Origin of the sequence: Sinorhizobium kostiense, from assembly GCF_017874595.1 — a bacterium.
Taxonomy (GTDB): Bacteria; Pseudomonadota; Alphaproteobacteria; order Rhizobiales; family Rhizobiaceae; genus Sinorhizobium; species Sinorhizobium kostiense.
Map to the genome: position 1 here is coordinate 276,404 of NZ_JAGILA010000008.1, position 57,671 is coordinate 334,074.

The window sequence follows — 57,671 nt, forward strand, 5'->3', positions numbered from 1 at the left end:
CAGAGAAGGATCTTGCCATCGCGCAGGATCGCAAGGCCGCAACCAAGGCCCGGGAAGTCGATGCCGGGGAAGGCCATGGGTTTTGCGATCAGGCCTTGCCCGCGATCAGCATGAAGGCGGGGATTTCGTCGCCGAATCCGACGGGCGTCGGCCCATCGTCATAATCGCGGCGGTTGCGGCCGCGGCGATCGCGATTGTCGTCATTGGCAGCGGCCTGCGCGCGGCCGGGACGATTGTTACGGCCCATCTGGCTCTTTAGATCGGCATTGCGCTCCGGTTTCACCGCTTCCGCCCTTTCCATGACTGGTTCGAATTCGTCCGCACTATCGGCGCGGGCGGTATCGAATTTGTGATCGCTTCGCGCTCTTCCGGAGCGTTCCACATCTTTTTTGCGATCCTTGCGGCCATCTCGGCCGCGGCGGCCGTTGTCATGGCTCTCCATCGGCTCGGGCAATTCCGAAAGATCGCCCTTCAGCCATTCGACCTTCTGGCCGATCAGTTTCTCGATGGCATCGGAGAACTTCGTGTCGCGCCTGGTGACAATGGTGAACGAAGCGCCGGAACGGCCGGCGCGACCGGTGCGGCCGATGCGATGCACATAGTCTTCCGCATGGATCGGCACGTCGAAGTTGAAGACATGGCTGACATCCGGAATATCGAGGCCGCGCGCGGCGACATCGGAGGCAACGAGCAGCTTGATGTTGCCGTCCTTGAAGTTCGCCAGCATGGCCATGCGCGAGCGCTGATCCATATCGCCATGCAGCGCGCCGACGGAAAAGCCGTGCCGGTCGAGCGAGCGGAAGAGATCGGCAACATCCTTCTTGCGGTTGCAGAAGATGATTGCGTTCTTCAACTCCTCCTGCGAGCGGATGAGATCGCGCAGGACGGCGCGCTTTTCGTAATCCTTGGCATGCGCGGCGACGAAACGCTGCGTCACCGTCGTCGCCGTCGAGGCGGGACGCGCAACTTCTATACGCTCGGGGTTCTGCAGGAAGCGATCGGCGAGCTTCTGGATTTCCGGTGGCATTGTCGCCGAGAAGAACAGCGTCTGGCGGGTGAACGGGATAAGTTTGGCGATGCGTTCGATATCCGGGATGAAACCCATGTCGAGCATGCGGTCTGCCTCGTCGATGACGAGGATCTCGACGCCGGTCATCAACAGCTTGCCGCGCTCGAAATGATCGAGGAGCCGGCCGGGCGTGCAGATCAGAACGTCAGCGCCGCGCTCCAGCTTGCGGTCCTGTTCCTCGAAGGAAACGCCGCCGATCAGGAGCGCAATGTTCAGCTTGTGGTTCTTGCCGTATTTGTCGAAGTTCTCGGCGACCTGAGCAGCAAGTTCGCGTGTGGGCTCCAGGATCAAGGTGCGCGGCATACGTGCGCGGGCACGACCCTTTTCAAGGAGCGTCAGCATCGGCAGTACGAAGGAGGCGGTCTTGCCCGTACCGGTCTGCGCAATTCCCAGGATATCGCGACGTTGAAGCGCCGGCGGTATGGCGCCTACCTGGATCGGTGTCGGTGTTGCGTAGCCCGCGTCGGTAACTGCGGAGAGGACTTTTTGGCTCAGGCCGAGGTCAGCAAAATTGGTCAAAGTGGAAACTGTTTCCGTTTCGTTCAATAGAACATGGATCGGTGCATGGGGAGATATACCACCGCGTGCGCCGCTCTTAAGCCGAAGGGCGCTGAAAGTCAAGAAATCCAGCACGTTGTTAGAAGGTACGGTCAATGGACCGCAAATCTCCCACGCAGCATCGGAATCGTCAGACGCTCACGCCATCAGTAATTCCGGGCTTCAGTGCATATAGTGCGCAAGCTTGACCCCCGCCCGCAGGAACCGCATCGGGTCGACAGCTTCGCCGTTGAGGCGCACCTCGTAGTGCAGGTGAGGACCGGTTGAGCGGCCTGTACTGCCGGATTTGGCGATCACCTGATCCGCTTCCACGCGCTCGCCGGCGCTGACCCGCACAACCGCGAGATGCGCATATCGAGTTGATACCCCATGACCATGATCGATTTCGACCATGTTGCCATATCCGCCCGCCGGACCGGCGGCCGTCACCGTTCCCGCCGCCGTCGAACGGATGCGCGTGCCGGTTTCGGCGCGGAAATCAATTCCCGCATGGAGCGCCAGCCGGCCAAGAAACGGATCCACCCGGTTGCCGAAATTGCTTGTGATATTGGTTGCCGGAGCCGGGCTCGCCAGGGGGAGCGTTCGCGCCGCGGCACGGGTCCGTTCGAGTTCGACAAGAGCGCTGTCGAGCGCCGCCAGTGACTGTTCGAACGCGTCTTCGTTTTGCGGCTCGACGAAAGGACCACCGATTGCCGTTCGCCCGCCTGAATGTATAGCGTCAGCCTCGGCCGTCTGCGGCTCGGGCAGAACGAAGCCCGTTCGCTCGATGATCGTCCGGATGGCCTCGGACGTTCTGAGCGCACCGCTTGTCATCTGTCGCACATAGTGCAACTGCTCGCGCTCGACCCCTTTCAACGACAGCGTCACCTGGGAGAATATCCGGTCTGCACGAGCGGACACGCTCTTACCTTCTTCGCTCGCGGCGGGGTCTCGATAGACGGGTGCGGTCGGCTCGAGCGTTGCGCCGGGGTTCCCTTCCGCGGCGCCCATGACGTCTTCGATCGCCTTGACCCCGCGCGATTCGGCATGACTTTCGTAGGCTAGGGGCTGAATTGCGGGTGAGGGGGCAGCCTCCCCGTTCAGCGGGGCGGCCGCGCTTTCGGTCAATGTCTCGAACCGGCCGCTGCGTGAGGAAAGTTCGAACTGCTGTTGCAGGAGCTTCTCGACCTTCTCCTCCACGATCTGCTGGTCCAGGAGCTGCCGGCTCGTCACACGATCCACTTGTGCCCGAAGCGCCATGATCCGGTCTTCATATTCATGCTGCATGCGCGCCTGACGGGCAATCGTGCCGCCGATCAGATCGTCGCGCAGCACGAGATAGGTGGTGGCCAGCAGATAGCCGATGCTGAAGAGACCGACAAAGGAGCTGGCCACAGCCAACATCCAGGGGCGGATCGTCATGTGCCTGACCTTGTCGCCACTTGCGAGTATCAGGACGTGACTTTGTGCACGCCTTCCGAAGCCGCCTTTTGCCGGACGAAACGTCACCCCGTCACCCCTGCCAGATGCGAATCCAATCGCGTTACCCGCGATCGACTACACTTCATTAGGGTTAACAAACGGTTGAGCAGGCCGCTTCGTCAGATATTCGTCGAGGCCGTCATCGAGCGGTAGAAGGAGGGCGTCAAACCGGATTCGGCGCGGGCGACATCATTGAAGGGGGCCTTGAGCGGCCCACGGAAATTCGCCCGCACGAGTGCCTGAAATGTCGCGGCTGGATCCTTCCTCTGCCGCGCGCAAAGAAAACGGAACCATTTCGCTCCGACGGCGACATGGCCCTTCTCGTCCTCGTAGATGACATCGAGAACGGCCGCGCTCTCGTGATCGCCGGTTTCCCGCATTTTCGCCTGCAGTGCCGGGGTGACGTCGAGGCCGCGCGCTTCCAGAATGAGTGGCACGACCGCAAGCCGGGCCGTCAGGTCGTTGCGCGTATCATGGGCAGCCTGCCAGAGGCCGTCGTGCGCCGGAAGATCGCCGTAGTCCGCGCCGAGATCGTTCAGCCTCTGCCGCACCATACGAAAATGCTTCGCTTCCTCGAAGGCGACCTGCATCCAGCCGTCGAAGAAGGAGTGCGGCACGGGCTCCGTCGCGAATCGGGCGACGATGTCGAGGGCCAGATCGACCGCGTTCAGTTCGATATGAGCGATCGCGTGGAGGAGGGCAATGCGCCCCTTCAGTGAGCCGAGCGAGCGCCGCTTGACCTGCGTCGGCGGTTTCAGGATGGGCTTTTCGGGGCGTCCGGGGCGCTCCGAAACCGCGCGATCGAGCGGCGAGCGCAATGAAAGCGTTCGCGCCTGCCAGCGTCGCGCGGCCTCCTGCGCGAGTTCGGTCTTGATGGCGAGGTCCGCCGCCCGGATCGCTTCGACGGCGGCGCCGCGCAGGCTGTGGAACTGCGGAAGCGTCGACATCTGGTCGCCTCAGTCGGTGGCAAGCGCCTTCGCGGCGGCAAGAACCTCGTCCGCATGGCCGGCCACTTTGACTTTTTCCCAGATGCGGTTGATCCGCCCCTCCGGGTCGATGAGGAAGGTCGTGCGCTCGACCCCCATGTATTTGCGGCCGTACATGCTCTTTTCGACCCAGACGCCGTAGGCCTCGACGACCGTTTTTTCTTCGTCGGCAGCAAGGGCGACGGCGAGGGAATGCTTCTTCGCGAAACGGTCATGGCTTTTGACCGAATCGGGCGAGATGCCGACCAACGCTATTTTTGCTGCTGCGAACTCGTCCGCAAGCGCGGAGAAGGAGATTGCCTCCTCGGTGCAGCCCTTTGTGTCGTCCTTGGGATAGAAGAAGAGGACCACCGGCTTGCCGCTGAGGTCCGAGAGCGAAATCGAGCCGCCGCCGTCACGTGGGAGCTCGAAATCCGGAGCGGTGTCGCCGGGCCGCAATCGTGCCATGATTAAGCCTTTCTTAAGCCAAGTTTTCTGGACATTTCCCAGCTACTGCATGAAGCCATAAATCGGAACCGGTCCAAGGAAAAAATCATGCAGTATTTTTCCGCGCCGCAGAGCTGTCGATGGCCGTCGCAGGCCCGCCGGGACTTGTGACGGATTTTTGACAGCTGCTCGATGACCTTTTTGTGGCTATCAGCCATGATCATGTTTTGTCGGGAGCAAGGGCGGGAGGGTTGTCGTCGCGCTTTCCACAACATGCGAAGAGACGCGTTGTGGCTCGGGTCGGCGACTCATGGTTTACAAGAGTAGGAACTCCACCCGGCGCGCGCTTGGAAGCGTGCGTGACAGGAAGAATGGAATGCAGCAATCATCTGGAGGACGCCTGCGGCGATGAGCGAAATCCGCGGTGAAAGGATTCGCTTTCGCAGGCAAGACATCCTCGCGCTTCACACGCTGCCTTCTGCGCAGGCCAGTGATCCGGTCGTCGTGCATACGCCGGCGCCCGGTGGAGCTCTGCGTCTTTGCGGCAAGATTATCCTTTGCGTTTCGCTCGTCGTCTTTGTCATCCTGGCGTCGCTCATAGCCGTCGTCGAAAGCGGCCTCGTCGATGCCCCTCTGAATGCCCGCGCGCGTACCGCGCTCAACGCGGCACTTGGCGGTAATTACAGCGCCAATGTCGAAAGCACGGTCGTTCGCGTGACGGGTCGGGGGGCGCTTGCATTGAAAGCGCGCGGCGTGACCCTCAACGAGAGCGCGTCGCGTCGGCCAGCCGTCAGGCTCGCGGCCGTTTCGATTGCGCTCGACCCGCTGGCGCTGTTGGCGGGCCGAATTGCGGTGACGAGGCTCGAGGCAGAGGGGGGAGAACTCGATACCGGCTTATTGCCCCGTGGCGAGCCGCTCGACCTGACGGCGGTTCGCATCGCCGACGTAGGAGCGGCGCTGGAAACGCTATTTGCGCATGTCGACGCCATGTCCCGCTTGACGGCGAGCAGCGCGACACAGGCCGTTCAGCTGTCCGATTTCAGCCTGCAGGTAACCGGCTCGCGTGGCCGAACGGTACCGATCGCGATCAGGACACTGGCCTTCAGCCGGGCGGCGGACGATACCATTCGCGTCGACGGCGTGGTGGATCTGGATGGCCGCGAAGCGCGTCTCACAGCAACGGCATCGGGCGCGGGAAGGCGCGTCGCCGCTATCGAAGCGGTGCTGGACGATGTGCCGCTCACTCCCTTCCTCTATCATGGAAGGTTCGCGAACGAGGAGCCCTTCGGAATCGACACGGCGGCCGACGTCCACCTGAAGGCGACGCGCGCCGCGGAAGGGGAGAAGCCAACGCTCACGGTGGGCGTCAAGACCTCCGAGGGTGGCTTCCACGCCGGCGGCCTCGTTTCGGCGCTCAATCCGTCCGAGTTGAACGTTACCTATGATTTCGAGCGCGCCTCGGTGGAGATCCTGCCATCGATGGTCAGGATCGGACAGTCGACCTTCCCTTTCACCGGCGCCCTGATCGATCTCGACAAGACGTCGGGTCCCGGCAAGAAGGGCTTTGCCGTCGATCTCCTGTTGAGGGATGCCAGATCCGCACCGGGAGACATGGAGGACCACCCGCTTGCCTTCGACGCCAAGGTGAATGGGCGGTTCGAGGCCGATAGCCATCGGCTGATCTTCGACCGGCTGATGATGTCGAGCCCACTCGGATCGATGGCCGGCTCGCTTTCGGTCGCCTTCGGCAACACCTCGCCGCAGATCAGTTTCGTAGCCTTGAGCGACAGGATGCATGCGACCGCCGTCAAGCAATTGTGGCCCTGGTGGGTCGCCAAGGGCGCCCGGCGGTGGGCAATCGGCAATCTCTTCGGCGGAACCATTACGGACGCCCGCATAGAGGTTTCGCTCCCCGCGGGGCGCATTGCCGAGAGCGGTGGCAATCTGCGCCTCACCGAGAATGAGCTCAACATCAACTTCGCCATAGACGACACGCGCATCAACATCGCTGGCGAGATTCCGCCGCTGCGCGACACGTCCGGGCGCTTCCGACTGAGCGGCGAGCGGATGTCGGTCGCGGTTGGCAAAGGGGTGGCTTTTTTTCCGTCCGGGCGTTCGGTGGCTCTCGACGGAGGCGAATTTGTCATACCGGACGTCTACGGCAAACCGCTGATGGCGGAGATGAAGATCGAGGTCGGCGGAGAGGCCGATGCCATTGCCGAACTCGTCGCCTATAGGCCGATCCAGGCGCTGCAGAAAACGCCTTTCGTACCGGACGACTTCACCGGTCCGATGACGGCGCTGGTCGGCGCGCGGTTCGGGCTGATTTCCGATCAAAATCCGCCGCGGCCCCTGTGGCAGGCGGAGATGCGGCTGGAGGACGTCACGATCAACCGGCCGGTGGCGGGGCGCGCGATCTCCGATCTCTCGGGCACGATGAGGATAGACAATACCGAAGCCGTTCTCGCTGCGAACGCCACGATCGATGGCGCGAAGATGCAGATTGCGCTGACAGAGCCGGTCGACTCGGCGGCGAAGGTGACGAGGAAGCGGCAGATCTCCGGGACGCTCGACGATGCAGCACGACGCAAGATCGCGCCGTCCTTGTCCGGCATCGTCAGTGGTCCCGTCGGCATCGAGGCTTCGCTTGCCGAGGACGGAAGCCAGTCGGTCAAAGCGGACCTCGGCCGGGCAACGCTGTCGCTGCCCTGGATCGGCTGGCGTAAGGGCGCCGGCATAGCGGCAAATGCCGAATTCACCGTCAGCGCCAATGACGGCATAACGGAGATAAGCGATTTCAATATTGCCGGCGACGGATTCGGCGCGACCGGCGATCTCCGCGTCGATGATAATGGCCTCGCTTCGGCGCGCCTGAACGGCGTGCGTCTTGCAAATGGCGATGACTTTGCCGTCACCGTCGATCGCGCCAAGCGCGGTTACACCGTCGCGCTGACCGGAAGCTCGGCGGACATCCGGTTGCCGCTCGCGCGGGCGAAGGGCGAATCCGGTTCCGCCAAGAAAGCCGACGTGAAGGTCAATGCGAAGCTCGACCGCGTCCTCGGCTTCAACGGCGAAGTCCTCTCCAATGTGAATTTCGCCTATTCGACGCGCGGCGAGCAGATGGACGACATCGACCTCACGGCCGTAACCGTGAGCGGCCAGGCGGTGGTTGCCAGGATGGTGAAGGCAGGGCCGGACAATACGCTCGAACTGGCGACCAGCGACGCCGGCGCTCTCGCGCGCTTCACCGATATCTACCGCAACATGCGGGGAGGTCTGCTGAACCTGCGACTGCGGGACCGCGGTGCGAGATCCTGGCGTGGCAGCGTCGATGTCAGGAAGTTCGCGCTGGTCGGAGAACAGAAGCTGAAGTCGATGGTCTCGTCACCGGCGGGCCAGGACGGCCGCAGCCTCAATCAGGCGGTGCGGCGGGATATAGACGTCAGCACCGCCCGCTTCGAACGTGGCTTCGCGCAGCTCTTCCTGGATCGGGGCGTGATCGGCGTTGCCAACGGTGTCCTGCGCGGCGTCGACGTCGGGGCGACTTTCCAGGGCACGATTCGAGACGCCAACGGTCGCATGGACATGACGGGAACCTTCATGCCCGCCTATGGCCTCAACCGCATATTCGGGGAACTGCCGCTGATCGGGGGCCTGCTTGGAAACGGCCGCGATCGCGGATTGCTCGGTATCACCTTCAAACTGACGGGACCATTCAACCAGCCGAACCTGATAATCAATCCGCTGTCGATCATCGCGCCGGGCGTCTTCCGCAACATTTTTGAGTTTCAGTGAAGCCGGTCGCTTCGCGGAATGACTTGATTTGCCCGAGGTCTTTGCGCCGGCAGCACTCCGTCGTCATTCCCGTGCCCGCAGTCGAAGGAGATAGTCACGGTGCGGACGCACCGTGACTGTCTCCCTGTCATTCCAGCATTCCGGGCGCGGCACTATGAGACTTTATCGTGGTGCGGCGGATCAGATCGGCCGCACCAGCATATGCTTCTTCTTGCCGAGCGAGAGCTTGACGACGCCGTCGGCAGTGACATCGCCGCTTCCGATGACCCGACGCTCGTCGCTGATCTGCTGATCGTTGATCCGAACTGCGCCGCCCTGCACATGCCGCCGGGCCTCGCCATTCGTGCCTGCCAGGCCGGCGCGCACGATGAGCGTCAGCAGGCCCAGGCCGGCTTCCAGTTCCGGGGCGGGAACCTCGACCGACGGCAGGTTCTCGGCAAGCGCACCCTCCTCGAAGGTCTTGCGCGCCGTTTCGGCGGCATTTTCAGCAGCATCGCGGCCATGCAGAATTGCGGTTACTTCGGTGGCAAGGATCTTCTTCGCCTCGTTGACCTCCGATCCACCCAACGCGGCAAGACGATTGATCTCTGTCATTGGCAAGATGGTGAAAAGTTTCATGAAGCGAATGACATCGGCATCCTCGGTGTTTCGCCAGTACTGCCAGAAATCGTAGACAGAAAGCAGTTCCGAGTTCAGCCATACGGCGCCGGAGGCGGACTTGCCCATCTTCGCTCCGGAGGCGGTAGTCAGCAGCGGGGAGGTGAGGGCATAGAGCTGCGGCGTGCCCATTCGGTGGCCGAGGTCGATGCCGTTGACGATATTGCCCCACTGGTCCGAACCGCCCATCTGAAGCCGGCAGTCATAGCGCTTGTTCAGCTCGACGAAATCGTATGCCTGCAGGATCATGTAGTTGAACTCGAGGAACGACAGCGAGTGCTCCCGTTCGAGCCTCGTCTTCACGCTGTCGAAGGAAAGCATGCGGTTGACCGAGAAATGCCGGCCGACATCGCGCAGGAATTCGAGATAGTTCAGCGGGCGGAGCCACTCGGCATTGTTGATCATCAAGGCGCCGTTGGGGCCGTTGTCATAGTCGAGGTAGTTGGCAAAGACACGCTTGATCGAGGCGATGTTGTTTTCGATCGTGTCGACCGTCATCAACTGCCGCGCCTCGTCCTTGAAGGACGGATCGCCCACCATGCCGGTTCCGCCTCCCATCAGCGAAATGGGCCGATGGCCGGTCGCCTGAAACCAGTGCAGAAGCATGATCTGCGTCAGGTGACCGACGTGGAGGCTCGATGCCGTTGGATCATATCCGATATACGCGGTCACGGTTTCCTTGCGCAGCAGGTCATCGAGGCCGGTTTCATCGGATATCTGATGGATGAAACCGCGCTCGCTGAGGGTGTGCAGGAAATCGGACTTGAACACGGACATAAGCTGTCTCTTTCGGCTTGTTTGGACCTTTTCGGCGGGGCCTTTATCACTGTTTTGTCGAAAGTGCACGTTTTTGCTTGGGGCAGCTTTTGCTATGAACGGAGCATTGGGCGGAGACACCGCCGTCTCATCCGCGTGTCGCATGGAGGAAATTCGTTGAGCAGGGTGTTAAAGGCGATCGGCCTGATGAGCGGCACGAGCATGGACGGAATCGACGTCGCGCTCATCGAGACCGACGGCGACACCGTGGTCGGGCGCGGTCCTGCCACCGGTTATGCTTATGACCCGGCTTTCCGGCAAAGGCTGAAGCGGGGACTCGATGAGGCGAGGACGATAAGGGACAGGCAGGAGCGGCCCGGAACCCTCGCGGAACTCGAACGGGACCTGACGTTGCGGCATGCCGACTCGGTCAAGACGTTCCTTCATGAAAACAATATTTTAGCTGAAGATGTTGATGTTATCGGTTTCCACGGCCAGACAGTTCTGCATCGGCCCGCCGAGGGCCTGACGGTGCAGATCGGTGAGGGTGAAATGCTGGCTCGGGAAACGCGGATCGATGTGGTCTACGACATGCGGGCCAACGACATGATCCATGGTGGTCAAGGCGCGCCACTCATTCCCGCCTATCACGCTGTGCTGGCGCGCGGCTTGTCCGAACGCCAAGGCTTGAAGGCGCCGATCGCCTTCGTCAATATAGGCGGCATTTCCAATCTCACTTTCATCGGCGAGGGCGAGATCGTCGCCTATGACAGCGGCCCGGGTAACACGCTGATCGATCAGTGGGTGGAAGCCCATGCTGGCATCCCCTTCGATCAGGGCGGAATGGTCGCGAGCGAGGGGTCCGTTCTGCCGGAGCTTGCCGATCGCTATCTCTCCCACCCCTTCTTCTCGGCGGCAAAGCGCCGTTCGCTCGATCGCAACGATTTCGTGCCGCCCGCGGGCAGTGAAGCCAGTCTCGAGGACGGAGCTCGCACGCTTGCCTATGTCACCGCGGCAGCGATCGTCCGCTCCGCCGCCCATCTGCCGGCGATCCCCGCAACCTACATCATTTGCGGCGGCGGCCGACTCAATCCGGTCATCATGCGGGATTTGGCGGGGCTCGCCGAGAAAGCAGGCAGCCGCGTCTTTGCGGCAGAGGCGCTTGAGCTCGACGGCGATTCGATGGAGGCGGAGGCCTGGGCCTATCTGGCCGTGCGGTCGCTCCGCGGATTGCCCTTGACCTATCCCGGGACGACGGGCGTCAGCCGGCCGGTCAGCGGAGGACGAAGAGCGGCAAAACCGACCGGCACAGGTCATGCTGAGGTTTGACATGAGAGTGCTGCGCGGGTTTCCGGCTTAATGAATTCTTCGTGTGCGATGGCTAATCTGTGTCCCATCATGCAACTGCATTCGCAGCTCGATTGATCTGCGGCGAAGGGTTTTCGGATTCTGTCGATGGGTGGTGCGATTTCCCTTCTGGCGGTGAATTTCATCATCGCCCAGGTCTTCGTCGTGGCCTTCCTCGTCGTGGCGGCGAAGAGCCGGACGAGGCTGCCGGCGATCTGGTGCGCCGCCGGCTTTGCCGTGGCATCGCTTTCGGCCGTCTTCGAAACCGTGCTGCCGTTCTCGGTCGTACCGAAGCTATTTGCGGTGGGAGCCTTTGCAAGCGTGCTTGCCGGCTTCATCCTGATTCGACTCGCATTGGGGTTGTTCTACGGCGTATCGGCGAAGCATTCGCATATGGCGGTCTTTTTCGCCGGTTCGGTGGTCTTGGATCTGATGATCTACGACCTGCCGCGTGGAACGCTGCAGCACGCCTTTTTCTACCAACTTCCGTTCTGTCTCGTCCAAGCGTGGTCCGCATCGACGATCATCCGATCTGAGCGGAGGTCCCCTGCGGACCGGATTCTCTTCTTGCTGCTGGTCCTGACTGCACTTTATTACCTGGTGAAGGTATACGCCGCGATCACCGCCGGATCGGGGACAACCGCGGCGGATTATCTTGCAAGCCCTTTCGCGCTGATCTCTCAAGCCCTGGGTGCCATGCTGATCGTCTCGACCGGCGTGGCGATGCTGGGGGTCATGGTCAAGGAGATCATCGACGAGGCCCGCGCCAGCTCGGAACTCGACGCGCTCTCCGGCCTCTGCAATCGACGGGGTTTCCTGGACCGCGTGGGGCCTTTGTTGCCAGCGGCTGGCGACGATGGACCCGGTGCGCTGATCCTGACCGATCTCGACCGCTTCAAGCTCGTCAACGACACCTATGGCCACCATGCAGGCGACGAAGTGATACGGCAATTCTCCCGAGTGCTCCTCGATCTGATGCCGAGCAAGGCCGTGCCGGGGCGCCTTGGCGGTGAGGAATTCGCCTTGTTTCTTCCGCGCGTGGGCCTCGCCGACGCGCGGGTGCTCGCAAACGGGTTGAGAGCGGCGCTGGCCTCGAAGCGCATCGACGCTCTTCCGGAAACTGCCAGGGTGACCGCAAGTTTCGGCGTTGCTGCCGTCAATGCCGACGAGCCGTTGGAAGCGGCCATCCAACGGGCGGACAAGGCGCTTTATGCCGCCAAGGCAGGCGGACGGAACCGGGTGGAAATCGCCGAGCCGCCCGTGCGCATCGTCGCATCCGCCGGATCGCAACGTGCCGGGAACTCCTGATCTCTGGCGAATCTGGCGGCAGATACAAAACGACCCGGAAATCGATTCCGGGTCGCTCTTTGCATGGAAGCATAAGCCGCAGGTCAGCGGATGCGCTTGGCAGCAGGTTCCGGCACCAGTTCGCCGTTAAGCCGCCGGTCGAGATAGTCTTCGCATTCGGCCATCAGATGTTCGATCTGGCCGTTGAAGAAGTGGTTGGCGCCTGGAACCGTCTTGTGAGTGATGAGAATGCCTTTTTGCGCCTTCAGCTTGTCGACGAGGCCGTTCACATCTTTCTCCGGCGCGACCTTGTCGGCGTCGCCGTTGATGATCAGGCCGGAAGACGGGCAGGGCGCCAGGAACGAGAAGTCGTAGATGTTCGGCTGCGGCGCGACAGCCATGAAGCCTTCGATCTCCGGCCGGCGCATCAGCAATTGCATGCCGATCCAGGCACCGAAGGAATAGCCGGCAACCCAGCAGCTCTTCGAATCGGGGTGCAGGCTCTGGACCCAGTCGAGAGCGGAGGCTGCATCGGAAAGCTCGCCGGCGCCATGGTCGAACTCACCCTGGCTGCGGCCTATACCGCGGAAATTGAAGCGCAGGGTCGTGAAACCGCGCTTCTGGAACATGTAAAAGAGCTGATAGACGATCTGGTTGTTCATCGTGCCGCCGAATTGCGGGTGCGGATGAAGGATGATCGCAATCGGCGCGCTCTTCTGCTTCGAAGGCTGATAACGGCCCTCGAGGCGACCAGCCGGTCCGTTGAAGATGATTTCGGGCATTGGCTCTCCGGGGATGTTTCTGGCTCAAATTATGGTTCTTGGCGCCGATCTGTCTTGACGAAACAAGTCAGCTTTTCTAGAACCTACTTTAGAACCGTTCAAAACTTCGGTGCGTGTGTTCCGCCATGTGTCTCGTCTCATAAGGCAAGCGACGCGGAAAATTCAAGAAAAATGCAGCGACATCGACTGTGTGGACTGAACGGCTGGTCTTGACGAAGGAAACCATGTCGAAAGAGCGCATTTACATGGACTGGAACGCGACGGCGCCGCTTCTCGCCGAAGCGCGCGATGCCTTTCTGTCAGCGCTCGATCTGACCGGCAATCCTTCATCCGTTCATCGCGAGGGGCGGGCAGTCCGTGCCCTTGTCGAAAACGCCCGCCGCGATGTGGCGGCGCTTTGCGGCGCAGAACCATCCTCCGTCGTCTTTACCAGCGGCGCCACCGAAGCAGCCAACATGGTGCTGACCCCGGATTTCCGCATGGGGCGCACGCCGCTCAGGATCGGTAAACTCTATGTCTCGGCTATCGAGCATCCGGCCGTGCGCGAGGGCGGACGGTTTCAGCGCGAGGACGTCATCGAAGTGCCGGTGACGAAGGCGGGCGTCATCGACTGTGTCGCGCTGGAGAGGTCGCTTTCGGCGCATGATCGCCCGTCCGGGCTGCCGATGGTGGCAGTGATGCTCGCCAACAATGAGACGGGCATTGTCCAGCCGGTTGCCGAGGTCGCCGCGATCGTGCGGGCGCATGGCGGTTTGCTGGTCGTCGACGCGGTGCAAGCCGCGGGCCGCGTGCCGTTGTCGTTCGGAGCGCTCGGTGCCGATTTCCTCATCATCTCGTCACACAAGATCGGCGGGCCCAAGGGTGCGGGCGCCTTGCTGGTCCGCGGTGAGATCATGATGCCCGCGCCGCTTGTTCGCGGCGGCGGCCAGGAGAAAGGCCACCGCTCCGGAACGGAGAACGCGCCGGCGCTCGCAGGTTTTGCCGCCGCTGCCAGAGCGGCCTCCAGCGATATCGAGGGCCGCATGAACGCGATTGCCGCATTGCGCGATCGGCTCGAGGCGGAAATGCGGTTAACGGCTCCCGACGTGGTGATCCATGGTGCAGACGTTGCGCGGATCGCCAATACGACCTTCTTTACGCTTCCGGGGCTGAAGGCGGAGACGGGTCAGATCGCCTTCGATCTGGAAGGCGTGGCGCTCTCGGCAGGTTCCGCATGCTCTTCCGGCAGGGTAGGACAGAGTCATGTGCTGACGGCCATGCGCTATGATCATCGCCAGGGCGCGTTGCGGATTTCGATCGGCGTGACGACGACGCAAGCGGAGATCGAGCGTTGCGCTCATGTCTTCGCGAAAGTGGCGGCGCGCCGCCGCGGGGCCGGTGAAGCGGCTTGACGCGTAAGGACTGGATGAAATTGCGGAAAAGCAATTTTCCGCTTGGCAAACGGGGTGAAAAGCGCCTTTTAGCCATTACATAAGCGGTGCGCAAAATTGCATCGAGTTGTCAAGCTGCCGGACCTTGGATCCGGCGAGATTGGAGAACGACATGCCTGCCGTGCAGGAAACCATTGATCAGGTCCGTCAGATCGACGTGGATCAGTACAAGTATGGCTTCGAGACGAAGATCGAGATGGACAAGGCCCCGAAGGGCCTTTCCGAGGATATCATCCGTCTCATATCCAGCAAGAAGAACGAGCCGGAATGGATGCTCGAATGGCGCTTCGAGGCCTATCGTCGGTGGCTGACCATGGAAGAGCCGAGCTGGGCGCGTGTGCGCTACCCCAAGATCGACTTCAACGAGATCCACTATTACGCCGCGCCCAAGGGCACGACAGGGCCGAAATCGCTGGACGAAGTCGATCCGGAGCTGCTCAAGGTCTATGAGAAGCTCGGCATTCCGCTCAGGGAGCAGGAAATCCTTGCCGGCGTCGAGAAATCCAAGATCGCCGTCGATGCGGTTTTCGATTCCGTATCGGTCGTCACCACCTTCAAGGAGGAGCTGAAGAAGGCCGGCGTGATCTTCATGTCGATCTCCGAAGCGATCCGGGAGCATCCGGATCTGGTGCGGAAATATCTCGGAACGGTCGTACCGCAGTCGGACAACTTCTATGCGACGTTGAATTCCGCCGTCTTCACCGACGGGTCCTTCGTCTATGTGCCGAAGGGCGTCCGCTGCCCGATGGAACTCTCGACCTACTTCCGCATCAACGAGAAGAACACCGGCCAGTTCGAGCGCACGCTGATCATCGCCGACGAAGGCGCCTATGTCTCCTATCTCGAGGGCTGCACGGCGCCGCAGCGCGACGAGAACCAGCTTCATGCCGCAGTCGTCGAACTGATCGCGCTCGACGACGCCGAGATCAAGTATTCGACGGTGCAGAACTGGTATCCGGGCGACAAGGAAGGCAAGGGCGGTATCTATAACTTCGTCACCAAGCGTGGCGATTGCCGCGGCAAGAATTCGAAGATCTCCTGGACGCAGGTCGAGACCGGCTCGGCGATCACCTGGAAATACCCGTCCTGCATCCTGCGTGGCGACGGTTCGCGCGGCGAGTTCTACTCGATCGCCGTTTCCAACGGCCACCAGCAGGTCGACTCCGGCACCAAGATGATTCACCTCGGCAAGAACACGTCGAGCCGCATCATCTCCAAGGGCATTGCCGCCGGTTTCTCGGACAACACGTATCGTGGTCAGGTCTCGGCCCACCGCAAGGCGGAGAACGCCCGCAACTTCACCCAGTGCGATTCGCTCCTGATCGGCGACAAGTGCGGCGCCCATACGGTGCCCTATATCGAGGCGAAGAACTCGACGGCGCAGTTCGAGCATGAGGCGACGACGTCGAAGATTTCCGAGGACCAGCTGTTCTACTGCCTGCAGCGCGGTATCCCGGAAGAGGCGGCGATCGCGCTGATCGTCAACGGCTTCGTCAAGGAAGTGATCCAGGAACTGCCGATGGAATTCGCCGTCGAGGCGCAGAAGCTGATCGGCATCTCGCTGGAAGGCTCCGTGGGTTAAGCCTGCGCAGATTACCCGAACCGGCGCGCAGGACATTGCGCGCGAGAACAGATTACGTCGTTTCCCAAGAGGACGAACAATGCTCGAAATCAAGAACCTGCATGCACGCATCGCCGAAGACGGCACCGAAATCATCCGCGGCCTGAACCTGACCGTGAAGGCCGGCGAGGTCGCCGCCATCATGGGGCCGAACGGCTCGGGCAAGTCGACGCTGTCCTATGTCCTCTCCGGCCGCGAAGACTATGAAGTGACCGAGGGCGACATCCTTTACAACGGCGAGAGCATCCTCGAACTCGACGCCGCCGAGCGCGCGGCAAAGGGCCTCTTCCTCGCGTTCCAATATCCGGTGGAAATCCCGGGTGTGGCGACCATGCAGTTCCTGAAGGTGGCAATGAACGAGCAGCGCAAGTATCGCGGCGAAGACGAGCTGTCGACGCCGGAATTCATGCGCCGCGTCAAGGAAGCCGCCGCCGAGCTCAAGATCGCGCCGGAAATGCTGCGCCGGCCGCTGAATGTCGGCTTCTCCGGCGGTGAGAAGAAGCGCGCCGAGATCCTGCAGATGGCGCTGCTCGAGCCGAAGCTTTGCGTTCTCGACGAAACCGACTCCGGCCTCGATATCGACGCGCTCAAGGTCGTCGCCGACGGCGTCAACGCGTTGCGCTCGCCGGACCGTGCCGTCGTCGTGATTACGCACTATCAGCGCCTGCTCGACTACATCGTCCCGGACACCGTCCATGTCCTCTACAGGGGCCAGGTGGTCAAGTCGGGCGACAAGACGCTGGCGCACGAACTCGAAGCCAATGGCTATGCGGACATCATCGGGGCTGCGGCCTGAGGCCTGTTGAAGGAGTGTTCGAATGAATATGCAACAGGCCATCAAGATGACGGCAGCCGAATCGGCGCTCGTCGACGCCTACACCGCGCAGATCGGCGATCTGCCGGGGGACGGGGCCGTGCTGTCGCTTCGCGATACGCTTGTCCATGAATTGAGGACGGCCGGCCTGCCGACGCGGCGGGTCGAAGCCTGGCACTATACCGACCTGCGCACGCTGCTGCGCTCGGTGCCCGCGGCCGATTCGACCGCCTTCTCCGAGCGGGTCGAGGCGATCGTTCCGGGCGCTTCGGTGCTTTCTGTCCGCAACGGCCAGGCGGATCTGAAGACACTTCCCGAAGGCGTCACCGCGCGTTCCTATTCCGAGAGCCTCCTTGACGGGTCGGCGGCCGCCGGCCTCGCCGTGCTCGGCGCGGACGATGCGATCGGCCGGATCAATGGTGGCCTGGTGCGTGGCGGTCTGGAGATTGCCGTTGCCGAGGGTGCCGAACTGAAGGCCCCGGTAGAAATCCAGGTTGTGCAGAGCCACGGTCAGGCGCATACGCGCTTCCCCGTTTCCTTCGGGGCCGGTGCCAAGGCAACCATGATCGAGCGGCATCTTTCGACGAGTGCGGAGCCGAGCTTCGTTTCGTCCGTCAGCGACGTGACGCTTGCGGAAGGCGCCGACGTGATCTGGATCATCCTGCAGCAGCAGGGCCCGGCCGATACCCATCTCGGCCAGATCCGTTTCGATCTCGGCAAGGACGCCAAGTTGCACCTCTTCGTGATCAATGCCGGCGGCAAACTGGTGCGCCAGGAGCTTCACGGCAAGGCAAGCGGTGAGGGTGCCGACCTGACGCTGCGTGGCATAAACCTGCTCGGCGGCGACAGCCATACGGACGTGACCTTTACGCTCAGCCATGACGTGCCGCACACGACCTCGAGCGAAATCATCCGCAACGTCGTGTTCGATCGGGCAAAGGGCGTGTTCCAGGGCAAGATCCTGGTGGCCAAGGATGCCCAGAAGACAGACGCGAAGATGGCCTGCAACACGCTGCTGTTGTCCGACGACGCCGATCTTTCCGCCAAGCCGGAGCTCGAGATCTTCGCGGACGACGTTCAGTGCGGCCACGGTGCAACCGTTGCCGACATCGATCACACGCAGCTCTTCTACCTGCTTTCCCGCGGTATTCCCGAGAAGAAGGCGCGCGCGATGCTCGTCAACGCCTTCGTCGCCGAGATCGTCGAGGAGCTGGAAGACGACGAGGCGCTGGTCGAGGCGCTCGAGGGCGTGATCTCGGCCTGGCTCGAAAAACACGCCTGATTGGACAAATACATGGAACATGCTGCGCCGGTGCCAGCTTATGACGTCGAAACGGTCAGGAAGGATTTCCCCATCCTTTCGACGACGGTCTATGGCAAGCCGCTTGTTTATCTCGACAACGGCGCGTCGGCGCAGAAACCGCAGGTCGTCATCGACGCAGTCGCCCATGCCTATTCGCATGAATATGCAAATGTCCATCGCGGCCTGCACTTCCTGTCGAATGCTGCGACGGAAGCCTATGAGGGGGCGCGCGAAAAGGTTCGTCGGTTCCTAAACGCGCCTTCGGCCGACAACATCATCTTCACCAAATCCTCGACCGAGGCGATCAATACGGTCGCTCATGGCTACGGCATGCCGAAGATCGGGGAAGGCGACGAGATCGTGCTTTCGATCATGGAGCACCACTCGAATATCGTTCCGTGGCATTTCATCCGTGAAAGGCAAGGCGCGAAGCTCGTCTGGGCGCCGATCGACGACGACGGCGCATTCCGCATCGATGACTTCGTCGAGTGCCTGACCGAGCGCACCAAGCTCATCGCCATCACGCACATGTCGAATGCACTGGGTACGGTCGTGCCGGTCAAGGAGATCTGCCGCATCGCCCGCGAGCGCGGCATTCCCGTTCTTGTCGACGGCAGCCAGGGCGCGGTCCACATGCCCGTCGACGTCCAGGACATCGATTGCGACTGGTACGTGATGACCGGTCACAAGCTCTACGGTCCGTCCGGTATCGGCGTGCTCTATGGCAAGATGGAACGGCTGAAGGAGATGCGGCCCTTCCAGGGCGGCGGCGAGATGATCGAGGAGGTTACCGAGGATTACGTTACCTATAACGATCCGCCGCACCGCTTCGAGGCCGGTACGCCGCCGATCGTTCAGGCAATCGGGCTCGGCTATGCGCTGGATTATATGGAGAAGCTCGGCCGCGACGCGATCCGCGCGCATGAGGCGGACCTGACCGCCTACGCGCGCGAGCGCCTGTCGTCGATCAATTCGCTGCGGGTTTTCGGCGATGCGCCCGGAAAGGGCAGTATCTTCTCCTTCGAAATCGCCGGCATTCACTCCCACGATGTGTCGATGGTCATCGACCGCGCCGGCGTCGCCGTCCGCGCCGGCACCCATTGTGCGCAGCCGCTCTTGAAACGCTTCGGCGTCACCTCCACATGCCGTGCGTCGTTCGGACTCTACAATACCAGGGCCGAGGTCGACGCGCTGGCGGACGCGTTGGAACATGCGCGCAAGTTTTTCGCTTAGAGGAGGCCGGCATGAGTCTCGATGAAACGCACGAGAAGGTCGATGTCCGCGAAGGCATCGTGCATTCGGCCATTCCCGCCGAGGAGCTGGCGCGCCTTAGCGACGACATCATCGCCGCGCTGAAAACCGTTTATGATCCGGAAATCCCGGCCGACATCTTCGAACTCGGTCTTATCTACAAGATCGACATCGAGGACGACCGGATGGTGAGGGTCGAGATGACCCTGACGGCACCCGGCTGCCCGGTCGCTGGCGAGATGCCGGGCTGGGTCGAAAACGCCGTCGGTGCAGTCGAGGGCGTATCGGGCGTCGAAGTCACCATGACCTTCGACCCGCCGTGGACGCCCGACCGTATGTCGGAAGAGGCCCAGGTGGCGCTCGGTTGGTACTGAGCGCACGCACCTCATATTGATCCGTTAACATGCGGGCATTACATTAGATTCTGGAAAGCGTCGGGCCTTTACCCCGGCGATATGAAGGAGATGAAGCCGATGGGCTTTGCCGTAATGAGCCTGACCGATGCCGCTGCCGGCCGCGTGCGCTCGATCATCGAGAATGCCGGCGGCGATGCGAAGGGCATTCGCGTGAGCATCAAGAAGGGCGGTTGCGCCGGCATGGAATATGCCGTCGATCTCGTCACCGAGCCCAATGGCAAGGACGACCTCGTGGAACACCAGGGCGCCAAGGTGTGGGTGGCACCGGAGGCGGTTTTGTACCTGCTTGGCACCCAAATGGATTTTGAGGTCACCTCTCTGCGCTCGGGTTTCACGTTCAAGAACCCGAACCAGACGTCCGCATGCGGCTGTGGCGAGTCGGTCGAACTGAAGCCGGCCGACCTCGCCGCACTCGCGGCTGAGGGCAACCCGGTGGTTCGCGCGAACTGACGACGCTAGACACGATGATTTCAGGTCGGATCGACTTAAAATCATGAACGTGATCAATTCAGACGCGTGGCCCTGTGGAGCGGGGTGCGCTCACGTCACCCTCGATCTGTTTGTTTTTGCGGCATTTGTGCAACGACAAATGATTCCACCTGACTGCAAATTCCTCTGAGGCGCCGCGCGTCTTATCAGGCGCGCAAAGGTCGCTGTAGCAATTTGGATCGCTGCGTCCTTGGCGTTAAATCGACGCCGATTTAATGAGACGTGCCGTAGTGCCGCTGCCATTTAAGAGGCTCCTCCAGCGCAGGCCCGTACCGCCGAAGCGGGCGTCTGGACATCGGCTCATCGGGAAGGGCGGCCGTGGAGTTTCCCTCTGCCCGCTTTTCGGGCAGAGTTGGAAAGCATACCACCAGAGGAGTAAGTGATGTCCAATCGTTTCAAATTGCTGACCGGCCTTGCGCTTGCAATAGGACTGGCGGCGGGGGCGACTACAGCTCAAGAAATGGCCTTCTTCCGCATAGGCACCGGCGGAACCGCCGGCACCTATTATCCGATCGGCGGGCTTATTGCGAATGCCATTTCCAATCCACCCGGCTCGCGTCCGTGCGAAGAGGGTGGATCCTGCGGAGTGCCGGGTCTGGTCGCGACGGCGGTGGCCTCCAATGGATCCGTTGGCAATATCAATGCGATCATGGGCGGTTCGCTGGAAAGCGGATTCTCACAGGCCGACGTGGCCACTTGGGCGCAGACCGGCACAGGTCTTTGGGAAGGCCAGCCCCCTGCCGACAAGCTGCGCATGATCGCGAATCTCTATCCCGAGAGCCTGCACCTGGTGGCCAGAGCCGACGCCGGTATCGAAAGTGTGGCCGATCTGAAAGGGAAGCGCGTCTCGCTCGACGAGCCGGGTTCTGGCACGCTGGTTGACGCACGCATCGTGCTGGAAGCGTTCGGCCTGAGCGAAGCCGACATCACGCCGGAATTCCTCAAGCCGGACCAAGCGGCTGACCGAATGCGCGATGGTGCGATGGATGCCTTCTTCTTCGTAGGTGGCTATCCGGCCGGTGCGATTGCCGAACTGGCAAGCCAGCATAAGGTGAAGCTCATCCCGATCGTCGGCGAGGGAGCAGACAAGATCCGGGCGCAGTACAGCTTTTTTGCGACGGATACCGTCCCGGCGGGTACCTATGAGGGACAGGCGACCGATGTGCAGACGCTCTCGGTCGGTGCGCAATGGGTGACCAGCGCGGACCAGCCGGAAGAGCTGATCTACAACATCACCAAGGCGCTCTGGAACGACAATACCCGTAAGATGTTCGATGCGGGCCATGCCAAGGGCAAGCTCATACGGGCCGAGAACGCGACGGCGGGCGTCGGCATTCCGTTCCATCCCGGCGCAGAGAAGTACTACAAGGAGATCGGGGCGCTGAAGTAAACGCAAGGATTGACCAGCGGGAGCGGGACCACCTGCAGCGTCGCGCGTTTTATCAGACGCCCGAATGTCGCTGTGGCACTTTCAAATCGCTGCATGTCTTTGTCCTTTAAATCAAGGTCGATTCAAAGACATGCAGTAGGGCGGTCCGCTCCACCGGTGACCGACAAGGGGTACGATGAGCGCGCCAGATCACAACGAAAGCAAGGCAGGGACAAAATCGCTGACAGCTGAAGAGCTGCAAGCACTTGAGGAGAAGTTCGATCCGGAACTGCGGTTCCGCAATCTCGGGCAGGCCCTGACAATCCTGTCGGGGGTCGTGCTGTTCCTGCTGTCCTGCTATCATTTCTACACGGCCGGATTCGGAATCCCGCGATCGACCATCCATCGCGGGCTGCATATGGCGGTGACGCTGTCGCTCGTCTTTCTCAGTTTTTCGGCCTTCGGGAGGCGTGACGCGAAACCGGGACCGCTTGCCCCCCTCGGCCTGCCGCTGGCCGACTGGCTGCTGGCCATCTCAGCGGCGGTCACATCGCTGTATGTGCCGTGGATCTACGATCAGCTTGCCTTCCGCGTCGGCAATCCGCTGCCGCTCGATTTGGCAATGGGAAGCGTGCTTATTCTGTGCCTGCTGGAGGCGGTGCGCCGCTCGATGGGATGGCCACTGCCGGTGATTGCAATTCTGTTCATGGGCTATGCCTACTTCGGCCAGTCAATGCCGGGCATACTCGTGCATCCGGGGGCGAACTGGTCGGATATCGTCAACCACCTCTACCTGACCTCGCAGGGGATCTACGGCACCGCGCTCGGAGTGATCGCCACTTATGTCTTCCATTTCGTGCTGTTCGGCGTAATGGCGACGCGGATCGGGCTGGGCCAATTGTTCATCGACGTGGCAACAGCGCTGACCGGGCGCTTCGCGGGAGGGCCCGCGAAGGTATCGGTGGTGTCTTCGGCGCTGCTCGGCTCGATCTCCGGCTCCTCCATCGCGAACACGGTGACAACCGGCGCGCTGACGATACCGGCGATGATCCGCGTCGGTTATCCGCGACATTTCGCGGCGGCGGTGGAGGCGGCCTCTTCGACCGGCGGCCAGATCACGCCGCCCGTCATGGGGGCGGTGGCCTTCCTGATGATCGAATACCTCGGCCTGCCGCTGACCACGATTCTTCTGGCCGCGATCGTGCCCGCCTTCATGCATTTCTTCGGCGTGTTGCTGCAGGTGCATTTGGAGGCGAAGCGCCTCGGCCTGCGCGGCCTTACGAAGGAGGAACTCCCGAACGCCCTCAAGGTGATCCGCGAGGGATGGCTGTCGATCCTGCCGCTAATTCTTCTTGTCCTGATGCTGATGAGCGGACGGACGCCGTTCCTGTCTGCGTTCTGGGCTATCGTAGCCTGTCTCTTCGTCCTCGTCATTCAGTCGGTGCGTGCGCATGGTGTTTGGGAGGGATTGCGTGACGCCGCGTTAGGTGTATGGGAGGGCTTTGTCCTCGGGGCGAAGCAGTCATTGTCCGTCACGGCGGCTGCAGCGCTTGTCGGCATTATTATCGGCATAGTGACGCTGACCGGCGTGGGCTTCAAAATCGCCTTCATGGTCACCAGCCTTGCCAGCGGCTGGGCGGCGTCCGTATACGGCTTGCTGTCGATCCTGCCGTTTGAACTGATGGGCGTGCAGACGATCACATTGCTTTTCACCCTGATGATCACGGCGGTCGTCTGCGTGCTGATGGGTTGCGGCATCCCGACCACTGCCAACTACATCATCATGGTGGCGGTGGCCGCGCCGATTCTTGGCTTGCTGGGAGTGGAACCGCTCGTCGCGCATTTCTTCGTCTTCTACTACGGGGTACTTGCGGACGTGACCCCGCCGGTGGCGCTAGCTGCCTATGCTGCCTCCGGCATCGCGGGAGCAAATGCCTTTCGGGCCGGAAACACCGCCTTCCGCCTGAGCATGGGCAAGGCGCTGGTACCCTTCGTCTTCGTGTTCTCACCCGCACTGCTGATCGTCACGCCGCAGTTCACCGTTCCAGCCTTCGTTTTGGCAGCCGGCGGCGCGATGCTCGGTATACTAGCCCTGTCGGCCGCGATCACAAATTGGCTGCACGGCCCGCTCTATCCGGCCGAGCGGTTGCTGCTTATGGTTGCCGCACTCAATCTTATCGCACCCGATCTGCTTGCCACGATCATCGGCCTCGTGCTGTTAGGCGTCGTGGTCGTGCGGCAGATGTTGATGCCGCGCGTTTTAGCTCGACCGGATTAGAGCTTTCATGAGGTCGGCTCTCGCCTGGTTTGGTCTTGCTTGGTGGTGGTAGGCAGGGGCATGCCCGCGGCACGCCCCCGGACTTCACTCCGCCGCTTCCGCGTAGCTTTCGATCGGCGGGCAGGTGCAGATGAGATGGCGGTCTCCGTAGACATTGTCGACACGGTTGACCGGTGACCAGTACTTGTCGACCCGGAAGGCGCCGGGCGGGAAGCAGGCCTGTTCGCGCGTATAGGGCCGGTCCCATTCGCCGACGAGGTCTTCCACCGTGTGCGGCGCGTTCTTCAGCGGATTGTTCACCCGGTCCATCCGGCCTTCCTCGATGGCCCGGGCCTCCTCTCGGATCGCCAGCATCGCATCGCAGAAGCGGTCGAGTTCGGCCTTCGTCTCCGATTCCGTCGGCTCGATCATCAGCGTGCCGGCAACCGGCCAGCTCATGGTCGGGGCATGGAAGCCGCAGTCGATCAGCCGCTTGGCTATGTCGTCGACGGTGACACCGGCGCTTTCGGCGAGCGGGCGTGTGTCGATGATGCATTCATGCGCGACGCGGCCTTTCGCGGACTTGTAGAGCACGTCATAGGCGCCCTTCAGCCGCGCGGCGACATAGTTGGCATTGAGGATCGCCACCTTGGTCGCCTGGGTCAGGCCTTCGCCACCCATCATCAGGCAGTAGCTCCAGGAGATCGGCAGGATCGAGGCCGAGCCGAAGGGAGCGGCCGAAACCGCGCCTTCGCGCCCGAACGTCTCCGGATGCCCGGGAAGGAACGGCGCGAGATGCGCCTTGACGCCGATCGGCCCCATACCCGGGCCGCCGCCGCCATGCGGGATGCAGAAGGTCTTGTGCAGGTTCAAGTGACTGACGTCCGAGCCGATGTCGCCGGGGCGGGAAAGCCCGACCATGGCATTCATATTGGCGCCGTCCAGATAGACCTGGCCGCCATGCTTGTGGACGATGTCGCAGACCTCGCGCACATTCTCCTCGAACACACCATGGGTCGACGGGTATGTGATCATGCAACAGGAGAGGGTGTCGGCAAATTGCTCGGCCTTGGAGCGGAAGTCGTCCATGTCGATCTCGCCGGCATCGCTCACTTTGACGATCACGACCTTCATCCCGGCCATATGCGCCGAGGCCGGATTGGTGCCGTGCGCGGAGGTCGGGATGAGGCAGACGTCGCGGTGTCCGTTACCATTGGCGATATGGTAGGCGCGGATCGCGAGCAGACCGGCATATTCACCCTGCGCACCCGAGTTCGGCTGCATCGAAATCGCGTCGTAGCCGGTGATCGCGCAAAGCTTCTCCGACAGGTCTTCGATCATGTGGCGATAGCCGCGCGCCTGGTCGACCGGGACGAACGGATGGATCTCCGAGAATTCCGGCCAGGTGATCGGCAGCATTTCCGCCGTCGCATTGAGCTTCATCGTGCAGGAGCCGAGCGGGATCATAGCCCGGTCAAGTGCCAGATCGCGGTCGGCGAGGCGGCGCATATAGCGCGTCATCTCGCTCTCGGCGCGATTCATGTGAAAAATCGGATGGGTGAGATATTCGCTGGTGCGCAGCAATTCCTCCGGCAGCCGGTAGTCCGGGTCGAACTCCTCGACCTTGAAATCGCCGCCGAAGGCGCGCCACACCGCTTCGAGGGTGACCGGTCGCGAGCGCTCGTCGAGGCTGATGCCGATCCTGGTCGTGCCGATCTTGCGGAGGTTCACCTCCTCGGCAACGGCCGTCTTCAGGATGATGCCCTGCAGCTTGCCGACCTCGACGGTGATGGTGTCGAAGAAGACGTCCGGTTCGACCTTGTAGCCGAGCTTCTCGAGACCCATGGCAAGCCGTACCGTCTTCTGGTGCACGCTCTGGGCGATCGCCTTGATCCCATCCGGCCCGTGGAAGACGGCATACATCGACGCCATGACCGCGAGCAGGACCTGGGCGGTGCAAATGTTGGACGTCGCCTTTTCGCGACGGATGTGCTGTTCGCGCGTCTGCAGCGCCAGCCGGTAGGCGCGATTGCCGCGTGCATCGACCGATACGCCGACGAGGCGGCCGGGCATCGCGCGCTTGTAGGCATCCTTGACCGCCATATAGGCGGCGTGGGGGCCACCATAGCCGACCGGCACGCCGAAACGCTGCGTCGAGCCGACAGCGATATCCGCCCCCATCTCGCCCGGGGACTTCAGCAGCGCCAATGCCAGCGGATCGGCGGCGACGGCGGCGATCGCGCCCTGCTCGTGCAGCTTCGCAATGAGGTCGGTGAAATCGCGGACATGGCCGTAGGTGCCGGGATATTGGAAGATGGCTCCGAAGACGCCGGCGGCATCCAGATCCTTGAAGGGGTCGCCGACGACGAGCTCCCATCCGAGCGGTTCAGCACGCGTCTTCAAGAGCGCGATCGTCTGCGGATGGCAATTCTCGTCGGCGAAAAAGGTCTTCGACTTGGATTTCGCGACGCGCTCGGCGATCGCCATTGCTTCCGCCGCCGCCGTTGCCTCGTCGAGCAGCGATGCGTTGGCGACATCGAGGCCGGTCAGATCGCAGACCATCGTCTGGTAGTTGAGCAAAGCTTCGAGCCGGCCCTGGCTGATTTCCGGCTGATAGGGTGTGTAGGCCGTGTACCAGGCCGGGTTTTCTAGGATGTTGCGCTGGATCACCGGCGGCGTGATCGTGCCGTAATAGCCCTGGCCGATCAGCGACACGAGCTTTTCGTTGCGATTTGCCGTCTCGCGCAGCTTGTCGAGTGCTTCCCGCTCGGTCATCGGCGCGCCCCAGGAAAGTGGCGTCTTCTGCCGAATTGACGCTGGAACGGTGTCGTCGATCAGCGCGTCGAGGCTCGGATATCCGACGACCTTGAGCATCTCCTCCATTTCGGTAACCGACGGGCCGATATGGCGGCGATTAGCAAAGTCGTAGGGCTTGTAGTCGGTAAAGGTGAAATCTTTCGGCATACTCATCAGCCGACGAGCTCCTTATAGGCCGCTTCATCGAGAAGGGCATTGGCCGAGCTCGGATCGGCGAGCTTCAGCTTGAAAAACCAGGCGGCGCCCTGCGCGTCGCTGTTGACGAGCGCCGGGTCCTCGACGATCGCCTGATTGACCTCGACGATTTCGCCGTCGAGCGGACAATAGACGTCGGATGCGGCCTTCACCGATTCGACGGTCGCGGCCGAATCGCCCTTGGAGAAGTTCGCGCCGACCTCAGGCAGTTCCACGAAGACGAGATCGCCGAGCTGGCCGGCTGCGTGTTCGGTGATGCCGACCGTCGCAACGCCGCCTTCGATCTTCAGCCATTCGTGTTCTTCGGTAAATTTCAGCATGCGCGCTTCTCCTGATCAGCGTTTGTAGGTTTGTTTGACGAAGGGCAGGGCAGTGACCGTGACGGGCAGGTACTTGCCCCGCACCTCGGCAAAGAGTTTCGTGCCATTTCCCGCTTGCGTGGCGTCGACGTAGCCCATGGCGATCGGACCATCGACGCTCGGGCCGAAGCCGCCGGACGTGACGGTGCCCGCTGCCGATCTGCCTTCGGCATCGGCGAACAGTTTCGCGCCGCCGCGCACCGGCGCGCGTCCGTCCGGCTTCAGTCCGACGCGCCGCCGGCTCGTCCCGTTGGCGAGTTCAGCTAGAATCCGATCCGCGCCGGGAAAACCGCCCGCGCGCTCGCCGCCCGTGCGGCGGCTCTTCTGGATCGCCCATTCGAGTGCCGCTTCGACCGGCGTCGTAGAGGTGTCCATATCGTTTCCGTAAAGGCAGAGGCCGGCCTCGAGTCGGAGCGAATCGCGGGCACCGAGCCCAATCGGCATGACGTCGGGATGCTCGAGCAGGCGTTGAGTCACGTCCACCGCGGAGGCGATGGGAATGGAAATCTCGAAGCCGTCTTCACCGGTATAGCCGGAGCGGGAGATGACGCAGGCAACGTCGTGGAGGTCCGCTTCCGCGACATCCATGAAGCGCATGGAAGCGACGTCGGCCCAGAGTTCGCCGAGCACCGCTTCGGCACGAGGGCCCTGAAGCGCGATCAGCGCCCGGTCATTCAGCATCGTCACCAGACAGGTGTCGCCGAGACCTTTTTGCAGGTGCTGGAAGTCTGCGTCCTTGCAGGCGGCGTTGACGACGAGGAAGAGATGGTCGCCCCGGTTGGCGATCATCAGATCGTCGAGGATTCCGCCGTCGTCATTGGTGAAAAGCGCATAGCGCTGGCGGCCTTCGCCAAGGCCAAGCACATCCACCGGCACCAGCCTTTCCAGCGCCAGAGCCGCATCGGCGATGCGGCCGGAGCGCGGGCGGATCGCGATCTGCCCCATATGGGAGACGTCGAAGAGGCCGGCGGCCGCGCGGGTGTGCAGGTGTTCCTTGAGCACACCGTCTGGATATTGCACCGGCATCTCGTATCCGGCGAATGGCACCATGCGCGCGCCGAGCGAAAGGTGCAGCGCGTGCAATGGCGTATGCTTCAAGCGGGGGGTAGGTTCCAAATCCGGCCTCCAGGTCTGGCGCGTCTTGCACCGGCTCACACTACCGGCGCCTGGCGCCGACAAATTCGAGCCCCCTCTGTCCCTTTGCCTGAGATTGTTATCCCTTCGGCGAGCGTAAGACGCTTCTCTCCAGAGTCCTTACCGGTATCCCGCTGGTCCTTTGGCCTGAGAGTTTCCGGGGCGGTTGCTCCTTCGGCACCGGATCGAACCGGTTTCTCCCAACAAGATCGTCTCCAGATAACGGCGAAGCCCGGATTTTGGCAAGGGCCAATGTCGCGACCGAACAAATTTTTGTCGCGGAGGTTTGGGCATCGATCGCCTGCGGCAATTCGGCCTTTGCAAATGTCGTGGGTCGCGGGTTACGAAGAGCCGAGGCTTGCTGCCGCCATTGCGCGGTCGGCCGGCCGTCTCGCAATTCGCCCTGAGCCCATCACCTCAAATTCACTGCCGCCTTGCGGCATGGCCACGAAAGCCCATGATCTGAAGAGCGCGTGGCTCGGAGACGACGATATGATCAGCAACACATCTGCCATTCTCGCCGCCGCCGTCAGCCTTGTTGTGGGCATGGCGCATGCGCATGGGGAAACCTCCACTGCGCCCGGCGAAGACAACGTCAGGACGGTTCTGCAACCGGGGCACGACGTCCATTCCCGGAAATCCGCCCCAACAGCCGGGGTGATTGTCGCGAGCGGCAAACACGCCGGCCATACGCATGAGGACGAGCAGCACGTAGCAGAGCCGGTTTCAGCCGGCGATCTTGAAATCTCCGCCGGCGCGGCCAAGGCTATGCCGCCGGGTGCGAAGGTGGGTGGCGGCGGATTGACCGTCAAGAACAACGGCAATGCCGACGACCGGCTGGTCGCGGTCGAGAGCCCATCCGCGGGCCGGGTCGAACTGCACGAAATGACCATGGAGAACGACGTCATGAAGATGCGGAAGCTCGAGAACGGCATCGTCATTCCAGCCGGTCAGACTGTGGAATTGAAGACCGGTGGGCTGCACCTGATGTTCATGGAAGTGGTAAAGCCTTTCGCCGAAGGCGACAGCGTGCCGGTTACCCTGATATTCGAAAGGGCAGGCAAAGTGGAGTTTGCGCTGCCGGTCGGCACCGCCGCAGGCGGGTCAAGCGAACACCAGCACAACTAGCGCGGGATGAACGAAGCGCGCGGTGCTCACCTCGGCCCGCGCCACTCGAATATCAGTCCCGTTGAATGAACTCGTCGAGGAACGCTGCACCCTCTTCGTTCCCGGTCTCCTGCTCGATCAATGTCCCTTCGGCTCGGCCCTCCGCTGCACGCGGCTCGTCCCGCGCCTCCTCCCGTCGCTGGCCATTTTCCTCGTCCGGCTGGTATTCGAGGTAGTGACGCAAAGTTTCGGCGGCGCTCTCCTGTGGCGGACGTCTTTCGGCACTCATCAGCATCAGTGCCACGGCCAGCGCACCTTTCGTCGCCGCCGGCATGCTCGCCGCGGCCGCCGCCACCGCCTCCTTGCGGCGGGGTGAGAGAAGCGCCAGCGCTTCGTCGGTGGAGCCGTTGCCGCGCGGCCGGGCGGACGGCTTGGCGGCCTCCGCCGCATAAGCCGCGGTCGTCGCGGATACGGTTACGACCTGGGTCACCCTTTCACCCCGGAGTTGCGAGTACTTCTTCCTCTCTGCCAGACGCCGCTTGAGGACCGATGAAGGCTGGGGGTCGCATTTTATGCAAATAGCGAAACTTATGCCGGGAACTGGAAAATGCGATCGGCGCGCCGTTCGCCTCTGGCCTCCGGTTGTACGCGCGTTATCTATGTACCCCACGGCAGGTGAAGCGCCATGCGGAACCGGGCCGGTAAAATCCGGAGGAACGAAGCATGCTACCGAAAGCCATGAAGATCGGTGTCGTCGCGGTGATGGGTTTTCTCGCGGCAGCGTCGGTCGGCCTCGCAGAAGAGATGAAGTTCAAGGCGGAACTCAAGGGCAGTGAGGAGGTACCGCCGGTCGAAACCAGTGCGACGGGAACGGCCGACATCACCTATGATACCGAAAGCAAGAACCTCTCCTGGACCATCGAGCATTCGGGCCTCAGCGGCGATGTAACCGCAGCGCATTTCCACGGTCCTGCCGCGCCGGGCGAGAACGCGCCACCCGTCGTGCCGATCGAAGTCTCGGCGCTCTCCAAGGGCGAGGCAACGCTGGACGAGACCCAGGCCTCGGCGCTCACGGAAGGGCGGCTCTATGTAAACCTTCACACTGCAGCCCACCCGGACGGGGAAATTCGCGGCCAGGTCATGAAGGCTGAATAGAGCGGGACAAGAGGGAGTGAGCGAGGGCGGGCGTAAGGCTCGCCCTTTTCATGCCGATCGGAGCCGGGGCGCGATCACTATCAAGAGATTTGATCTCGCGTGGGTGTCAGAATATCAATAATCGTCAAGGCCGTGGGGAAGGACGACGATTCGATGCGTAAGATCTTGATGTTGCTCGCATTGGTAACACTGGCGGCGTGCCAGTCGGGGAAGGTGTTCGTCGGCGGCGAGGGCGAGTATTACCAAGGCATTGTGGCTCCTCGGTGAAGCGCCGTTTCTACAGCGCCAGACGTCTTTTCAGACGCGTGAAGGTCGCTCACAAAGATAAGACTAAGGAAGTAGCGCCGCTAGGTTACGAGGGGCGCTAAGGAAGTAGCGCGGTTAGGTGATGAAGGCGGGCTAAGGAAATTAGCGAATACCGCTAACCTAAATTGAAACTCACCGCTGCGAACCAGCTTTGCTATCCTGATCTTTATGTTTGCAGATCATCAGCGCTGTGCGCGCACGACTTGCTTGCAAGTCGCGTGTGTTCGGAAGGATCAGTTATGGATCGTGTAAACAGCCCTGAGGCCACGTGCGACAGGCCGGCATTTTTCCGCAGCGACGGGCGCACCGCGGCGGTTCCATGTCATCGCTCGCGCCAGACGTCATTCGGGGCAATGCTCAGGCTGGTTCCGTTCTGCCTCATCATGATGCTGCTTGGATCTCCCGCGAATGGGGAGACAGCAACTGACGACAAACTCGCCCCGCAAGACACTGTGGAGATAAGCGTTTCCGGATGGCATACCCTGCTCGGCGGCGTAGCCGAGGCGAGGCTGCTCAACGACGCCTTTACGATCGGGGCAAGTGGCACGGTCGAGCTTCCGGTAATCGGACGCGTAACTGCGGCAGGCCTGAGCGAGCGTGAACTGGCGAAGTTGATAGCCGATCTCTTGCAAGCTCGGAGCGGCAGCGACCAACGTCCGGTCACCAAGGTCCAGCGACGAGAACCGGCGGCAGAAGTGCCATCATCGCCAGCGACTACCCGGGTCGACGGGCCTCGGCCGGCAACGGAGCACCCGGGATATGAACGATCCCGGGTGGACGCTTTGCTCAGTGATTTGGCCGCCGCTCGCAAGGAGCTCGACAAGGCTCGCGGGGAGGCGCGTGCAGTGCGCCAGGCTGCTCGCGACGCTGCCGCAGGGCGCGACCGCCGCCTCGCTGCGGAGCGTCAACGCGTCGCCGCCGTGACGGAGCAACTCAATGCTGCCCGGTCCGGTCTCGCAGCCGCCAAGACTCGACTGGAGCAGGAAGCGAACACCGCGCGAGATCTGGATGCCGCGGTCGCCAAGGTCAACGAGGCTCGCCAGTTGGCCACGCGCGAACGGGCCAAGAGCGCCGAGTTGGAGTCAAAGCTCCTCGCAGCGCGCAAGGAACTCGACGCGTTCAGGGGCGGCGCGCTCTTGGCCGGCCGTGAGCGTGAGGAGATTCTCCGTAGCGATTTGGCGGTGGCCAAAGGCGACCTCGAGGCGACGCGGCGTGCCGCAGACGACGGCCGGGCGCAGGCGCGAGCGGCTGCCGCCATGGCGGCTGAACAAGGACGGGCCCTGGCAAATGAGCGCCGGAGAGCCGAAGGGCTCGCGCGCGAGCTGGGGATCGTTCGGCGCGAATTCGAGCGTCTGGCGGCCACGACGGATGCGGCGATGCAATCAAAGGCTGCTGCGCTACGGGCGCGCAATGCTGCGGAGGCGTCGCTGGCAGACGCCACGCAGGCCCTTGAAGTGGCGCGGCAGAAGCTTTCCGGCCATGAACGAGCTCTCGCGATCGCTCGCCGATCGGCCTTGGAAGCCCGCGCCGAGTTGCGGGCGGCAAAACAGGCCGCCTTGCAGGCTGGAGCGCTTGCCGAGCTTGCGGCAAGCCGGGCTGGTGAGGCGCTCGACTTGGAACGCGAGAAGGCAAGAGCGCTTGCGCGCGATCTCGAAATAGCGCGCCAGGAACGCGACGCTGCAATGAAGGAATTGGCCGCGAGTTCGGCGGCGCAGAGCCAGGCGCTGGAAGAGCGCGACAATTTGAATGGCCGCCGGCCTGCCCTGGAGCGCGGGGGAGGCGACGTTTCCAAGCAGAAAGCCCGTCCCCGCAAAGCAAGCACTGGGCAAGAACAAAGCGGACGCGCCGACGATCGCGCCAGTGAGCATGCCAGGCCCGTGGCGCGAAAGCAGAAAAAGCCGGTCCGTGACCGTGGGGCAGCGGATATCCGCAAGGTGGAGCTCGCCAAGCCGCCCCGGCCCGATCGATCGGTGCCGATTGTGCTCCCGGATTCGCTGCTTCCCAGGCAGTCACCGATTCGCGGCCTTTGGTAAGGTGCAAAGCGTATTTCGGGGCTTGCTTGGCCCAAGATGAGGAGCCAGACGATGCGTAAGCACTTGGTAGCCACGTTCTTGATCGCAGTCGCGATCGGGCCCGCGTCGGCTCTTGCCTTAGGTTTTGGCACCAAGGTCGGCCCGGTTGGCGTCGGTGCTGGGGTGGAGATCAGCAAAAACGGCAGCTCGGCAGAAACAGGCGCGGACGCAGACGGAGTAGGTGGGGTGAAAGGAGGCGCCTCGCGCGGCAAGAAGGGTGAATCCAAAATTGAGGCCGGCGGCAATCTCGGCGGTAAGGGAGGTGGAGGCTCCGGTCCGAAGGGCAAGTCGTCGAAGGGTAAGGGCAAAGCCAAGGGCGACGAGGCTTCTGGCGGCCGGGCCTCGGGGCCTCGAGTAGCAGGCCGTGGCGGTGCCAACACGATCACCCCCGCAGCTTCGGCAAAGAGCCTGCGAGCATCGATCGATCTGCCGCCCGGCCTTCGGCCGTGGAAGAAAAAGCGAGCCGCACATGACCGAGGCGAATGGGCCTATCCCATCCGCCTGCAGTTGACGATTGCAACGGTTCCGGGGACACCAAGCACAGTCGTTGGCGCCTGCCGGAAGGCGATTGCGTCGGCTGCGTCGCCGCTCGGCGCCGTGCGTGTGCGTGCCGCAAGCGCCGGTTCCCTGCTCCGACATCGCAATGGGGCGCTCACCGCCCCGCTTGCCGTCAGAATAGACTATGCAGGTCAAGACGGTATTGAGGTCCGTCAGGCGCGAATCAGGTGTCGCCTCGATTCGTCCGGCAAGGTCATCGCGGTGATCTAGGCGAAGCTTGCTAAGGGGAACGGGACCTTAAACGAGGCCGGAAGGTCGACAAGCTTAGTGAGTGTGCAGAACGCCTGCGCTCTCCCTTCTGGGCGAAGGGAGAGCGCTTGTGAATAGGCTTCTCAATTGCCGCTGATGATCTCACGCAGGCCTATCGGAAGCGCTCGGTCGCCACTTGATGAGATGCTTCTCGGCGACGTCCAGGATGCTGTCGATAATCAAGACAAATATCGCAAGGATCAGGATGCCTGCGAAGACTCCGACTGCATCGAAATTGCCTTCCGCCTGAGCGATCAGATAGCCAAGCCCGGCGGAGGAACCGAGATACTCGCCGATGATCGCCCCGACGACGGCAAAGCCGACCGAAGTGCGCAACGAAGACAGAATCCAGCTTGCCGCTGCGGGGAAGTAGACGTGGCGAAGCAGGTCCGACCGCTTGGCACCGAGAATGCGGGCGTTCGACAGCACCACTGGGTTCACTTCACGGACGCCCTGCATCGCGTTGAAGAAGGTGACGAAGAACACGAGCGTCACGGCCAGCGCCACCTTGGACCATAGACCGAGGCCGAGCCAGAGCACGAAGATTGGCGCAAGCACGACTCGGGGGATCGCGTTCAAGCCCTTGATGAAAGGGTCCAGTATGCGCGCGGCCGAACGGCTGAGGCCGAGCCAGACGCCTGCCGCCACGCCAAGTGCCGTTCCGACCAGATAGCCGAGCACGGTTTCCGTCAGGGTGATCGCCACATGGCTATAGAAGCTGGCGTCCATTACCCAGGAGATAACCTGGTTGAAAATGTCGACCGGCGCCGGGAAAAAGAAGACGTCGATCACGCCTGCCGCGACACCCAGCTGCCAACCGCCGACAAGTGCCACCAGCAGCACCACCTGGATTAAGCGTTCAGTCATGGCGTTCATAGCTTTTCTCCACTTCGCCGCGCAGCGATGACCAGATGTTGCGATAAAGATCCATGAAGCGTGGATCGAGCTTGATTTCAGCGACGTCGCGCGGGCGTTCAAGATCGACGGGGAAGCTGTCGATCACCCTCGATCGCGGACCGGCGGCAAGCACCACGACCCGATCGCCGAGGGCAATCGCCTCCTCGAGGTCGTGTGTGATCATCACCACGGCGCGCCGTTCCTCCTGCCAAAGCCGCAATAGCTCGTTCTGCATCAGATGGCGGGTATGGATATCGAGCGCCGAGAAGGGCTCGTCCATCAGGATGACCTTGGGGCCGGTGATCAGAGCCTGGGCCATCTGCACGCGCTTGCGCTGACCGCCTGAAAGCTGATGCGGATAGCGATGCTCGAACCCTTTGAGTCCGACCTTCGCCAGCCATCTCATCGACTGCTCGCGACGTTCGGTAGCACCGACACCCTTGAACATGGGACCGAGCTCAACGTTCTCGATCGCGGTCTTCCACGGAAGCAATGCATCCTGCTGGAATAGATAACCGATGTCGTTCTGAATCCCGCTCACCGGCTGACCATCGATTGATACGGTGCCACTTGCAGGTTTCAGCAGGCCGGCAATCGCATTGAGTATTGTGCTCTTGCCGCAGCCGGTGGGGCCAACGATGGCGAGGAACTCGCAATCGGAGACTTTCAGGTTCACATCCTGCACGGCTACGTAGGCGCCGAAGGCCATGGTCACCGACTCGAGGGAAACCATCGACTCTGCTTGATGAGGGTTGTCCGTCGGCGGTGCGGGTTTTACTACGGCCAATGCCATGACCTCCTCCTGTCAGTTGGCGGCGACGTTCGGGACCTTGCCGACGAACTCGTTCGTGTAGGTTTTCGTAAGGTCGATTTCAGCCGCGGCGACTTTTTCGTTGAAGCTCTTCAGGACGGCGAGCGGAGTTTTGATATCCTCGTCGTGGATATGCCCGTCCTTTGAGAAGATCGCCTTCGCGTTCTCGACCGCCTTGATGTAGGTGTCACGATCGCCGGAGATGAACTCCTTCGGCAGCTTGTCGACGATCTCTTCCGCGGAGTGGCTGTTCATCCACACGAGCGCTTTGACCGTCGCATTCGTGACCTTCTGGATCGTCTCGGGATTTTCCTCGATATAGCTCTGCGTGGCATAGAGGACGGAGGTTGGGTAGATCCCGCCATAGATCGCCTTGGCACCCTCGTCGCTGCGCCCGTCGATCAGGATCTTGCCGACGCCCTTGGCCTCGATGAAGGTCGCTGCCGGATCGTAGTTGACGAGGAGGTCGACCTTGCCCTGTTCAAGGGCCGCGACGGCCGCAGAGCCGGACCCAACGCCGATCAGCGAGATGTCGTCCGCGGACAAGCCGTTGCGCTGCAGGTAATAGCGGACGAAGAAATCGGAAGACGAGCCCGGCGAGGTAATCCCGACTTTTGCCCCCTTGATCGTTTCCGGTTTTTCAGGGTCGAACGTGCTGTTCTTGCCGCCAGCCAGCACTAGCCCGGAATTGCGGGCGAGCTGCACGAAGGCCACGACAGCCTTCTTCTGCGACTGCATCTGGATTGTATGGTCGTAGAAGCCGACGGCAATATCCGTCGAGCCGGCAACAAGCGCCTGAAGCGTCTTGGACCCGCCCGACGCGAAGTTTTCGACGGTCACCTCCAGGCCTTCCTGTTCGTAAAGGCCGAGCCCCTGGGCGACCGGAAAGGGAAGATTGTTGAGGTTGTAAGAGCCGACGCTGATGCGGACGGTATCCGCGAACGCGGAACCGGCAAAGGCGACGGTTGCCGCGAGGGCGAGCATGAGCTTGCGCATGATATTCTCCTCCTGTTGGTGGCGCCCTCCCGGCGGCCACGATCATTATGCCGCGCAACCCAGTTGCGTGACAGGTTTTGCGAATACATGTCCTTCGAACAGCCGCCTGGCGGTGCGAAGGATTCCGGCGACGATTTTGCCGTCCCTTTCGTAGAGTTTGACATCCAGGTGGCCGCTTGGGTGCTCTATGGAAAGAACAACTGGAGGGGTACGACCGCCCAGTAGAAGCGAAGCGACCGTATCCTGGCTTATGCAGGCGGTGGCGATCCCTACGGCGCCTGTGGTTGCGAGCGATGGATGGCATTGATGCGGCATGAAATACCGTACGCTGATGTCGCCTCCCGACTTTGCCGGGGAAATGAGCACCGGCTTCGGTGTTACCTGATCGCACACGTTTCCAAGGCCCATCCGTTCGCCAGCAGAGATGCGCAGCTTTTCCAGCCGTCCCAGCAGTTCCTGATCAGCATTGAGTTCAGCCGCGGACTCGAAGCCGGACGCGCCGATCGAGTCTGCCTCGATCAAAATCATCGGCATCGCGCAGTCGATACAGGTGACGGCCACACCATCGATCAAGTCGATTGGCTTGCCTGTGGGAAAGAGCTGACCGGTACGCGCCCCGGCTGCGTCCATGAAGGTCAATGCGATCGGCGCCGCCCGGCCGGGCACGCCGTCAATTGCAGCTTCGCCGAGATAGGAGACGCTGCCGTTCGGAGTGGGAACTTCGGCCTCGATCAGCTTGCTGGTGTTGACGTTGTGGATCCGCACGAGCGTCGTTTCTCCACGAACCGGCACAAGTCCAGCCTCGATGGCAAACGGGCCGACCGCAGCCAGCATGTTGCCGCAGTTTGGGGAGGTATCGACAATCTGTTGGTCGACCCGCACCTGAGCAAAGAGATAGTCCACATCGGCGCCAGGAATGCTGGCGGGCCCGACGATAGCCACCTTGCTCGTGACGGGGTTGCCGCCACCAATGCCGTCTATCTGCAACGGATGGCCCGAGCCCATGACGGACAGCAGGATCTTGTCACGCTGACCGGCAGCCGCGGGAAGATCGCTGGCCAAGAAGAAGGGACCCTTCGAGGTGCCGCCTCTCATCAGTACGCAAGGGATCGCCAACAGGTCGTTCATCGCTTGTGCTTCCGCCCGAATTATGTCATCGCCGTATTAATCAGCGCTATTTGATCCAATTATCGGAAGAGGCGTTTATTTGTGAAATGCTAAGAATCGGGGGATTGATGCGGAATGAGCATTAATTGCGAAATCCTTGATCTGCGAGCCTTCCTGAGCGTCGTAGAGTTGGAGAGTTTTCATCGCGCCGCCGACGCCTTGCACCTGTCACAGCCCGCGTTGAGCCGCCGCATTCAAAAACTGGAGCAGGTTATCGGAGCGCCTCTCTTGGAACGGACAACCAGGCACGTATCCGCGACGGCTCTCGGTACAGAGCTTGTGCCACTTGTCCGACGCATGCTGGAGGAGTTCGATGGCTCACTGTTTGCTGTCCGTGACGTTGGACCCAATCGAGGCGGATTGGTGACAATCGCATGCCTCCCCACCGCGGCATTCTACTTCCTGCCTACCGTCATCCGACAGTTCAATGAGGAATATCCGAACATCCGCTTTCGTATCCTCGACTTGCCGGCGACCGACGGTCTGCAAGCCGTCGCACGCGGGGAGGTGGAGTTCGGAATAAACATCATGGGCACGTCGGATCCGGACCTCACCTTCGAGCGGCTCGCGGAAGACCCGTTCGTGCTTGCAGCGCGCAAGGATCACCTTCTTGCAGCAAAGCCATGGGTCGGGTGGGCGGAACTGGAGCCCTATCATCTGATCACGGTTCATCGATCAAGTGGCAACAGAACGCTGCTCGACGCGGCACTGGCAAAATCGAATATCAAGCTTCGCTGGTTCTACGAGGTAACCCATCTATCCACCTCCCTCGGGTTGGTCGAGGCAGGCCTCGGGATTTCGGTGCTGCCAAGAATGGCAACCCCGCGAGAAGACCATCCATTTCTGATCACCCGCCCAATCCGCAATCCCGAGATATCACGCACTATCGGCGTGGTTCGCCGTCGTGGCGGCACCTTGTCGCCGGCGGCAGAGCGATTTCTCAAGATGCTGATAGATGTATGGGGAAGTGATTAAGAGGCGCTAAGAAATCGACAGCCGTTCGTTGCGTCGCCACGCGATAGACTGCAGAAACTCGCCGTCATCACAATCGCAGCTATCGTCCGATGGATCAGATAGCTGTCCGCACCACCGGATCGCCAGGCGAGCACAGCTGCGCCAGGGCCAGTCTCGCCTGGACCTCCGCATAGCGGCCACGCACGGCCGCTCGGAGCCACTGCTTCCAAGTACCGGCGATTCCTGCGATTTTGAACTTTTGCGACGTTCAAACGTTTTCCTTGTCCTCGCAAGTGCGCGGAGGACGTAGCCATGCGTCGCGACATGCAGCGTTTCATGATGATCGAACTGATCGCGGTCATTGCCGCGCTCGCGGTGGTGTCGGCGATCATGGTCGTCACGCTGCTTCCCGGCTGATCGAACCAGCGCAGAACATCACCGCATCTTCAATGAACAAGCTCGAAACAGAATTCGCCCCTGCAAGCCGATACGACACGGAGCGACTGCCCTTTGCCAAGCGGCTGGAAGATCTGCAGCCCGGCGAGTGCATCTGGCCGATCAACAGCGGCGGCCCGTATCTCTTCTGCGCGGCAAAGACCAATGGAAGATATTGCCCGCACCACAAGGCGAGATTGCTGCAGAAGAGGGGCGGACACGGCGACTGACAAAAGGGCAAGAAGCGCGGCAAGATTAGCCGCGGTTTCTGCCCTTCGACCAAGCGGTTACTCGTCAGTAAGATACGCGCAGGCCGCCGGGGCTCGACGCGCCGAAATCGGGAACGGGGTTCGGGCCGTACCATTGCGCATAAGTTGTGTTGCCGTCGCCGGTACTGGCGCATCCCGCGAGGGCCGCAACCGTCAATGCGGCAGCGATCAGACGTATAAGGGCCATAGTTTCTCCGATTCTGATTCGTCAGATGCAGCAGAAGTTGCGGCATTCGGAGCGGTCAGTCTATCTCATTCTTATGAGGTTCTTCTTTGGTCCAGCCCGAGGTCTCCTTCGGGCTGGAGCGTTGTTGGCGGTGATGCGCCTATATGTATGCTGCTGCTACGGCTGGTGGTTCTAATCAGCTGCACCCGCTCGTGGCACCGCACGTGTCGCACTTCTCGCAGGTGCCATTCCTGACCATCGTGAAGTTCTGGCACTCGGAGCACATGTTGCCGGTATAGCCCTGCATGATCGAGCGGGCGCGGCGCTCGGCTTCGACCTTCTTCGCCTCCGATTTGGCGGCAGCGGCTTCCGCGGCGGCCTTGTCGGAGAAGAGGGCGGTCACTTCCTGTTCGACCTCACCGGCGATCTCCTCGGCAAGCTCGGCGGCGCGCTCCTCGTAGTCGCGCTTGAAGGCGACGACTTCCGAGCTTGCCGCAGCCGTTGCCGGCTCCAGCTTGCGGACGGCATTGCCGGCGATCGAGGTGACGGTGGCGCCGATCGAGGAGCGAGCGGGGGCAGCGGTGGAAGCGCCCTTCGGCTCGGAGCGCTCGCCAGAGCCGCCGACGAGAGTCGGCTTGTAGCCGCGGGTCCAGCCGGTCGATACGAGATTGGTCTTGCCCTCCTGTATGCCGCGGCCAAGCGCCGTGTTGCTGAAATCGGACGTGTCGACATGGGCAAGATCGTGGCGGCCGAGATAGGAGACGGCGAGTTCGCGGAATACGTAGTCGAGGATCGACGTCGCGTTCTTGATCGCATCGTTGCCCTGGACCATGCCGGCCGGCTCGAACTTGGTGAAGGTGAATGCCTCCACATATTCCTCGAGCGGCACGCCATATTGCAGGCCGAGGGAGATGGCGATTGCGAAGTTGTTCATCATCGCGCGGAAGGCGGCACCTTCCTTATGCATGTCGATAAAGATCTCGCCCAAGCGCCCATCGCCGAATTCTCCGGTCCGCAGATAGACCTTGTGGCCGCCGACGATGGCCTTCTGGGTATAGCCCTGGCGGCGGTTCGGCAGTTTCTCGCGGGCGCGCACCACCTTCTCGATGACGCGCTCGACGATCTTCTCGGTGATGGCGACGGCTTGTGCGGCGGCCGGCGCTTGCATCAGCTCTTCGATTGCCTCTTCCTCGTCTTCGTCCTCGATCAGCGAAGCGTTGAGCGGCTGCGACAGCTTGGAGCCGTCGCGGTAGAGCGCGTTCGCCTTGAGCGCGAGCTTCCAGGAAAGCATATAGGCGTTCTTGCAATCCTCGACGGTCGCTTCGTTCGCCATGTTGATCGTCTTGGAGATCGCGCCGGAGATGAAGGGCTGGGCAGCCGCCATCATGCGGATGTGGCTTTCGACCGAAAGGTAGCGCTTACCAATCTTGCCGCAGGGATTGGCGCAATCGAAGACCGGCAGGTGCTCGGCCTTCAGGAACGGCGCACCCTCGAGCGTCATCGCGCCGCAGACGTGGATATTGGCGGCTTCGATGTCCTTCCTGGAGAAGCCGATATGCTCGAGCAGGTTGAAGTCCATCGAGGCGAGCTGTTCGTCGCTGACCTTCAGCGTCTCTTTCAGGAAGTCGGCGCCGAGCGTCCACTGATTGAAGACGAACTTGATGTCGAAGGCGGATTTGAGAGCCGCGTTCACCGCATCGATCTTCTCGTCGGCGAAGCCCTTGGCCTTCAGCGTCGTCGGATTGATTGCCGGCGCCTGGTTGAGGTTGCCATGGCCGACCGCATAGGCCTCGATCTCGGCGATCTGGCTCTCCGAATAGCCGAGCGTTCTGAGCGCCTCGGGCACGGCGCGGTTGATGATCTTGAAATAGCCGCCGCCGGCGAGCTTCTTGAACTTCACCAGCGCAAAATCGGGCTCGATGCCGGTGGTGTCGCAATCCATGACGAGGCCGATCGTGCCGGTCGGCGCGATCACCGTCGCCTGGGCGTTGCGGTAGCCGTGCTTCTCGCCGAGCTCGACGGCTTGATCCCAGGCGCTCTTGGCATGCGCGACCAGATCCTGGTCCGGGCAATCGGCGTGGACGAGCGCGACCGGGTTGACCGACAGGCCCTCGTAGCCGGAGGTCTCGCCATGCGCCGCGCGGCGATGGTTGCGCATCACGCGCAGCATGTTGTCGCGGTTCGGCGCAAAGCCGGGGAAGGGGCCGAGCTTGGCTGAGATTTCGGCCGAAGTCGCATAGGCAATACCGGTCATGATCGCCGTCAGCGCGCCGGCGATGGCGCGTCCCTCGGGCGAATCATAGGGAATGCCCGACGACATCAGAAGGCCGCCGATATTGGCATAGCCGAGGCCGAGCGTGCGGTACTCATAAGAGAGCTCGGCGATTTCGCGCGACGGGAACTGAGCCATCATCACCGAGACTTCGAGCACGATCGTCCAGAGGCGGACGGCATGTTCGTAGTCGGCGATGTTGATCCGCTTGGTCGCCGCATCCTTGAACTGCATCAGGTTGAGCGAAGCGAGGTTGCAGGCCGTGTCGTCGAGGAACATGTATTCCGAGCACGGGTTCGACGCGCGGATCGGGCCGGCCGCCGGGCAGGTGTGCCAGTCGTTCATCGTCGTGTTGAAGTGCAGCCCCGGATCGGCGGAAGCCCAGGCGGCATAGGAGATCGACTCCCAGAGGTCACGTGCCTTGACCGTCTTCATCACCCGGCCATCCTTGCGGGCGGTCAGGTGCCAGTCGCCGTCGGCCTCGACCGCGCGCAGGAAGTCGTCCTTGATGGAGACGGAGTTGTTGGAGTTCTGTCCGGAGACCGTCAGATAGGCTTCCGAATCCCAGTCGGTGTCATAGGTCTTGAACTGGATATCCTTGTAGCCCTGGCGCGCGAACTGGATGACGCGCTTGACGTAGTTTTCCGGCACCAACGCCTGCTTGGCGGCGCGGATCTCGCGCTTCAAGGCCGGGTTCTGCTTGGGGTCGAAGCACGCATCGTCGCTGCCGTCGCAATTGACGCAGGCCTTCATGATAGCCTTCAGGTGCTTGGCGACGATCTTCGAGCCGGTGACGAGCGCGGCAACCTTCTGCTCTTCCTTGACCTTCCAGTTGATGTATTCCTCGATGTCCGGATGGTCGATGTCAACGACCACCATCTTGGCGGCGCGGCGCGTCGTGCCGCCCGACTTGATGGCGCCGGCGGCGCGGTCGCCGATCTTCAGGAAGCTCATGAGGCCGGAGGACTTGCCGCCGCCCGACAGCTTTTCCCCCTCGGCGCGAAGCTGTGAGAAGTTGGAGCCGGTGCCGGAGCCGTATTTGAACAGACGCGCTTCCCGCACCCACAGATCCATGATGCCGCCCTCGTTGACGAGGTCGTCGGCGACCGACTGGATGAAGCATGCATGCGGCTGGGGATGTTCGTAAGCGGACTTGGACTTCGTCAGCTTGCCGGTGAAGGGGTCGACATAGAAGTGGCCCTGGCCGGGACCGTCAATGCCATAGGCCCAGTGCAGGCCGGTATTGAACCATTGCGGCGAATTCGGCGCGACGCGCTGGGTGGCGAGCATATAGGCAAGCTCGTCTCGGAAGGCGCTGGCATCCTCTTCCGTGTCGAAATAGCCGCCCTTCCAGCCCCAATAGGTCCAGGTGCCGGCAAGGCGATCGAAGACCTGGCGAGCGTCGGTTTCCGAGCCGAATTGCTCCTCCTTCCGCAGCGCCTTCTGCGCTTCGGTGTCCGGTACCGAGCGCCAGAGAAAGGAGGGTACGTCGTTTTCCTCGACGCGCTTCAGCTTTGAAGGGACACCCGCCTTGCGGAAATACTTCTGCGCGAGGATGTCGGCGGCAACCTGGGAGAACTGCGCCGGCACATCGATGTTCTCAAGACGGAAAACGATTGAGCCGTCCGGGTTCTTGATCTCACTCGTCGCCTTGCGGAATTCTATCTCGGCATAGGCGGATTGCCCTGCCTTGGTGAACCGGCGTTCGATCTTCATTGTCCCGTCCTTTGTTGCCATGCGCCAAGGCGCAGTTAACCCCGCCCGGCCGCGAGGTCTCTCGCAGCCAGCTTCCAGCTTCCGTTCTCTCAAGGAAACCCAGACCTGGGTGCTCCTGTATCTTGTGATAATGCTGGCTGCAAACACTAAATATAGTATTAACAGGTTGTTTACGCCAGCCTGAATGTCGCTTCGGCGCCCCGAAAAATCGCGCAGGAATTCCCACTGCGGCCAGGCGGCATCACCCGCTCGATCGCATGCCGGAACCGACGATTTGTGGAAATGAACCGGCCTCTCAACTTTCCGGTTCGCCGCCGTCGCAACTTGCAATCCATTAACCGTGAATCGCCGCTCAGCGTCAAGGGGTGGTTTGTGACGCAATTTTGAACGCTACATCTTGTGTGGACGGATTGTGGAAAACGGGGACATCAGCCAAGCCCTTGAAAATCAGGGGCTTCCGTTGATTGCCTGCAACAGAGCCGAAATGACCGGCGCGCGACCAGATTTTTCAGGGGTAAAAAAACAGGTAAAGAAGCAACACTCCACGCCACCGGCGATTGCACCGAAACCGAAACCGTGGTGAGCGCCTGTGATTCGGTGACGGCACATTTGAAGTTTCAAGCTTCTCCGCAGCACTCGGGGAACGTTACGGCATGTGAATCACGCTGCGACAGGGGACGAAGTGATTCGGCTCCGAGGGCGCAAACCCGGTCTAGCCCTCCACGCGCTTCTGCAATTCCCTCGCGCCGTTCGGCGCGTTGACCTTGCCCGAACTGATGAAGAAGGCGAAGACGTCGCGTGGCGCCTTTTCAGGTTTTCGCTGAGGCGCGCTCTTCTCCAAGCCGTCCGGCTCGTCGCCGGCGGCAAAGGTCTTCAGCCGCTCTGCCCAACGGTCGAGACCGTCCGGCGGATAGCAGGTCTTCACCTCGTCGCTGCCCTTTTGCAAGCGGGCATAGACGAAGTCTGCGGTCACGTCGGCAATCATCGGATAATCCTCGTGCTCGGCGAGCACGACCGCCACCCTGTACTTGTCGAGCAGCTTCACGAAATCCTGCACCTGGAAAGAAGGATGGCGGACTTCGACGACATGGCGGAGCGTCAAGCCGTCCTGCTTCTCCGGCAGCAGCTTCAGGAATCCCTCGAAATCGTCCGGCTCGAATTTCTTGGTCGGCGCGAGCTGCCAGAGGATGGGGAAGGCGATCGCCCAATTCCGTCAAGCCTTGGGTGAGAAAACGCTCCATCGAATCGCCGGCTTCCGCAAGCACCTTGCGGTTCGTCACGTAGCGGCTGGCCTTGAGCGAGAAGACGAAGCCATCCGGAACCTCTGCTGCCCATTTGGCGAAGGTCTCCGGCTTCTGCGAGCTGTAATAGGTACCGTTGACCTCGATCGCGCGCAGCTCCCTGCCGGCATATTCAAGCTGCCGCTTCTTCGGAAGATCGGCAGGGTAGAAACTTGCCTCCCATGGCTCGAAATTCCAGCCGCCGATACCGACGCGGATTTTTCCGGTTGCTGCCATCGTCTCCTCCTCCGCTCTCAGCCAGGGCCGCTCATTCTCGACGTGCACGGTTCGCGGCCGATCACTCCGCCGCCACCACCTTCTTCATCGGCCGGCGCTCGAGAAGCTCCTTCAGGAACTGACCGGTATAGGAGCGCGGCTCCTTGACGACGTCTTCCGGCGTACCCCTGGCGATGACCTCGCCGCCGCCGTCGCCGCCCTCGGGGCCGAAATCGATGATCCAGTCGGCTGTCTTGATGACTTCGAGATTGTGCTCGATGACGACGACGGAATTGCCCTGGTTGACGAGCTCATGCAGAACTTCAAGAAGCTTGGCTACGTCGTGGAAATGCAAGCCGGTTGTCGGCTCGTCCAGGATATAGAGTGTCCGCCCGGTGGACCGCTTCGACAGTTCCTTGGCGAGCTTCACGCGTTGCGCTTCGCCGCCCGATAGCGTGTTCGCCTGCTGTCCGATCTTGATATAGCCGAGTCCCACCTGATTGAGCGTCACCAGCTTGTCGCGCACTGCCGGCACCGCCGAGAAGAACTCGACGCCTTCCTCCACGGTCATGTCGAGCACGTCGGCGATCGACTTGCCCTTGAAATGGACATCGAGCGTTTCGCGGTTGTAGCGCTTGCCATGGCAGACGTCGCAGGTCACGTAAACGTCGGGCAGGAAGTGCATCTCGATCTTGATGACGCCGTCGCCCTGGCAGGCCTCGCAGCGACCGCCCTTGACATTGAAGGAGAAGCGGCCCGGCTGGTAGCCGCGCGCCTTCGCCTCCGGCAGCCCCGCGAACCAGTCGCGAATTGGCGTGAAGGCACCGGTGTAGGTCGCCGGATTTGAGCGCGGCGTACGGCCAATCGGCGACTGGTCGATGTCGATCACCTTGTCGATGTGCTCGAAGCCGTCGATGCGGTCGTGATCGGCCGGATTCTCGCGCGCGCCCATGATGCGCCGAGCGGCCGCCTTGTAGAGCGTTTCGATGAGGAAGGTGGATTTGCCGCCGCCCGAAACTCCGGTAACCGCGGTGAAAACACCGAGCGGAATCGATGCCGTGACATTCTTCAGATTGTTAGCGCGTGCGCCTACAACCGTGATTTCCTTTTTCTTTTTCGGCTTGCGTCTTTCGCTCGGGACGGCAACGGAAAGCTCGCCCGCGAGATATTTGCCGGTCAGCGACTTCGGGCTGGCCATGATCTCCGAAGGCGTGCCTTCGGCCACGATCTCGCCGCCGTGGATGCCGGCCGCCGGTCCGATGTCGACGACGTAGTCCGCCGTCAGGATCGCGTCCTCGTCATGCTCGACGACGATCACCGTGTTGCCGATGTCGCGCAGATGCCTCAGCGTGTCGAGAAGGCGGGCGTTGTCGCGCTGGTGCAGCCCGATCGACGGCTCGTCGAGCACGTAGAGCACGCCGGTCAGGCCGGAGCCGATCTGCGAGGCGAGGCGGATGCGCTGGCTTTCGCCGCCGGAAAGCGTTCCGGAATTGCGCGAGAGGCTCAAATATTCAAGCCCGACGTCGTTCAGGAAACGCAGCCGCTCGCGGATCTCCTTGAGGATCCGCACTGCGATCTCGTTCTGCTTGGTGCTGAGGTGCTGCGGCAGTGTCTCGAACCAATCGCGCGCGGCCCGGATCGACATGTCGGTGACTTCGCCGATATGCAGCTCGTTGATCTTGACGGCGAGCGCTTCCGGCTTCAGCCGATAGCCGGCGCAGGCGGGGCAGGGCGCGGCCGACATGAAGCGCTCGATCTCCTCGCGGGCCCAGGCGCTGTCGGTCTCCTTCCAGCGTCGCTCGAGATTGGGCACGACGCCCTCGAAGGTCTTGGTCGTGTTGTAGGCGCGAGCGCCGTCCTGATAGTGAAAGGTTATCTTCTCTTCCGTGCCGTAGAGGATCGCCTTTTGCGCCTCCGCTGAAAGCTCGCTCCAGCGATTGCCGAGCTTGAATCCGAAAACCTTGCCCAGGGCCTCGAGGGTCTGGTTGTAGTAGGGCGAGGTGGACTTCGCCCATGGCCCGATGGCGCCATCGCGCAAGGTCCTGTTCGGCTCCGGAACGACCAGTGCCTCATCGATCTTCTGCTGACTGCCGAGACCGTCGCAGGTCGTGCAGGCGCCGAACGGATTGTTGAAAGAGAAAAGCCGTGGCTCGATTTCGGGGATGGTGAAGCCGGAGACGGGGCAGGCGAACTTCTCCGAGAAAAGTACGCGCTCGTGCGTCTCGTTGAGCGACTTGTTGGCCGATCCGCCAGCTGCGGTTTCCTCCGGCGGCAACGGCCGGTCAGCGAACTCAGCGATCGCCAGGCCATCGGCAAGCGTCAGGCTGGTCTCGAGGCTGTCTGCGAGGCGGGCGGCGAGATCCGGCCGGACGACGACGCGGTCGACGACGACCTCGATGTCGTGCTTGTACTTCTTGTCGAGCGCCGGGACGTCAGCGATCTCGTAGAACTGGCCGTCGACCTTGACGCGCTGAAAACCCTTCTTCATCAGCTCGGCGAGTTCCTTCCTGTACTCGCCTTTGCGGCCGCGCACGAGCGGCGCCAGGATGTAAAGGCGCGTGCCTTCGTCGAATTCCAGCACGCGGTCGACCATCTGGCTGACAGTCTGGCTCTCGATCGGGAGGCCCGTGGCCGGTGAGTAGGGCACGCCGACGCGGGCAAAGAGCAGACGGAGATAATCGTAGATCTCGGTGACGGTCCCGACGGTTGAACGCGGATTGCGCGAGGTCGTCTTCTGCTCGATCGAGATTGCCGGCGAAAGCCCGTCGATCTGGTCGACATCCGGTTTCTGCATCATCTCGAGGAACTGCCGGGCGTAGGCCGACAGGCTCTCGACATAGCGGCGCTGTCCTTCCGCATAGATCGTGTCGAAGGCGAGCGAGGATTTTCCAGACCCGGAAAGTCCCGTCATCACGATCAGCTTGTTGCGCGGCAGGTCGAGGTCGATGCCCTTGAGGTTATGCTCGCGCGCGCCGCGAATGGAGATGGTCTTGAGTTCGCTCATCGGAAGCCAGCTTTGCACATCGTCGAAAGCCCCCTATGTAATGACGACTGCGCCCATGTCGAGGCGCAATCGACTAGGAGGCGGGTCAATTGCGATTCGGTTGACAGGATAATAAGGCTTCTATAGAACAAAAAAAGAACAAATATGGCGGCTAAGCTGGTAATTCAGCTGTGGATTATGCGCGGCGCGGGGCGTATCGATAACGAGTGATCGCTAAGATGCGCGCTCTTACAATTTTGAATGCCGGGCCGGCGGCCCGGCGGAAAGCACGGGAAAAGCGAGATGGCTGGTAGCGTCAACAAGGTGATCTTGATCGGAAATGTCGGGGCCGACCCGGAAATCCGGCGTACGCAGGACGGCCGTCCGATCGCCAATCTGCGTATCGCAACCTCAGAAAGCTGGCGCGACCGCAATTCCGGCGAGCGCCGCGAGAAGACGGAATGGCACAATGTCGTCGTCTTTAGCGAGGGTCTTTGCAAGGTCGTCGAGCAATATGTGAAGAAGGGTGCCAAGCTCTACATCGAAGGCCAGTTGCAGACGCGCAAATGGCAGGACCAGAACGGCAATGACCGCTACACGACCGAAGTTGTGCTGCAGGGCTTCAACTCGACGCTGACCATGCTCGACGGTCGGGGCGAGGGTGGCGGCGCAGGCCGCGGCGGCAGTGATTACGCCGGGGGCTTCGGTGGTGGCGGCTACGAAGACTACGACCAGCCGCGGCAGTCCTCAGGCGGACGCTCCGGTGGGCAGCCGAACCAGGGCGGCAGCAATTTCTCGCGCGATCTCGACGACGATATTCCGTTCTGATCGTCCGCGTGTGGATTGACATTCATTCGGCCCGCCTACTGCATGTCTCCTTAAATCGACCTCGATTTAAGACTAAAGACATTTTCAAAGTGATACAGCGGCCTTTGCGCGTCTGATAAGACGCGCAAAGGCCGTCGCACTTTCTGCGCGGTCAGATCCGAAATGCCGAACGTACACCGTCGATTACGAATTGCACGGCGAGCGCCGCGAGGATCACGCCGAGCAGGCGGGTAAGGATCGCACGGCCGGTGACGCCGAGGAAACGATCGACCCGTTCGGCGATCACCAGCGCCAGAAACAAAAGCGCCATCGAGGCGGCGATGACGGTAAGGAGCTGCACGCGTTCGACGACGGAGGGAAACGAACTGCCGAGAAGAATGGTGGCCGAGATCGCCCCCGGACCGGCGATCAGCGGAAGCGCGAGTGGGAAGACGGCGATATTGTGGATGTGATCCTTGGTGACCGCCGTTTCACCCGTCTTTTCCTTTCGCTCCTGGCGCCGCTCGAAGATCATCTCGAAGGCGATCCAGAAAAGCAGCAGGCCGCCGGCGATCCGGAACGCGCCGATCGAAATGCCGAGCAAGCCCAGAATTCCGTCACCGAAAAGGGCGAATGTCGCAAGGATGAAGAAAGCGATCAGCGAGCCGCGCGTCGCAACCTGGAAACGCTGGTCGCGGCTGAGGCCGACGGTGAGGCTGAGAAAGATCGGCGCAAGCCCAGGCGGGTCCAGCGTCACGAGCAGCGTCGTCAGTGCGTTGATCAAGAGATCGATGTCGAACATCCGTTCCCCTCTACGGATTTCCGGATGGTCCCGGTTGTCGAGCCGCATTGTTAGGCAAGCCAGACGCTTTTGGGAAGTGGCGGCCACGGCGGCGCGTCCATTCGGACGCGCAAAGGTCGCTGTAGCACTTTGAGTTGCTGCCTGTCTTTGTTCCTAATTCGAGGTTGATTCCAAGGACATGCAGTAGCCAAGCGCCCCGCAATGGCTTAAACCGACCTCGCGCTTAAGGGTTTTCGCTGCAACCGGCATTGGCGCGGCAACTCTGGGTGGCTGCGTGTCTCGCTGCAGCAATCTGATGCAGGAGAATCTGCGGGGGCCTGCACGCTTGGCGCATGATTGCCTCAGAAAAGCCGGTTCCGGCGCTGAAAGACTGTTCAAAACGTTGCACCAAAATGGTGCTTCAAGCCGCATTCGGCTATATAAAACCGATTGATTCTGAACAAAGATCGTGATCGACATTGACTGAACAAAGCACTCCCGGCGGCGGAAAGAATCCGCCAGGCATCGAGCCGATTTCCATCATCGAGGAAATGCAGCGGTCCTACCTGGATTACGCCATGAGCGTGATCGTCTCGCGCGCGCTTCCCGATGTGCGCGACGGACTGAAGCCGGTTCACCGGCGCATCCTCTACGGGATGAGCGAGCTCGGCATCGACTGGAACAAGAAATACGTCAAATGCGCCCGCGTCACCGGTGACGTGATGGGTAAATACCATCCGCACGGCAACATGGCGATCTACGATGCGCTGGCGCGCATGGCGCAGGACTGGTCGCTGAGGCTGCCGCTGATCGACGGTCAGGGCAATTTCGGTTCCGTCGACGGCGACCCGCCGGCGGCCGAGCGCTACACGGAATGCCGGCTGCAGAAGGCGGCCCATTCGCTGCTCGACGATCTCGACAAGGAGACCGTCGATTTCCGCGATAACTATGACGGCACGCTGCAGGAGCCGGTGGTTGTCCCGGCAAAATTCCCGAACCTGCTGGTCAACGGCGCTGGCGGTATCGCCGTCGGCATGGCGACCAATATTCCGCCGCACAACCTCGTCGAAGTCATCAACGGCTGCATCGCGCTGATCGACGATCCGGCAATCGAACTGCCGGAGCTGATGCAGATCATACCGGGTCCGGACTTCCCGACCGGTGCACTGATCCTCGGCCGCGCCGGCATTCGCCAGGCCTACGAGACCGGCCGCGGTTCGGTCATCATGCGCGGCCGCGCCCATGTCGAGCCGATGCGCGGCGACCGCGAACAGATCATCATCACCGAGATCCCGTACCAGGTGAACAAGGCGACGATGATCGAGAAGATGGCCGAACTCGTGCGCGAGAAGCGCATCGAGGGCATCTCCGATCTCCGTGACGAATCCGACCGCCAGGGCTACCGGGTCGTGATCGAGTTGAAGCGCGACGCCAACGCCGAGGTCATCCTCAACCAGCTCTATCGCTACACGCCGCTGCAGACCTCGTTCGGCTGCAATATGGTGGCGCTGAACGGCGGCAAGCCGGAGCAGATGACGCTGCTCGACATGCTGCGCGCTTTCGTGTCCTTCCGCGAAGATGTCGTTAGCCGGCGAACGAAATACTTGCTGCGCAAGGCGCGCGAGCGGGCGCACGTCCTGGTCGGTCTCGCCATTGCGGTCGCGAATATCGACGAAGTGATCAAGCTCATCCGCCACGCGCCCGATCCGCAGAGCGCGCGCGAGCAATTGATGGAGCGGCGTTGGCCGGCACGCGACGTCGACGCGCTGATCCGGCTGATCGACGATCCGCGCCACCGGATCAACGAGGACGACACCTACAATCTCTCCGAGGAACAGGCCCGTGCCATCCTCGACCTGCGTCTGCAGCGCCTGACCGCACTCGGCCGTGACGAGATCGGCGACGAGCTCAACAAGATCGGCGAGGAAATCCGGGATTACCTCGAGATTCTGTCTTCTCGGCTGCGGATCATGCAGATCGTCAAGGATGAGCTTGTGGCCGTTCGCGACGAATTCGGCACGCCGCGCCGCACCGAGATTGCCGATGGCGGCCCGGACATGGACGACGAGGATCTGATCGCCCGGGAGGACATGGTGGTGACCGTGTCGCACCTCGGGTACATCAAGCGCGTGCCGCTGACGACCTACCGCGCGCAACGCCGCGGCGGCAAAGGGCGCTCCGGCATGGCGACACGCGACGAGGATTTCGTGACGCGGCTCTTCGTCGCAAACACCCACACGCCGGTTCTGTTCTTCTCCTCACGCGGCATCGTCTACAAGGAGAAGGTTTGGCGATTGCCGATCGGCACGCCGCAATCGCGCGGCAAGGCGCTGATCAACATGCTGCCGCTGGCGCCCGGCGAACGCATCACGACGATCATGCCGCTGCCCGAGGACGAGGCGACCTGGGAAAACCTCGACGTCATGTTCTCGACCACGCGCGGCACCGTGCGCCGCAACAAGCTCTCCGACTTCGTGCAGGTCAATCGCAACGGCAAGATCGCGATGAAGCTCGAAGAGGAGGGCGATGAGATCCTGTCGGTCGATACCTGCACGGAATTCGACGACGTGGTGCTGACGACCGCATGCGGGCAGTGCATCCGCTTCCCGGTATCCGATGTCCGCGTCTTCGCGGGCCGCAACTCGATCGGCGTGCGCGGCATTTCTCTGGCCGACGGCGACCGCATCATCTCGATGGCGATCCTCGGCCATGTCGAGGCCGAACCGTGGGAGCGGGCTGCCTATCTGAAGCGGTCGGCCGCCGAACGCCGCGCCGCCACCGGCGAGGACGAAGAGATCGTGCTCGTCGGTGAGGAGGTCACCAATGGCGGCGAACTCTCCAACGAGCGCTACGAGGAGCTCAAGGCCCGCGAGCAGTTCGTGCTGACGGTCTCCGAGAAGGGCTTCGGAAAACGCTCTTCTTCCTATGACTTCCGCACTTCCGGCCGAGGCGGCAAGGGCATTCGCGCTACCGATACGTCGAAAACGGCCGAGATCGGCGAGCTCGTCGCGGCTTTTCCGATCGAGCACAACGACCAGATCATGCTCGTTTCGGATGGCGGTCAGCTGATCCGCGTGCCGGTCCACGACATCCGCCTGGCAAGCCGTGCGACCAAGGGTGTCACCATCTTCTCCACCGCCAAGGATGAGAAGGTCGTGTCGGTTGAACGGATCAGCGAGCCGGAAGGCGAAGACGAGATCGAGGAGATCGTCACGGCCGGCGAAGCGATCGTGGCCGAACCGCCGGCTGACGCCGGAGACTGATCGAGGCTTCGACAATTCCAGTGCTGAAGCGCCGCGGGTCTGACAGACACGCGGCGCTTCAGCGGCTCTTGCTTGAACAGCGGGGGAGTTCCCGAGCCTGCCGGCAGCCCGGCCTACAAGGGACAGGCGTCAGGAAGGGAAGGGCCGAAAAAGACACGGCAGGCCGGACCATAAAGCGAAAGATGTGCCCGCCGGTTGAATAGAAGGGATTTCACCTCGGAGCGGGCGAAATCCCGCACATTGGTTTTGAACAACTCCCGGTTCTTTGCCCGCGCAGCGGGAGACCGTGCCTCGGCGAGCGGCTGGACGAGCCGGTGGAAATAGGCATTCGAAATCCGGCTCCTTGAAAATCCCCGTGTACCGACCGGCTGCCGGCGGAAGACATTCAGTCCGTCGTCGAGGCGCATGGTCACCTCATTGCGAAAACATATCTTTGATGTTCGGCAGGCGCATTGGAGGAAATACATCTGGTCCTCTGACGACACGCGCAGGCGGTCGTCGAAACGGACGCTCCCAAGGGCGCGCGCGTCGAGCACTGTTGCCGAAATGTGCACCGGCCATGTCGTCAGGATGATCTCGAAGAAATCGGCCTCGAGGGCGAAAAGCCTTCCTTCGTCATCCAGTCTCCTGCCGAACTCGGTCAGGCGCGTCTGGGTGAGACGCGTCGAACTGCGCGATGGCCAGGTATAATCGGCAAAATAGAAATCGTAGCCGCGCCCGAGCGCTTCGATGGCATATTGCAGGTGATGCTCGGTCCAGACGTCGTCGGAATCCAGGAAGGCGATGTAACGGGCCTCCGGGGGAACGCAATCGAGGCCAGTGTTTCGTGCACTTCCCGGTCCACCGTTCTTGCGTGAGATGACCCTTATGCGGGCTCGCTCGCTTTCGGGGCGGGACTCGACCTCTGCGACCGGCGACAAGGGGCTTTCATCATTCACCACGAGAACCAGCACGTCTTTGTAGGTCTGACGGAATATGCAGTCGAGAGCTCGCGTCAGGATCCCGGTTTCGGCCTGATAAAAGGGAATGATCACTGCCACGTCCATCATTCCACCCTCTTGGGCAAATACAACTATGAGTAGGTGATCTGTCAATATATCAATTCTGCAGGCCGGTCAATTTGCAGATCAGTTCCTGACGACCAGACAGGAGCCGCCGCTCCGGCGAATCGCGGCGCATAATGTATTGGCCTCGGCGCGTGTCTCGCGGCCAATGCGTGCGGCGTAGCGCCTTCTCGCCCCGAAGCTGGCGTTGCGTTCCCGAACGAGTATCGCTTTTTCGCCATTGATCGGCGCCGGCAGTTTTTTGACCGAGTTCAGGAACAGTCGCTGCGCGACCGATTTCTGGAAGTGTGCCGCCAATTGAACGCCCCAGGGCGCCCAGATTGCCTCTTCGGCGACAACGATCTCTCTGAGCCGTCGCGTGCTCGCAAGCGCGACGCAGCCATCGAGGAAGCTCTTTTCCTTGTCGAGCGCCAGATCGAGCGACTTCGGCGGATTGTCTCGCCAATCCTCGACGGGGTGCGCGGTGATCGCCAGCACGTAGTCCCGAGTCTCGTGGGGCAGTGAATCGCGCTTGAGGAAACGCTCGAGCCCCGCTTCGCCGGCATTGTAGGCAGCGGCAGCAAAGCCAAGATTGCCGTAGCGGAGCTTGAGCTCATTCAGGTATTCCGCGGACTTTCCAAGCGCCGCGACCGCATCGAAACTGTTCGACAAGCCCCGCAGCTTCGCCGTCCCCGGCATGAACTGCGCTATCCCCTCGGCGCCCTTCGGGCTGACCGCATCCGGCTGGAACAGGCTTTCGCGCCAGATTAATCGCGCAAAAAACGGCGCCGGCAGGTTATTCCTAAGCGCATAGTGCTCGATGATGCCGCAGACATCCTTGGCAAAATTCTCGCGGCTTATGCACAGCCGCACAGATGGGTCTGCCGCGGAGACACCTGCATAGAGGCATTTTTGCGGAGCAGCCGGCACATCGGGACGCCCATGTGCGACGCCGGTTTCGCCGACAGCAAGCGCCACGAGCGATACCGCGGCTACGGCAGTGCGCGCCAGACGTCCCATTCGGTTAAACCAGATGCGGCATCCGCCCGCTCTGCCTTGATCGACCATGCGGCTACTCAGCGACGAACGATGGTATATTGATAGCATCTTCAGCGGGAACGAGGAACCCGCGCGCTTTCGGTCCGACGAGGCCGCTGCAGGATCAAGAGCATGTGAAATCCAGCCAAAAGCGAAATTCGTCTTTATTTCCCTCGTGGATCCGTTGCTCAAGGACAAAAAAAGAGGGCCACAAGAAGACTTGGGCCCTATCAGTTGTGAAGGTTCAGAAACCTCCAGAGGGGAACAGCTGCTGCGGCGGCCGGGGAGGAGAAAGCCACCAATGCAACAGCCATAACCAATATGGGAAGCGTCCGGTTGGCTTTCAATAGCCGCCGATCAGATTCTCGCAACTGAAGGCTGTGCCGCGTGCAGGCAAAAAAAGAGGGCCGCAAGAAAACTTGGGCCCGTAGTTGTGAAGGTAATTAGAACCTCCAGAGGGGAACAGCTGCTGCGGTGGCACTGGGAGGAGAAGCCACCAAAGATGCATCAGCTGCGTGCAGGTATGCTGTTTTTTTGGGCGGGGAGCAATCATTTAATATGCATGCCAGCCATGCCGTGTGCGCATCCCTGCACATTTTTGCGGCGAACACTAGTTTGCGCCGGCGATCGGCCCGAATGCCGGAACCGATTTTCGGAAATCAGGATGCGTGATTTCAATGGGTTACAGCGCCCCTTGTCCCGCCGGGGCGCCGCTGCCAAGAAATCAAGCAAACGGCTCCGCCCTTAGAAGTTCCAATTTCTGGCCTTGGCGACAATATAGTCACGGAAGACCTTCAGCTTCGCGGCATTCTTCATTTCATCCGGATAGCAGAAATAGGTGTCGAACGAGGGGATCTCGGCACTGATCGGGAGTTGGATGAGGCCCGGGTCGCGGCCGACGATGTAGTCCGGCAGCATGGCTATTCCGATACCGAGCAGGCAGGCGCGCTTGATCGACGTCTGGCTGTTGATCTGCAGATGCGAGACACGCGGATTGTCCGGATCGCGACCGGCGATCTCCAACCAGTTGACGTCGAGCAGATAGTTCGGCGCGGGCTCGCCAAAGGTGATGATCCGATGGTTGTCCAGCTCTTCGAGCGAATGCGGCTCGCCATGTTTGTTGATATAGGACGGCGCCGCATAGATATGCATGTGAACCGTGAACAGCTTGCGTTGGATCAGGTCCGATTGCTGTGGCTGGCGCAGCCTGATCGCGCAATCGGCATGCCGCATGTTCACGTCCAGTTCTTCGTTATCGAGAATGAGCTGCACCTGCACATCGGGATAAAGGGCCATGAATTCCTGGATCTTGTCCGTAAGCCAACCCTGGCCGAGACCGACCGTGGTGGTAATGCGCAGCTTGCCGGCCGGCTTGTCCGTGGTCTCGCTCAGCTGCGCCTTGACGCTTTCGAGCTTCATCAGCACCTCGTGTGCGGTGCGGTAGAGCATTTCGCCCTGCTCGGTCAGAATGAGGCCGCGAGCATGGCGATGAAACAGCTTGATGCCGACATCCTGCTCGAGCGCACTGACCTGACGGCTGATGGCAGATTGCGAGAGGTGGAGTTTGTCCGCCGCATGCGTGAACGAGCCGGCCTCGGCCGCCGCATGGAAAATGCGAAGTTTGTCCCAGTCTAGCGACATAACGTCCCCCAATAAGGATCGCTCGGAGAAACCGGGCGGCATCCTCCGGGCGTTAGCGATGCGTCTCTGTTCCCACCCGGAACGGCGCCTCACATCGCCGCGCGTCCTAACAGACGCGTAAGGTCGCAGTAGGGCGCAGTCCCGATTTGCAGCTTCTATTCGGCTGCGATTGCGACAGGCATATGACCCGCCAGATATTTCTCCGCCTCGAGTGCTGCCATGCAGCCCATCCCCGCGGCCGTCACGGCCTGACGATAAACGTCGTCGGTGACGTCGCCGGCGGCAAAGACGCCCGGGACGTCGGTCGCGGTCGAATCCGGCGCGGTCCACAGGTAGCCGTTCGGCTTCTGACGAAGCTTGCCCTTGAAGAGTTCCACGGCCGGCGCATGACCGATCGCGACGAAAACGCCGTCGGTCGCCATTTCGGAAACTTCACCGGTCTTCGTATTGCGTAGCTTCACGCCGTTGACCGAGGCCGGCATTGGCGGTTTCGCCGGCGCGCCGAGATACTCGACCACCTCATGATCCCACACGATCTTGACGTTCGGCTTGGCGAAAAGACGCTCCTGCAGGATCTTTTCCGCCCGGAACGCATCACGGCGGTGGACGACCGTTACCGTCTTGGCGAGGTTTGAGAGATAAAGCGCCTCCTCCACGGCGGAGTTGCCGCCGCCGACTACGATCACATCCTTGTTGCGATAGAAGAAGCCGTCGCAGGTGGCGCAGGCGGAAACGCCAAAGCCCATGAAGGTCTGCTCGGTATCGATGCCAAGCCATTTCGCCTTGGCGCCAGTCGCAATAATCAAGGCGTCCGTCGTCCAGTCGGCGCCGCTATCCGTCTTGATGCGGAAGGGACGGGCGGAAATGTCGACATCGGTCACGATGTCGTTGATGATCTCCGCGCCGACAT

The 57,671-nt window shown here is 61.7% G+C and carries 42 protein-coding genes, 2 pseudogenes and 2 riboswitches (2 of these 46 running past the window's edge); of the genes and pseudogenes, 20 read left to right on the forward strand and 24 right to left on the reverse strand.

The features are described 5' to 3' along the window. The 5 genes from J2Z31_RS24835 to bcp all read right to left on the reverse strand — a co-directional run. Positions 1 to 77, reverse strand: partial view of an NUDIX hydrolase gene (locus J2Z31_RS24835; protein WP_209605691.1) — the start only. It extends 340 nt beyond the left edge of the window; 77 of the gene's 417 nt are visible here — the first part of the coding sequence; it begins with the start codon at positions 75 to 77; the stop codon falls past the left edge of the window. An 11-nt stretch (positions 78 to 88) separates the two neighbouring features. Next, on the reverse strand, positions 89 to 1,588 hold the full coding sequence (locus tag J2Z31_RS24840; RefSeq protein WP_209605693.1) for a DEAD/DEAH box helicase: 1,500 nt from the start codon (positions 1,586 to 1,588) through the stop codon (positions 89 to 91). Positions 1,589 to 1,789: 201 nt separating this feature from the next. Then, positions 1,790 to 3,145 carry a M23 family metallopeptidase gene (locus J2Z31_RS24845; RefSeq protein WP_408022058.1) on the reverse strand — a complete coding sequence of 452 codons (1,356 nt, stop codon included), beginning with the start codon at positions 3,143 to 3,145 and terminating at the stop codon, positions 1,790 to 1,792. A gap of 62 nt (positions 3,146 to 3,207) precedes the next feature. Further along, positions 3,208 to 4,035 (reverse strand): ferritin-like domain-containing protein, encoded by an 828-nt coding sequence (locus tag J2Z31_RS24850; protein ID WP_209605695.1) that lies wholly within the window; start codon positions 4,033 to 4,035, stop codon positions 3,208 to 3,210. Between the two features lie 9 nt (positions 4,036 to 4,044). Further along, the gene (gene bcp / locus J2Z31_RS24855) at positions 4,045 to 4,521 is read right to left on the reverse strand and encodes a thioredoxin-dependent thiol peroxidase (protein ID WP_209605697.1); all 477 of its coding nucleotides are present in this window, start codon (positions 4,519 to 4,521) and stop codon (positions 4,045 to 4,047) included. A 387-nt stretch (positions 4,522 to 4,908) separates the two neighbouring features. On the opposite strand from bcp, the gene J2Z31_RS24860 reads away from it, so the two are divergent. After that, on the forward strand, positions 4,909 to 8,295 hold the full coding sequence (locus J2Z31_RS24860) for a YhdP family protein (RefSeq protein WP_209605699.1): 3,387 nt from the start codon (positions 4,909 to 4,911) through the stop codon (positions 8,293 to 8,295). Between the two features lie 180 nt (positions 8,296 to 8,475). On the opposite strand, the gene tyrS is transcribed toward J2Z31_RS24860, so the two are convergent. After that, the gene (gene tyrS / locus J2Z31_RS24865; RefSeq protein WP_209605701.1) at positions 8,476 to 9,729 is read right to left on the reverse strand and encodes a tyrosine--tRNA ligase; all 1,254 of its coding nucleotides are present in this window, start codon (positions 9,727 to 9,729) and stop codon (positions 8,476 to 8,478) included. Between the two features lie 156 nt (positions 9,730 to 9,885). Between tyrS and J2Z31_RS24870 the strand changes: the two genes are divergently transcribed. Next, the gene (locus J2Z31_RS24870) at positions 9,886 to 11,037 is read left to right on the forward strand and encodes an anhydro-N-acetylmuramic acid kinase (RefSeq protein WP_209605704.1); all 1,152 of its coding nucleotides are present in this window, start codon (positions 9,886 to 9,888) and stop codon (positions 11,035 to 11,037) included. A 126-nt stretch (positions 11,038 to 11,163) separates the two neighbouring features. Next, positions 11,164 to 12,363, forward strand: a complete 1,200-nt coding sequence (locus tag J2Z31_RS24875; RefSeq protein ID WP_209605706.1) for a GGDEF domain-containing protein — start codon at positions 11,164 to 11,166, stop codon at positions 12,361 to 12,363. A gap of 83 nt (positions 12,364 to 12,446) precedes the next feature. Here J2Z31_RS24875 and J2Z31_RS24880 read toward each other — a convergent pair whose 3' ends face one another. Further along, entirely contained in the window at positions 12,447 to 13,124 is a 678-nt protein-coding gene (locus J2Z31_RS24880) for an alpha/beta hydrolase (RefSeq protein ID WP_209605708.1), read from the reverse strand. Positions 13,125 to 13,348: 224 nt separating this feature from the next. On the opposite strand from J2Z31_RS24880, the gene J2Z31_RS24885 reads away from it, so the two are divergent. From J2Z31_RS24885 to J2Z31_RS24925, 9 genes are all read left to right on the forward strand, one after another. After that, positions 13,349 to 14,515, forward strand: coding sequence for a cysteine desulfurase family protein (locus J2Z31_RS24885; RefSeq protein WP_209605710.1), 1,167 nt, complete (start codon positions 13,349 to 13,351; stop codon positions 14,513 to 14,515). A 151-nt stretch (positions 14,516 to 14,666) separates the two neighbouring features. Further along, a complete protein-coding gene (sufB, locus tag J2Z31_RS24890) occupies positions 14,667 to 16,136 on the forward strand; it encodes a Fe-S cluster assembly protein SufB (RefSeq protein ID WP_209605713.1) in 1,470 nt (489 codons plus the stop codon). A 79-nt stretch (positions 16,137 to 16,215) separates the two neighbouring features. Further along, complete coding sequence (sufC, locus tag J2Z31_RS24895) at positions 16,216 to 16,971, forward strand: Fe-S cluster assembly ATPase SufC (RefSeq protein WP_209605714.1); 756 nt, start codon at positions 16,216 to 16,218, stop codon at positions 16,969 to 16,971. A 22-nt stretch (positions 16,972 to 16,993) separates the two neighbouring features. After that, positions 16,994 to 18,271 carry a Fe-S cluster assembly protein SufD gene (gene sufD / locus J2Z31_RS24900; RefSeq protein WP_209605716.1) on the forward strand — a complete coding sequence of 426 codons (1,278 nt, stop codon included), beginning with the start codon at positions 16,994 to 16,996 and terminating at the stop codon, positions 18,269 to 18,271. A 12-nt stretch (positions 18,272 to 18,283) separates the two neighbouring features. After that, entirely contained in the window at positions 18,284 to 19,525 is a 1,242-nt protein-coding gene (locus J2Z31_RS24905) for a cysteine desulfurase (RefSeq protein WP_209605718.1), read from the forward strand. 11 nt (positions 19,526 to 19,536) lie between these two features. Continuing rightward, positions 19,537 to 19,917, forward strand: coding sequence for an SUF system Fe-S cluster assembly protein (locus tag J2Z31_RS24910; RefSeq protein WP_209605720.1), 381 nt, complete (start codon positions 19,537 to 19,539; stop codon positions 19,915 to 19,917). 99 nt (positions 19,918 to 20,016) lie between these two features. Continuing rightward, positions 20,017 to 20,409 (forward strand): Fe-S cluster assembly scaffold SufA, encoded by a 393-nt coding sequence (sufA, locus tag J2Z31_RS24915; protein WP_209605721.1) that lies wholly within the window; start codon positions 20,017 to 20,019, stop codon positions 20,407 to 20,409. A gap of 421 nt (positions 20,410 to 20,830) precedes the next feature. Continuing rightward, positions 20,831 to 21,838 (forward strand): TAXI family TRAP transporter solute-binding subunit, encoded by a 1,008-nt coding sequence (locus tag J2Z31_RS24920; RefSeq protein ID WP_209605723.1) that lies wholly within the window; start codon positions 20,831 to 20,833, stop codon positions 21,836 to 21,838. 175 nt (positions 21,839 to 22,013) lie between these two features. Further along, positions 22,014 to 24,095, forward strand: coding sequence for a TRAP transporter permease (locus tag J2Z31_RS24925; protein WP_209605725.1), 2,082 nt, complete (start codon positions 22,014 to 22,016; stop codon positions 24,093 to 24,095). 84 nt (positions 24,096 to 24,179) lie between these two features. On the opposite strand, the gene gcvP is transcribed toward J2Z31_RS24925, so the two are convergent. From gcvP to gcvT, 3 genes are read right to left on the reverse strand one after another with little or no spacing between them, the layout of a single operon-like run. Then, entirely contained in the window at positions 24,180 to 27,044 is a 2,865-nt protein-coding gene (gene gcvP / locus J2Z31_RS24930) for an aminomethyl-transferring glycine dehydrogenase (RefSeq protein WP_209605727.1), read from the reverse strand. Beyond that, positions 27,044 to 27,406 carry a glycine cleavage system protein GcvH gene (gene gcvH, locus J2Z31_RS24935; RefSeq protein ID WP_209605729.1) on the reverse strand — a complete coding sequence of 121 codons (363 nt, stop codon included), beginning with the start codon at positions 27,404 to 27,406 and terminating at the stop codon, positions 27,044 to 27,046. The genes gcvP and gcvH overlap by 1 nt, the downstream gene beginning before the upstream one ends. Before the next feature lie 15 nt (positions 27,407 to 27,421). Beyond that, complete coding sequence (gcvT, locus tag J2Z31_RS24940) at positions 27,422 to 28,561, reverse strand: glycine cleavage system aminomethyltransferase GcvT (RefSeq protein WP_209605731.1); 1,140 nt, start codon at positions 28,559 to 28,561, stop codon at positions 27,422 to 27,424. 66 nt (positions 28,562 to 28,627) lie between these two features. Then, positions 28,628 to 28,704: riboswitch (glycine riboswitch) on the reverse strand. Further along, positions 28,705 to 28,792: riboswitch (glycine riboswitch) on the reverse strand. 390 nt (positions 28,793 to 29,182) lie between these two features. Between gcvT and J2Z31_RS29450 the strand changes: the two are divergent. After that, positions 29,183 to 29,707, forward strand: a pseudogene (locus J2Z31_RS29450) (copper chaperone PCu(A)C); the annotation flags it as partial. 52 nt (positions 29,708 to 29,759) lie between these two features. On the opposite strand, the gene J2Z31_RS24950 reads toward J2Z31_RS29450, so the two are convergent. Continuing rightward, the gene (locus tag J2Z31_RS24950) at positions 29,760 to 30,176 is read right to left on the reverse strand and encodes a hypothetical protein (protein WP_209605735.1); all 417 of its coding nucleotides are present in this window, start codon (positions 30,174 to 30,176) and stop codon (positions 29,760 to 29,762) included. Between the two features lie 233 nt (positions 30,177 to 30,409). On the opposite strand from J2Z31_RS24950, the gene J2Z31_RS24955 reads away from it, so the two are divergent. The 3 genes from J2Z31_RS24955 to J2Z31_RS24965 all read left to right on the forward strand — a co-directional run bounded on the left by J2Z31_RS24955 (position 30,410) and on the right by J2Z31_RS24965 (position 33,987). After that, positions 30,410 to 30,841 (forward strand): CHRD domain-containing protein, encoded by a 432-nt coding sequence (locus J2Z31_RS24955; RefSeq protein ID WP_209605738.1) that lies wholly within the window; start codon positions 30,410 to 30,412, stop codon positions 30,839 to 30,841. 545 nt (positions 30,842 to 31,386) lie between these two features. Continuing rightward, on the forward strand, positions 31,387 to 33,180 hold the full coding sequence (locus J2Z31_RS24960) for a polysaccharide biosynthesis/export family protein (protein WP_209605740.1): 1,794 nt from the start codon (positions 31,387 to 31,389) through the stop codon (positions 33,178 to 33,180). 51 nt (positions 33,181 to 33,231) lie between these two features. After that, positions 33,232 to 33,987: a helicase gene (locus tag J2Z31_RS24965; RefSeq protein WP_209605742.1), complete on the forward strand. Its 756-nt coding sequence runs from the start codon at positions 33,232 to 33,234 to the stop codon at positions 33,985 to 33,987. Between the two features lie 141 nt (positions 33,988 to 34,128). Here the strand turns inward: J2Z31_RS24965 and J2Z31_RS24970 are convergent, their stop codons facing one another. Genes J2Z31_RS24970 through J2Z31_RS24985 form a run of 4 tightly spaced genes read right to left on the reverse strand, consistent with a single transcriptional unit; the run spans position 34,129 to position 37,858 of the window. Continuing rightward, positions 34,129 to 34,902 (reverse strand): ABC transporter permease, encoded by a 774-nt coding sequence (locus J2Z31_RS24970; RefSeq protein ID WP_209605744.1) that lies wholly within the window; start codon positions 34,900 to 34,902, stop codon positions 34,129 to 34,131. Continuing rightward, positions 34,886 to 35,716, reverse strand: coding sequence for an ABC transporter ATP-binding protein (locus J2Z31_RS24975; RefSeq protein WP_209605746.1), 831 nt, complete (start codon positions 35,714 to 35,716; stop codon positions 34,886 to 34,888). The genes J2Z31_RS24970 and J2Z31_RS24975 overlap by 17 nt, the downstream gene beginning before the upstream one ends. Before the next feature lie 12 nt (positions 35,717 to 35,728). Beyond that, complete coding sequence (locus J2Z31_RS24980) at positions 35,729 to 36,730, reverse strand: ABC transporter substrate-binding protein (RefSeq protein WP_209605748.1); 1,002 nt, start codon at positions 36,728 to 36,730, stop codon at positions 35,729 to 35,731. A gap of 45 nt (positions 36,731 to 36,775) precedes the next feature. Beyond that, a complete protein-coding gene (locus tag J2Z31_RS24985; RefSeq protein ID WP_209605750.1) occupies positions 36,776 to 37,858 on the reverse strand; it encodes a 4-oxalomesaconate tautomerase in 1,083 nt (360 codons plus the stop codon). A gap of 114 nt (positions 37,859 to 37,972) precedes the next feature. Here J2Z31_RS24985 and J2Z31_RS24990 point away from each other — a divergent pair, with 114 nt between their 5' ends. Then, entirely contained in the window at positions 37,973 to 38,872 is a 900-nt protein-coding gene (locus J2Z31_RS24990) for a LysR family transcriptional regulator (RefSeq protein ID WP_209605752.1), read from the forward strand. 428 nt (positions 38,873 to 39,300) lie between these two features. Further along, positions 39,301 to 39,516: a GcrA cell cycle regulator gene (locus tag J2Z31_RS24995; protein WP_209605754.1), complete on the forward strand. Its 216-nt coding sequence runs from the start codon at positions 39,301 to 39,303 to the stop codon at positions 39,514 to 39,516. 64 nt (positions 39,517 to 39,580) lie between these two features. On the opposite strand, the gene J2Z31_RS25000 is transcribed toward J2Z31_RS24995, so the two are convergent. The 4 genes and pseudogenes from J2Z31_RS25000 to uvrA form a co-directional block, all read right to left on the reverse strand. After that, entirely contained in the window at positions 39,581 to 39,742 is a 162-nt protein-coding gene (locus J2Z31_RS25000) for a hypothetical protein (RefSeq protein ID WP_209605756.1), read from the reverse strand. 175 nt (positions 39,743 to 39,917) lie between these two features. Continuing rightward, positions 39,918 to 43,709 (reverse strand): vitamin B12-dependent ribonucleotide reductase, encoded by a 3,792-nt coding sequence (locus J2Z31_RS25005; protein WP_209605758.1) that lies wholly within the window; start codon positions 43,707 to 43,709, stop codon positions 39,918 to 39,920. Between the two features lie 712 nt (positions 43,710 to 44,421). Then, positions 44,422 to 45,226: pseudogene (locus J2Z31_RS25010) on the reverse strand (DUF72 domain-containing protein). Positions 45,227 to 45,287: 61 nt separating this feature from the next. Then, positions 45,288 to 48,209 (reverse strand): excinuclease ABC subunit UvrA, encoded by a 2,922-nt coding sequence (uvrA, locus tag J2Z31_RS25015; RefSeq protein ID WP_209605760.1) that lies wholly within the window; start codon positions 48,207 to 48,209, stop codon positions 45,288 to 45,290. A 282-nt stretch (positions 48,210 to 48,491) separates the two neighbouring features. On the opposite strand from uvrA, the gene J2Z31_RS25020 reads away from it, so the two are divergent. Next, positions 48,492 to 49,016, forward strand: coding sequence for a single-stranded DNA-binding protein (locus tag J2Z31_RS25020; RefSeq protein WP_209605762.1), 525 nt, complete (start codon positions 48,492 to 48,494; stop codon positions 49,014 to 49,016). Positions 49,017 to 49,167: 151 nt separating this feature from the next. Here J2Z31_RS25020 and J2Z31_RS25025 read toward each other — a convergent pair whose 3' ends face one another. Further along, on the reverse strand, positions 49,168 to 49,797 hold the full coding sequence (locus tag J2Z31_RS25025) for a MarC family protein (protein WP_209605765.1): 630 nt from the start codon (positions 49,795 to 49,797) through the stop codon (positions 49,168 to 49,170). A gap of 458 nt (positions 49,798 to 50,255) precedes the next feature. Between J2Z31_RS25025 and gyrA the strand changes: the two genes are divergently transcribed. Further along, positions 50,256 to 53,039 carry a DNA gyrase subunit A gene (gyrA, locus tag J2Z31_RS25030; RefSeq protein ID WP_209605767.1) on the forward strand — a complete coding sequence of 928 codons (2,784 nt, stop codon included), beginning with the start codon at positions 50,256 to 50,258 and terminating at the stop codon, positions 53,037 to 53,039. A gap of 113 nt (positions 53,040 to 53,152) precedes the next feature. On the opposite strand, the gene J2Z31_RS25035 is transcribed toward gyrA, so the two are convergent. The 4 genes from J2Z31_RS25035 to trxB all read right to left on the reverse strand — a co-directional run. Then, complete coding sequence (locus J2Z31_RS25035; protein ID WP_209605769.1) at positions 53,153 to 54,088, reverse strand: glycosyltransferase family 2 protein; 936 nt, start codon at positions 54,086 to 54,088, stop codon at positions 53,153 to 53,155. A gap of 78 nt (positions 54,089 to 54,166) precedes the next feature. Beyond that, on the reverse strand, positions 54,167 to 55,150 hold the full coding sequence (locus J2Z31_RS25040; RefSeq protein ID WP_209605771.1) for a transglycosylase SLT domain-containing protein: 984 nt from the start codon (positions 55,148 to 55,150) through the stop codon (positions 54,167 to 54,169). A 714-nt stretch (positions 55,151 to 55,864) separates the two neighbouring features. Further along, complete coding sequence (locus J2Z31_RS25045) at positions 55,865 to 56,761, reverse strand: LysR family transcriptional regulator VtlR (RefSeq protein ID WP_209605773.1); 897 nt, start codon at positions 56,759 to 56,761, stop codon at positions 55,865 to 55,867. Between the two features lie 155 nt (positions 56,762 to 56,916). Continuing rightward, a protein-coding gene (gene trxB, locus J2Z31_RS25050) for a thioredoxin-disulfide reductase (protein WP_209605775.1) crosses the window boundary here: on the reverse strand, positions 56,917 to 57,671 show its 3' portion. The gene runs 220 nt beyond the window's last position; 755 of the gene's 975 nt are visible here — the last part of the coding sequence; its start codon lies beyond the right edge, outside the window; the stop codon is at positions 56,917 to 56,919.

Coding starts and splice junctions, on each gene's coding strand:
- J2Z31_RS24850 (WP_209605695.1), bottom strand. CDS start 4,035: ATGTCGACGCTTCCGCAGTTCCACAGCCTGCGCGGCGCCGCCGTCGAA.
- bcp (WP_209605697.1), bottom strand. CDS start 4,521: ATGGCACGATTGCGGCCCGGCGACACCGCTCCGGATTTCGAGCTCCCA.
- J2Z31_RS24860 (WP_209605699.1), top strand. CDS start 4,909: ATGAGCGAAATCCGCGGTGAAAGGATTCGCTTTCGCAGGCAAGACATC.
- tyrS (WP_209605701.1), bottom strand. CDS start 9,729: ATGTCCGTGTTCAAGTCCGATTTCCTGCACACCCTCAGCGAGCGCGGT.
- J2Z31_RS24875 (WP_209605706.1), top strand. CDS start 11,164: ATGGGTGGTGCGATTTCCCTTCTGGCGGTGAATTTCATCATCGCCCAG.
- J2Z31_RS24880 (WP_209605708.1), bottom strand. CDS start 13,124: ATGCCCGAAATCATCTTCAACGGACCGGCTGGTCGCCTCGAGGGCCGT.
- J2Z31_RS24885 (WP_209605710.1), top strand. CDS start 13,349: ATGTCGAAAGAGCGCATTTACATGGACTGGAACGCGACGGCGCCGCTT.
- sufB (WP_209605713.1), top strand. CDS start 14,667: ATGCCTGCCGTGCAGGAAACCATTGATCAGGTCCGTCAGATCGACGTG.
- sufC (WP_209605714.1), top strand. CDS start 16,216: ATGCTCGAAATCAAGAACCTGCATGCACGCATCGCCGAAGACGGCACC.
- sufD (WP_209605716.1), top strand. CDS start 16,994: ATGAATATGCAACAGGCCATCAAGATGACGGCAGCCGAATCGGCGCTC.
- J2Z31_RS24905 (WP_209605718.1), top strand. CDS start 18,284: ATGGAACATGCTGCGCCGGTGCCAGCTTATGACGTCGAAACGGTCAGG.
- J2Z31_RS24910 (WP_209605720.1), top strand. CDS start 19,537: ATGAGTCTCGATGAAACGCACGAGAAGGTCGATGTCCGCGAAGGCATC.
- sufA (WP_209605721.1), top strand. CDS start 20,017: ATGGGCTTTGCCGTAATGAGCCTGACCGATGCCGCTGCCGGCCGCGTG.
- J2Z31_RS24920 (WP_209605723.1), top strand. CDS start 20,831: ATGTCCAATCGTTTCAAATTGCTGACCGGCCTTGCGCTTGCAATAGGA.
- J2Z31_RS24925 (WP_209605725.1), top strand. CDS start 22,014: ATGAGCGCGCCAGATCACAACGAAAGCAAGGCAGGGACAAAATCGCTG.
- gcvP (WP_209605727.1), bottom strand. CDS start 27,044: ATGAGTATGCCGAAAGATTTCACCTTTACCGACTACAAGCCCTACGAC.
- gcvH (WP_209605729.1), bottom strand. CDS start 27,406: ATGCTGAAATTTACCGAAGAACACGAATGGCTGAAGATCGAAGGCGGC.
- J2Z31_RS24955 (WP_209605738.1), top strand. CDS start 30,410: ATGCTACCGAAAGCCATGAAGATCGGTGTCGTCGCGGTGATGGGTTTT.
- J2Z31_RS24960 (WP_209605740.1), top strand. CDS start 31,387: ATGGATCGTGTAAACAGCCCTGAGGCCACGTGCGACAGGCCGGCATTT.
- J2Z31_RS24965 (WP_209605742.1), top strand. CDS start 33,232: ATGCGTAAGCACTTGGTAGCCACGTTCTTGATCGCAGTCGCGATCGGG.
- J2Z31_RS24970 (WP_209605744.1), bottom strand. CDS start 34,902: ATGAACGCCATGACTGAACGCTTAATCCAGGTGGTGCTGCTGGTGGCA.
- J2Z31_RS24975 (WP_209605746.1), bottom strand. CDS start 35,716: ATGGCATTGGCCGTAGTAAAACCCGCACCGCCGACGGACAACCCTCAT.
- J2Z31_RS24980 (WP_209605748.1), bottom strand. CDS start 36,730: ATGCGCAAGCTCATGCTCGCCCTCGCGGCAACCGTCGCCTTTGCCGGT.
- J2Z31_RS24985 (WP_209605750.1), bottom strand. CDS start 37,858: ATGAACGACCTGTTGGCGATCCCTTGCGTACTGATGAGAGGCGGCACC.
- J2Z31_RS24990 (WP_209605752.1), top strand. CDS start 37,973: ATGAGCATTAATTGCGAAATCCTTGATCTGCGAGCCTTCCTGAGCGTC.
- J2Z31_RS24995 (WP_209605754.1), top strand. CDS start 39,301: ATGAACAAGCTCGAAACAGAATTCGCCCCTGCAAGCCGATACGACACG.
- J2Z31_RS25000 (WP_209605756.1), bottom strand. CDS start 39,742: ATGGCCCTTATACGTCTGATCGCTGCCGCATTGACGGTTGCGGCCCTC.
- J2Z31_RS25005 (WP_209605758.1), bottom strand. CDS start 43,709: ATGAAGATCGAACGCCGGTTCACCAAGGCAGGGCAATCCGCCTATGCC.
- uvrA (WP_209605760.1), bottom strand. CDS start 48,209: ATGAGCGAACTCAAGACCATCTCCATTCGCGGCGCGCGCGAGCATAAC.
- J2Z31_RS25020 (WP_209605762.1), top strand. CDS start 48,492: ATGGCTGGTAGCGTCAACAAGGTGATCTTGATCGGAAATGTCGGGGCC.
- J2Z31_RS25025 (WP_209605765.1), bottom strand. CDS start 49,797: ATGTTCGACATCGATCTCTTGATCAACGCACTGACGACGCTGCTCGTG.
- J2Z31_RS25035 (WP_209605769.1), bottom strand. CDS start 54,088: ATGATGGACGTGGCAGTGATCATTCCCTTTTATCAGGCCGAAACCGGG.
- J2Z31_RS25040 (WP_209605771.1), bottom strand. CDS start 55,150: ATGGTCGATCAAGGCAGAGCGGGCGGATGCCGCATCTGGTTTAACCGA.
- J2Z31_RS25045 (WP_209605773.1), bottom strand. CDS start 56,761: ATGTCGCTAGACTGGGACAAACTTCGCATTTTCCATGCGGCGGCCGAG.